The organism is Phragmitibacter flavus (assembly GCF_005780165.1).
Lineage (GTDB): Bacteria > Verrucomicrobiota > Verrucomicrobiia > Verrucomicrobiales > Verrucomicrobiaceae > Phragmitibacter > Phragmitibacter flavus.
Map to the genome: position 1 here is coordinate 1 of NZ_VAUV01000016.1, position 57,671 is coordinate 57,671.

A 57,671-nucleotide genomic window follows, 5' to 3' on the forward strand; every position below is an offset into this window, starting at 1 on the left:
GTGCATTTCCAGTGGTGAGCGCTGAATCTCAGACGGTGAGCCTTCAATGATCAAGAAAGCTCGATGGCATTCTACAGCGCATCATAAGAAATCGGCAAGTGAGAGTCTCTTCGAGGAAACAAAGTTCCAACTCGTCACAAGGTAAGCGTCACGCCGTCCGCCATTGATTTTTGGTTGACATGATGGCGGTAGATCAGGCGGCGAGGCGCTTGGCCTCCCGACGATTCTTCGTCCATGCGGCGGGCGTCAGTTCATGCACCTACTGATTACTCGCTTGCGGCAGACGCGTGAAGATGTCACGCAGGTATTCAAACGGGTCAATGCCTCGGGCTCGGCACGACTCGATGACCGTATACAAAATAGCTCCGCGTTGGCCGGCTTCGGCTTCGCCAATAAAGAGCCAGTTCTTCTTGCCGATGGCGGTTGGCCGGATTGAGTTCTCTACCAGGTTGTTGTCGATTTCCACACGCCCGTCTTCCAGATATTTAATCAACTGCGGCCATTGCTTCAAGGCATAGTTGATGGCTTTGCCCATGTTGCTTTTTGGAAGATGACGACGGCGCTCTTTGAGCTTCGTAAGCACTTTTCCTATTCGCTCGACGATCATTCGACTCTGACTGGCGCGCACGGCTTGACGGAGGCGTGGCCCTGCCTGCTGTCCGCGCAGCTTCCTCTCAATGCGGTAAAGATGTTTGATCTGCAGGAGGATAAATCCAGCGTGTTGCGGTGCTTGTTCTTTCGCATCGTAAAACTTGCGCCGCACATGCGCCCAGCATCCAGCCAGTTCGATCTGTCCGGCTCTGCTTCCGGCGAAGGCCGGGTAAGCGCCGTAACTATCGCATTGCACTTTGCCGGTGAAGTCGACCGGAATGATGTTGTCCAGGCACGCGGCTGCGCGACTGGTGGCCCATTCAAAGAACACGTCGCCGCCAGGCTTGTTGCATGCCCAAAGATATCCCTGGCGCGTCTGGTCATGTCCGGGACTTAGATACTCAATGGGCGTTTCATCAATCTGCACATAACTTCCCGCCAGCACGCCTTTCTTGATGTCGGCATAGATCAACTGCAGCCAGTCAGTGGCCAATCCCATCCATCGTGCCATGCTTTGGCGCGGGATATGAACGCCGTGCCTCCTGGCAAAGATTTGCTCCTGCCGATACAACGGAAGGTGATCGCAATACTTGCCCACGATGATTTGCGCCAGCAATCCGGGCGCGGCAATGCTGCGTTCCTGCAATGTGTTGAGCGGGGCGATCACCGGCGGCAGCAACGGCGCATCGCGTCGCACATACTTGCGCCGGATCAATCGCCGACGAAAGAACTTCGCTGGCTGATAGTCGAGTTGTTCAGTAACTTCCTCTCCAATTTGACGCCATTGCTCAGGCTCAGCCGTAACCTCCACCGGATCGATAACTTCCTCCTCCGCAGGAAGGTTCTGCGGCACGCGTGGCTCACGGCGAGAACGCGTGGTGCGTCGCTCGTCATCTTTACTGCTCTTCCCGATCTCAGCCTCCAAGGTGCCTGAAGCGGCCCCGGAGGCGTCGTGCTTTTTTGCTTCATCTCCGCCTTGTAGTAACAGCATCAATTGGGGCTTCATCCAACTGTTCACTCTTCGCTCCAAAGATTCGCTTCACCAGCAAGTCCACCTTTTCGCGCAACAGTTTGTTCTCCGTTTCAAGCAGTGCGATGCGTGCCTGTTGGGCTTGGTTGCAAGCGAGGACTTCTTGAAGCTGTTGTTCCAACGGCGTCATCGGTGATGAAGTTTTTTAACTGCTGAAAGACCATCCTGCCAAGCTAAAAATAAAGTTTTCACCTCCGCTCTATTGGCATTTAAGCGTTACCCTTCAATCACGCCGATACCATGGGCGCAGCTTCGCTCCATGCAAGTCAACCCCATCGGTGAGCATGGCAAAAGCCTCTGGAGCCAGCAAAATCTTGCCCTCCTGAACCTCACCCGCTCTCGGCCAGCTGAACGTGCCTTTTTCGTGTCGCTTGGTCATCAACCACAAGCCGCTTCCATCAAAATAGAGCACCTTCAATCGCGTATGGCGCTTGTTGCAAAACACGAACAGTGCTCCGCTACGCAGGTCTTCCTTGAGTTGTTCGCTGACCAACGCTGCAAGTCCTTCAAAGCCCCGACGCATATCACAAGGGTTCACGCACACCCACACCTTCAAGCTGCCGGTGAAACTCAGCATGGCTTTTGTAACAAAGTGAGAAGTTCCACCACCAGTGGCAACTGATGTCGATGCAGCACCTCCACGCAGGCCCCGCCCGGCAAGCGCACCTGCAACGCCGCTGGTGCCGTCGCGCACCGTGGGACCGACACCACCGCTTCAACAAAGTTGCCGGGTGCCTGCACTAATCCACGCTCCGCCACGCCGGAATGCGTCTGGCGCTTCTGCTGCTGTCTCCAGGAGGCAAAAGTCTGGTAGTTGATCCCGGCCACACGTGCAAACTGGGGCCCACTCAACCCAGACTTTTCGAACTGCTGCAACAACGCCAAGCGTTGGCTGGGTGTCGTCAACACCCGTCCCCGGCGGTCCTGCTTCAAAACCGCCACCGATTCCGTATCAAAGTCACTATCCGTCATAGCCCTACGCTATGACCCATGGTGACCACGCCTCATAGTTCTTTCCAACGGTGAACGGCGTGACGCTTACGTCACAAGTGCAACCTTCTCTTGTAATGCTGTCTACTGCTGCATGCATAAAGTTCTTCAATCCTAAAAAAACCGCGAAGCGCACTAGGCACTTCGCGGGTTTAAATTGTGGGACTGACCTTACTGATGAAACGGCAGAGACATGCTTGCCTCACCCACAGGCTGAAAGCCTGTATCACGGGTTTACTCGCCGCCAACGGCGTAGCGGGTGAAGCGACGGACGACGATGTTTTCACCGAGTTCAGCGATCTTGGTTTTAATGAGGTCGCTGATGCTGAGCTTGTCGTCTTTGATGAAGGCTTGCTCGAGGAGACAGTTGTCGGCGTAGAATTTGTTGATTTTGCCTTCAACAATTTTCTCTACGACGTTGGCGGGTTTGCCCTGGATCTGGTCACCGGCGATTTCTTTTTCCTTTGCAACGAGGTCGGCAGGAATGTCTTCACGCTGCAGGTAAGGAGGGTTGGCAGCGGCGATGTGAAGGGTGAGGTCCTTGACGAAGTTCTGGAAGTTTTCGTTCTTGGCGACGAAGTCGGTCTCGCAGTTGACTTCGATCAACACGCCGACGCGACCGGCCATGTGGATGTAGCTGGAGATGATGCCTTCTTTGGCTTCGCGGTCGGCTTTGGTGCCGGCTTTGAGAATGCCTTTTTTGCGCAGAATGGTAGCAGCTTCCTCAAGGTCGCCGTTGGCTTCTTTGAGGGCTTTTTTGCAGTCCATCATGCCCGCGTTGGTTTTTTTGCGGAGATTGTTGACGAGTTCAGCGGTGATTTCAGCCATGGGTAATCGATGAAGGTGGAATGTGGTGTTTTGAGAAAAGCACCGCGCTCTGTGGGAGCGCGGTGCGGTGAAGGGAGGAACGGCAAATGAAGCCGACCAGATGATTATTTGGCTTCTTCCATGGCTACAATGATCGGATCAATGAGCTTCTGGAGGATGATGCGAATGGAACGGATGGCGTCGTCATTGGCAACGATCGGGTAGTCGATGAGGTTAGGATCAGCGTTGCTGTCCACCAAAGCGACGATCGGGATGCGAAGGCGGGTGGCTTCGTGAACGGCGATGTGCTCGCGGGCGCTGTCGACGATGACGATGGCGTCAGGCTTGGCGTCCATGTAACGAATGCCTTTGAGGTTGCGCTCAAGTTTGGCTTTTTCGCGGTTGAGGGCGGCGATCTCCTTTTTGGACATGGCCTTGAACTCGGGGAGCTGGGGAAGCTCTTCGAGGTATTTCAAACGGGCGATGCTTTTCTTGATGGTCGCAGCGTTGGTGAGGGTGCCACCGAGCCAGCGGTTGTTGACGAAAAATTGACCGCAAGCTTTGGCGGCTTCTTCAACGGCTTCCTGAGCCTGGCGTTTGCAGCCGACGAAAAGGATGCGCTTGTTTTTGCGGGCGAGATCGCTGAGGAAGGTCGCGGCTTCGTCGATCTGGGTCAACGTTTTCTCGATGTTGATGATATGGATGCCATTGCGGGCTTCGAGGAGGAAACCCTTCATTTTCGGGTTCCAACGGCGGGTCTGGTGGCCAAAGTGGACACCGGCTTCTACGAGTTCAACGAGTTGTTCTTGGGACATGTAATGTTTTTTTGCCGGCAACCCCACTTCAACGGTTTAAGCGGAAGCTCAGTGGACTGATCAGGTTGTTTGGCGGTTTGATTTTGATTAAATCCCCGTGCTGCCGGGCAGGAAGGGGCGTGGAAGGTAGGCGGATTTGAGGGGTTGGCAAGAAAAAGGTGAATGGGCAGGGAATTATTGGGATTGAGGGAAATACCCCCCGCGCATGGGGCGTTGTTTAGGTCCTTTATGAAAAAACTCACGCCTTTGCTCGCGCTTTTTGGTTTTGCCTTGTCTTCCCAGCTCGTTGCTGCGGAGCTGTCCACGGTTCTCGAATTGTGGCCGAAGGGGGCACCTGAGGCGGAGGGATTCAAAATGGAGGCGGAGCATGAGGTGCCGAAGAAGTCGGACACCGATGTGAAGCGGGTGACGAATGTTACGGTGCCGACGATTGCGGTTTACAAGCCGGAGAAACCGAATGGCACGGCGGTAATTGTTTGTCCGGGAGGTGGATACAGCATTCTGGCGATTGAGCACGAGGGAACGCAGGTGTGTGAGTGGCTCAATACTTTGGGGGTGACGGGGATTCTGTTGAAGTATCGGGTGCCGGCGCGGGACAAGGCCGACCCTTCCAAGGTGCCGGTGCAGGATTTGCAGCGGGCGATGGGTTTGGTGCGGAAGAATGCGGAGGCGTGGGGATTCAAGGCGGATCGCGTGGGCGTTTTGGGATTTTCGGCGGGTGGGAATCTGGCGGTGTTGGGATCGTTGCATGCCAATGAGCGCACTTATATGGTCGATCCGGCGTTGGATGTGGAAGATGCGACCCCGAACTTTCTGCTGCCGATTTATCCTGCGTATCTGACGGAGAAGGAAAATGGGTTTGTGTTGAGACCAGAGATAAAGGTGACCAAAACTTCGCCGCCAGTGTTTTTGATTCATGCGCATGATGATCCGGTCACTCCGACCGGCAGCGCGTTGCTTTATCTCGAATACAAGAAGGCGGGTGTGCCGGCTGAGTTGCACATTTTCGCAAGCGGCGGGCATGGGTATGGCATGCGCAAAGGTGACAAGCCGGTGTTCGACTGGCCGCAGCGGGCAGGGGAGTGGTTGCGCAGTGCCGGATGGCTGGAGATGAAGTGAAGAGCTGTTCGATTGTCGTCAGTTTGGTCGAGGGGTGGAGGAGATCAGCTTTCGCCACGCCCGGCGGCCAAGCACCACGGCGGCAATGCCCAGTCCGAGAGCCAGTGGCCACCAGATGCCTTCGACGCCCCATTGCTTGTGGAGTCCAAACCAAAGACCCAGGGGAATGGCAATCAACCAGTAGGCGACGAAGACCATTCGCGCGGGAACTTTGACATCATTGATGCCGCGAAGGGCGAAAACGGAGACGACTTGGAAGCCATCGGCCATCTGGAAAATGGCGGCGATGATGAGCAGTTTGGCAGCGAGTCGGACGACCTCGCTGTCGGCCACGAACTGATGGGCAATCCATGCGCCATAGAAGAAGAACATCAGCATGGAGAGGATCATGAATCCGACGGCAAACAACCAGCCGCTGAGCAGCACCCGTCGTAAGCGGGCATGTTCATGCGGGAGGCCTGAGCCGACGATCTCGCCGACTCGAACGGTCATGGCCATGCCGACTCCAAGGGGAATCATGAAGGTGGTGGAAGCGCAATTGAGGGCCACTTGATGGGCCGCAAGAGGGATGGCACCGAGCGTCCCGATCATAAGGGTGCAGGCAGAGAAGGCTCCGACTTCGGTGAGGAGGTGCAGGCTGGCGGGAATGCCGATGATCAGCAGGTTTTTGAAAGTGGCAATGTCGCAAGGGGCGAGCCAGCGCTTTGGCAGCCAGGGTTTGGCGAAGGCGGCGCGGGTCAGCCATTGGAACATCAGAACGGCGGTGATGATCCTGGAAAGCAGGGTGGCATATCCGGCACCTTCGAGGCCAAAGGCGGGCAGGCCGAGTTTCCCCCAGATGAGGATCCAGTTGAGCAAAATGTTGAGCAACACGCCACCGAGTTGAATCCAAAAGGGAATCCATGGTCGGTTGAGGGCATCGGCGTGACTCTTCCAGGCCATGCCGAGGAGGGCCGGAATGATGGATATGCCGCAGGTGATGAGGAATGTCGGCACCAAGAAAACCACCTCTTCGGGCTGCCGCATGGAGCTGAGAAAGGGAACGATGGCGATTGAACCCAAGGCGGCGAGAAGACCGAAAGCGAGGGCCAGCCAGGTTCCGTGGCGCAGGGCTTTGGCGGCTTCATCGGGCTGATTGGCTCCGTGGGCCTGGGAGACCCGCACGGAGATGGAGCTGAGCAGGCCAAAACCCAACATGAGCGGAACGATCAACAAGTTGGTGGCGATGGTGGAGGCTCCGAGATGCGGAACGCCGAGTTTGCCAATCATGATGGTGTCCGCCAGACCGAGCAGCATTTGGCTCAACTGACCAATGATCAAGGGCAGGGCGAGGCGGAAGGTGAGCCGGCTTTCCGTGGCCAATGAGGGCAGGGGGGATTCGAATTTTTGATTCTGATGGTGGGAAAGTGACATGAAAGAGGGATGAGGAGCGATGGAGCGAGAGGGGGCGAGCTTTTGCGGTGGCACAAAAAAACCACCGCCGCAGTCGCTGGCTGGTGGTGGAGGAAGGGAGGCGGTGGATTGAAGAGGAGAGAAATCAATTACCGCAATCACGCTTCATCACCAGCGCCGCCGACTTATTCAGTCGGGAGGCAGAAGAGGCGAGATTGGGCGTGGGGCTCATGGAAAGGTGAGGTTGGTGCCATCTGGGGGAGCGCTTGTCAAACGGGTTGTGGCAGTGGTCGGGACGGGGAGGCGTTGTTTTTTGCATGACGCTGGGGCTTTGATTACGTATGATGAGTGTTCAACCTGCTCACGCTTATGAAATCCCTTGTTGTTGTATTCTGTGCTCTGGTGGTGTTGGGGCTGACGGGTCATGCGGCTGAAGAGGTGCCGCGTGAAGAACCACAAACACCTGCCGTGGATGCACGTCTGCCTGGGGTGGTATTGTCGGAAGGGATCAGTCAGATTACTGGCACGGCGGTGAGTCCTTTGTTGGGCATGAGCGCCGTGGGGGCGTGGAAGTATTTTAACACGCCGGCGGATCAGCGGCATTTGTTGCCGTGGTATTGTCATCATTGGGTGTGGGGTTCGTTTGCGGTGGTGCTGGCCTTGTGTTTCACCAAGGATGTGTTGGGCGCGGCGGTGCCCGCATTGGTGAAGAAGCCGCTGGATTTCGTGGAGTTGTTTGAGGACAAGTTGAGTGCGCTGGTGGTGAGCGGTGCATTTGTGCCATTGATCGCCAGCACGATGGCGAAGCTGGAGACGGGTGCGCCAGCGGATGGCGCGGCGGTGTTTTCGGGCGGGATGGGTTATGCGACGGTGCCTATGCTGGCGATGCTTGATGGCTATTGGGCGAAGTTCGCGTTGTTTTTGCCGTTGTGCCTCGGCGGGTTTTTGGTGGTGTGGCTGGCGTGTCATTCGATCAACGTGATCATTGCGATGTCGCCGTTTGGATTGGTGGACATCGCGTTGAAATTGTTTAAAGCGGGGTTGCTGTTGTTGATCACGGCGGCGGCTTTCATCAGTCCGTTTCTGGGATTGCTGGTGTGTGTGCCGTTGATTGTGGTGGCGTTTTTTATCTCGGGCTGGACGTTCCGGTTGACGGTGTTTGGCACCGTGATCGGACTGGATGTTTTGTCGCGCAGGAAGGCGGACAGCAAGGAGGTGCGGGACGGGCGCGGTGTGCTGGCGTTTAATGCGAGGGCGATGGCGAAAGCGCCGGTGCGCAGTCTGGGTCGGGTTTGCAAGGAGGCGGATGGCTCGCTTCGGTTCGAATACCGTCCGTGGTTGGTGATGCCGAAATGTGAGGTGGTTTTGGATGGTCCGGTCAACGGCATCGAGCGGGGCGTTTTGTTCCCGTCGATGATGTGCTGGCAGGCGGATGGTCGGGCTCGGCGGGAGTTGGTGTTGCTGCCGCGTTATGGCAACTGTGTTCCGCAGGTGGCGGCGAGATATGGATTGGAGAAGGTGACGGACAGTTTGCTGGTGCGTGGATTCAACAGTGCGAAGCAAAGGTGGAGTGATGTGATGGCCTTTGTGACGGGAAAACCGAGGCTGGCGGAGTCGCAGATGGGGTGACTGAGTTCCTATTGCATCAAGGTAGAAACCTTATTTGGCGCTTATGTGTTTCTGGAGGAGGCGGTGGATTTTCTTGAGATGTCTTGCCAATCCAATCACCTATCAGCGGTCTTTTTACCAAACCACTTTTGTTCGTCTTCCCAACGGTATTCAGTTTGCGCTTCGCGCATCCAGGTGGTGTAGCCTCTGAGGTCAAAATGGGTGGCTTCGAAGCTAGGTCCCCAAAGAATCGAGGCTTCCGTTCTGGAAGGGGATGAGGTGTCGACACCAAATTCAGTAATTCGATGACAGAGGGGTTCGACGCATTGATGCGTAAGGTTGTTCTGTAAGTGAAAATCCACCAAAGCAACTGCTTGATCACGGTCATCGGCTCGAACAATAAAATGGGTGTCAGATCCATCGGGACCTTCTGCATCGTGGCCCCAACGAATGGCTAAAAACAATTTCATGGGGGGAGATGTGACACTTGGAAAATTGTGTGGCGGCGGAAGAAATTTGATCTTATGTCAATTTTGGAGCTCAGGCAATGGCGCAATTTCTTCAGATTAGTTCGGCCATTTTTTGTGCGGGCGATAGTTGACATCTAGGTGGGAGATGATGGATAAGGGGTGATGAAGATGGATCGACGAATTGTTAGTGTTGTCGTGATGGTTGGTTTCGTGGGATGGGCCTCAATGATGATGGGGGAGGAACCGGTGACGATTAGGTTGGAGCCGAAGCCGGGCAATTTTGAAGGGGCGGAGGCGTTTGGGCAAATTGCCTGGAAGGATTTGAAGGAAGGAGTGGTGAAGCGTGAGTCGAGCATCATGACCGAGGGGTATTTGCCCCAGGCGTTGGTTCTAGAAAAGATGGCCGACCCGGCTTCGGTGAGGTTGCAGTGGCGGGTGCGGGGAGCCTGGTTCTGGGCGAGTGAAGAGGGGGCTTATGGATTGGGTTTGCCGGTGCACGTTTCGGATTGGGTAAATCTGCATGTGGCCCCTGAGGGTTGGGTGTTGTTGCCGGCATTGGCGTTGCTGGAAGAGGCGGCAGGTTTTCCGGGGACACCGGAGGTGGAGGACGTTGTTAAAGTTTTGCAGAAGGATTACCCCACGGATGAGAAGGGGGATGGGATGGCGAAGACTTTTAAGGATCAGGTCAAAGCACAAGGGGAGGAGGCGGTGATGGGGCAGGTTTTGTATCTGTTGAAGGACATCGAGATTCGCTTTGCTGAGAAGGGGAAGGAGTTTCCTGAAGAGGCTCAGTTGGTCATTCACCTTGAGCCGGGATGTTAGGAGGCTGCCTTTTAGTCATTTCAGCAATGGGCAACTTTGCGACCTAAGATGGATCACGCGCATGAACCTCCGCAATTTCTCGCTCAAACCGAGCAAGGTTTTTGCGATCAAGGTGACGCACGAAAACAAGAGCGACAAAACCAAATGCCGTCACGATGGCGGGGACGATGAAGCGTTCTTTGTCCTGGGATCCATAAATGAGCCTGGACTGTTTAGGGTCTTCAGGATGAGAGATCAAGGTGATGCTTTCAAGGGGGGGATCGCCGGGGATGTCAGACGAGGCGATATAAAAGGTCTTGAGGAAGGTTTTTTCGGGGAACTTTGGAAGTTGAAAAGTCAGATCGTATTCATAACGTTGACCACTCTTGGTAGGAAATCGTCTAAAGTCTTTAACTTCAGCTTCGATGCGTAGACCTTCACGAAGAAGCTTCTGATCTGAGTAGAAATCAATGAGTCCGATCGTTGTTGCGACTGGGCCAAGGACGATGGCGATCCAAATCGCCCAACGAATTTTACGAGATGGGACAGTCCAGCGGCTCATAGTTGGTTGATGAGATAAGGGATGCTTCGAGCCTTTTAAGCAGTCTCAACTCCAGCAGGTCCATATCATGACGGTTCCGCGTTGAGGATGGTGTGTCAACTTTGCAAACGAAGCGCCACCTCCAGCGGGAATATCAAACGTGATAGTTCCGTCTGGCGATTCGAATATCGTAGTTTTTGGATCGGCAACCCCGGGCAGCCACGAACCCATTCGGCTACTGCAGATGGCTCTCCGAAGCACGAAACACGTAATCCGCGAGTGAACATTCCGCCCTCAGTGGTGATGGTGAAACTCTCGAGTTCGTGAGGAAAAGGATTCAATCGCGCCCATTCATGGTTAGCGGTCCGTGCGCTCCTCTCAGTGAAATGTGGGTATCCTGGAGGCCCCAAAGTGATGTCCAAGTTATAGAGCAGGGAAACAATACTGATGACGGTCAATGCGAACCCAGCAAGAACACCTCCCACGAAAGATCGTTTTCTTCCATGAGCCATGATTAATAAGGAGTTTTATTCGGATGCTGTTTCAGCCAGGGCTCCGGGCTTGCAATCGCTGTTTCAGGCCGCGTTTTTGTCGACTTTCTTGCGAACCAGTGGTGCGCGTTCGCCTTTGACGACGGCCTCGGTGAGGGTGACGGTGCGGACGTCGCGGCGGCTGGGGATCTCGAACATCACGTCGAGCATGATGCGTTCGAGGATGCTACGCAGGGCACGGGCACCGGTGCCGCGTTTGATGGCTTCGGCAGCCATGGCGACGAGGGCGTCACGGTTGACCTGAAGGTCGACGCCATCAATGCCGAGGAGTTTGGCATATTGTTTGATGAGGGCGTTTTTGGGCTCGGTGAGAACGCGGACGAGTTCTTCCTCGGTGAGCTGCTCCATGGGAACGAGGACAGGGAGTCGACCGATGAATTCGGGGATGAGACCAAAGCTGAGGAGGTCTTCGGGCTGGACGTCGCGTTTGAGGGCGTCGTCGCTTTCTTCACGAAGAGAGAGGCCAGCGCCGTAGCCCATGGTTTTCTGCCCGCGTCGACGACGGATGATTTGTTCGAGTCCGGTGAAGGCACCGCCGCAGATGAAGAGGATGTTCTGGGTGTTGACCTGGATGTATTCCTGCTGGGGATGTTTGCGTCCGCCCTGGGGGGGGACGTTGCACATGGTGCCTTCGAGAATTTTGAGCAGGGCTTGCTGGACGCCTTCGCCGCTGACGTCGCGGGTGATGCTGACGTTTTCGGTTTTGCGTCCGATTTTGTCGATTTCGTCGACATAAATGATGCCGATCTCGGCGCGTGCGACATCGTAGTCGGCAGCCTGGAGGAGGCGCAGGATGATGTTTTCGACGTCTTCGCCGACATAGCCGGCTTCGGTCAGGGTGGTGGCGTCGGCGATGCTGAAGGGGACGTTGAGGACTTTTGCCAAAGTTTTGGCGAGCAGGGTTTTGCCGCAGCCGGTGGGACCGACGAGGAGCACGTTGCTTTTCTCGATTTCGACGTCGGTGTATTCGTTGATGGCGGCGGTTTTGCGTTCGTTGCCTCCTGCCTGGGTGCTGAGGATGCGTTTGTAGTGGTTGTGAACGGCAACGCTGAGAACTTTTTTGGCCTGGTGTTGACCGATCACATGCTGGTCAAGGGTGGCCATGAGGTCGGCGGGTTTGGGCACGACGAGGGGCGGAAGGGAGTCGAGTTCAGTATTGGCCTCCTTGTCGAGGATGGATTTGCAGACCTCAATGCAGTTGTCGCAGATGTAAACTCCCGGGCCGGCAATGAGCTTTTTCACCTCGGCGTGACTCTTGCCACAGAAGGAGCAGATGGTGAGGTTGGAAGCGCGGGCCATGGCGGAGAAGGGGAGGGGAAGGTGGTTCGAGGTCTTGCTTTTGACTGTGACATGGGGCGCAAAGGATGCGCAAGTGATTTATAAGGTGAGATAAGCAGGCGGTGGGCCAGTGATGAGGGTGGAAGACGAAAGAAAGAGGGAAGGATGGGGCAACGTTTGTGTCTGACTTATGAAATTGATACGTATCGCAGTGCTGGTTCTGTTGTGTTCTTCTGCCCGCGCGGAGGAGGGATTTGTCGATCTTTTTAACGGGAAGAATCTGGACGGCTGGATGGTGGTGCCGGAGAATCCGAAAGTTTGGACGGTGAACAAGGGGGAACTGGCGCGCAAAGTGCAGTCGAGCTACTTGTGGACGGAGAAGCAGTATGGCGATTTTGTTTTGGAGCTGGAGTTTAAGGTGACTCCGGGTTGTAACAGCGGATTGTTTTTCCGCACGGACCCGAAGAGCCCGGTGCAGGGTGGGTTTGAGCTGCAGATCATGGACTCGCATGGCAAGAAGGAGCTGGGCAAGCACGACTGCGGGGCGCTTTATGATGCGAAGCCGGCAATGGTGAATGCGGTGAAGCCGGTGGGCGAATGGAACAAGATGCGGGTGGAACTGAAGGGGCCGAAGTTGGTGGCGTATCTGAATGGGGAGAAGATTCAGGACCTGAGTCTCGACGACTGGACGACGCCGAAAATGAATCCGGACGGTTCAGAAAACAAATTTGAAAAGGCCCTGAAGGATTTGCCAAGGACCGGACACATCGGGTTTCAGGATCACGGTCATGATGTGTTTTACCGGAACATTCGGATCAAGGAATGAGGGGCGTTTACGGCGGCTGGCGGTTGTTCGCCTTAGATATGTGCAACTGCTTAGCCGCGTTTCTACTTGGATGTGCCAATGCACAGGATTTGTTCGACACGCTCAGGTCTGAAATTTTCGAGGTCTTCTTTGCGGAGCCATCCACGACGCAGGCAAGTGGCGAAGGTTATCTCTAGACAATTATAGCTGTATTGAAAGATGGTTTGGAGGTCGCGACGCCATGCTCGAATTTTTAACTCGTAAGCCCAGAGTTGGTCGAGAGTGGCTATTTTATGGCTCCTGTGGCGATCAAGAAATTCTTCGGTTGCTTTAGAAAGGGCTCGATCAAAAATGATCCGGGCGGCCTTCTTTTCGGCGGGAGACCAAGGAATGCTCATCGGCGCGGGGACATGCGAGAGGGCTGAGTGGAATTGAATCTCGCAAACGTGCGGGTTCCCGGCAAGATGCCGGGAACGACACGCAAGATGCGTGTGCTACCCTGGGACATTGACCTCCGGTTACTTGTCTTCGCCACCTGAGGCGACACCGACGGCGGCGTCTTCGGGTGGGAGGAAGGCTTTGAAGCGGTTTTTGTCGATGGCTTTCATGTAGGCCTCCATCGGGCTGATGTAGCCGTCGCGGAGCTTTTCCCAGATGGCTTCGTCCATGAACTGCATGCCGAGGGCTTTGCCACCGATGATGACGTCGTAGAGTTTCTGAGTGGCACCTTCCCGGATGATGGCTCCGACGGCGGGGGTGGAGACCATGATCTCGTTGACGGCGGCGCGACCTTTGCCGTCGGCTTTTTTGACGAGGAGCTGGGCGACGACGCCGCGCAGCGAGGCGGCGAGCATGGTGCGCACCTGGCTTTGCTGGTCGGAAGGGAAAACGTCGACAATACGGTCGACGGTTTTGCGGGCGTTGTTGGTGTGCAGGGTGCCGAAGACCAACAGGCCGGTTTCGGCGGCGGTGAGGGCGAGGGAAATGGTTTCGTAGTCGCGCATCTCACCAACGAGCACGATGTCGGCATCTTCACGAAGGGCGGCGCGCAGGCCGTCGGAGAAGGTGGGGGTCTGGATGGGGACCTCGCGCTGGGTGATGATGGATTTTTTGTTGTTGTGGACGAACTCGATGGGTTCTTCAACGGTGATGATGTGACGGTTGAAGTTGGAGTTGATGTAGTCGATCAGCGCCGCAAGGGTGGTGGATTTGCCGGAGCCGGTGGGGCCAGTGACAAGCACGAGGCCGCTGCGCATGTGGCCAAATTCCTTGACGACAGGGGGGATGTTGAGTTGCTCGAGGGAGGCGATTTTGGTGGGAATGATACGGAACACCGCGCCGTAGCCGTGAAGCTGGCGGAGGTAGTTGCAGCGGAAGCGGGAGTCGACGTCCATCTGGTAGGCAAAGTCGAGGTCGCCTTTTTCCTTGTATCGTTCCCAGGCGCGCGGCTCACAGATCTCGCGCATCATGGTTTCCAGATACTGCTCGTTGAGGATCTCGTTGGTGATGGGTTTGATAGAGCCGTGGACGCGCACCTTCGGCGGTTGTCCTTGGGTGAGATGGAGGTCGGAACCGCCGAGTTCAATCAGCTTTTGGAAATAGGCGTCGATGATGGGCATATCGGGAAAGGATAAAGGATGAAGGCTAAAGGATAAAGACTGAGCCGCGTATTGCGGGGGTGGGGAGTGAATTTAAATTCAAAATTTAGAATTCATCATCTCGCCCGCAGGGCGGGGCGGTCAGCTTTCGAGGAATTTGCGCATGCTTTGTTTGTCTTCGGAGCGGCCGAAGCATTCGTCACGGCTGATGTAACCCTGGCTGTAAAGGTTTTGCAGGGAGTCATCCATGGTGACCATGCCGACGGCCTTGCCGGTTTGCATGATGCCAGGGAGCATGAAGGTTTTGCCTTCACGAATGCAGTTTGCCACAGCGGGGGTGTTGACGAGGACTTCGAGGGCGAGGACGCGTCCGTGTCCATCCTGGCGGGGAACGAGCTGCTGGGAGACGATGCCGCGCAGGGATTCACTGACCATGATGCGGATCTGATCGCGCTGGTCGGAGGGGAAAACGTCGAGCACACGATCGAGGGTTCGTGGGGCGTTGCCGGTGTGCAGGGTTCCGAGCACCAAGTGACCGGTTTCTGCCGCAGTGATGGCGAGGGAGATGGTCTCCAAATCGCGCATTTCACCGACCATGACGACGTCCGGATCTTCACGCAAAGCTCCGCGCAGGGCGGCGGCGAAGGATTGGGTGTGGGTGCCGACTTCGCGTTGATTGACGTGGCAACCTTTTGGGGTGAAGACGAATTCGATAGGGTCTTCGAGAGTGATGATGTGATCGTCGCGGTCCTTGTTCACCTCATCAATGAGCGAGGCGAGGGTGGTCGATTTGCCGGAACCGGTGGCTCCAGTGACGAGGACGAGACCGTTTTGGAATCGGGTCAGGGTGCGGCAGGTCTCGGGAAGGCCGAGCTCTTCAATGGAGCGAATGCGGGTGCTGATGACGCGGAACACCATGTTGATGCCGAGACGCTGTTGCACGACGGAACAACGGAAGCGGCCAAATTCGGGTGAGTAGGCAAAGTCGACGTCGCCGCGTTTCTCGAGCGTCTTGATGTGGTTTTGGGCCAGGAAGGCGTAGGCGAGTTTTTCGGCGTCTTCGGGTCGGATGTTGGCGGCATTTTGCCAGATGGGCTGGAGGGTGCCGTAACGACGCCACATGGGCGGGGAGCCGGTGGCGATGTGAAGATCGGAGCAATCGTATTGCTGGGCGAGCTTGAGGTAGTCGTCGACGGAATTGAGGGTGGAGACGACGGAACTGTCGGGATTTTCGCTGGTAACAACGGCAGCGGGTGAACTGTCGTCATCAGCGACCACAGCAACAGCAATGATTTCTTCTTCTTCGGACTGGCTCATTCGATGGGATCGGGCTTGTATAATGGGGAATTATTGGAATTGGAATGGGATGACGCCGGTTTGGGCGTTTGAAACTTGTCGAGATACTGCATGGCCAGCGGCATGGCTTTTTGGGTGGCGAGGGCGAGCAGCGGTTCACGTGCGAGTCCCCAAGCGCTGCCAATTAGAATGCCCGCAATGGTTCGCCTTTTTGTAGCGGATTTGGTTGAAGTGTCACGACTATTTTTCCTCGGGCCTGAAAAGAGCATGCGGGTGAGCAGGAATCCGCCGATTGCGGTGCCTGCGAGGACCCAAACACCGTGCTTTCGAACAGTGTTTTCGACGATGGAGCGCGGACTGAGTCGTTCCCGCGCGTGGTTGATGCCGAGATGAAGAGAGGACCGCGATTCTGCGAGAGCGAGAAGGGCCTGTTTCTTTAGGATTTCTTTGTTTGGTTTGCCAGCCATGTTCGGTCTTTTTGGAGTTCGTTGATGGAGTCGGCAAACCAAAGTGCGGATTTGATGCGTGCCAGGGCGACAAGGAAACAGATCAACGCGAGAACAAGTTGTGCGCCTGCAAGGATAAAGATCGCTTTGAGCGGACTCCAGCCGGTTTGTTCGATGATGAGCGCAGCGAGTCCCGCAGTGAGAAGCAACCAGCCGGTCAGGGCGATGATGCTGCCGAGGATCGTGAAGATGACGACCCGGAGGAGTATTTGAAGGGCCTCCTGAGTTTCAATGCTGAGGAGCAGACCTCTGGCTTCGATGTAACGGAGAAGGGTGGCACTGATCCCTCCCATGGCCATGGGAGGGGTGGATGGGGCCGATGCCGGCGCGGCGGGTTCCATGCGCGGTTAAATATGTTAGGGTCTTTACTGCCGGTGGGTCGCTGGACGCTAGGGTCTAGCGCTTTTTCAAGATGACACCGAGAATGATGCCAACGCCCAAGGCGGCAAGAAGAGCCTGGAGGGGTTTTTCGCGGGTGTATCTTTCAGCTTCGGCGGTGTAGTCGAGCGCCTGGCTGCGTGCATCGGTCCAGGTTTTGTCGGCGTAATCTTTGACCTGATGGGCTTTTTCCCCGGCGGTTTCGCGGAACTCATGAGCTTTTTGTTCGGCAGCACCACGGAATTCCTGGGCTTTGGCCGATGCGACACCACGAAACTCTTGAGCTTTGGCGGTCGCGGCGGCGCGAAGTTCTTCAGCGGCTTTTTTGGCGCTGGCTTTGGCGGCAGCGAAAGGGTCGGTTCCTGGAGTTTCAGCGGCGGGTTCGAAAGGATGTTGGGTTTCGTCGGACATGATCGTGTAAGTAGTAAGGTTGTGGGAAGTGTTTTTCGATTCCTGAGGTAATACAGCAGCATCCGAGGGTTTTTGCCAAGGAAAAGTTGTGCCGTGTAGTTGAGGATTCGGATTTGTGACAACTGGTGGATGTCTGGGTTCACTTTCTGTTTGTGGGGAGGCGGGAGAGACGCATACTGAGCAACAATTCATTGTTCTTTCATGTGCGGCATTTACGGTTTTGCAGGTTTTGATGAGGAAGGTCTTTTGGACCGGATGGGGAAGGTGATGCAGCATCGGGGGCCTGATGGTCGGGGGCAGTTTCGTGCGCCGGACGGGGTGCGGTTTGCAATGGGTATGCAGCGGCTTTCGATCATCGATCTGGAGGGCGGATGGCAGCCGGTTTACAACGAAGATGGATCGGTGGCGGTTTGTTACAACGGGGAGACCTACAATTATTTGGAGCTGCGCGAGGAGTTGGTGGCGAAGGGGCATGTGTTTGCGACGCATAGCGATACGGAGTGCTTGGTGCATGGGTATGAGGAATGGGGGATTGAGGGGTTGCTGAAGCGGATGAACGGGATGTTTGCGTTCTGTTTGTATGATGCGCGGAGGCGGGAGTTTTTTATTGCGCGGGATCGCTGCGGGCAGAAGCCGCTTTATTATTACTACCAAAACGGGAAGTTCGTTTTTGCGTCCGAAGCGAAATCGATTTTGCAGAGCGGGCATGTGTCGGCAGAGCCGAATTTGCAGGCGATTGATCCGTATCTGACGCTGCGCAATGTGCCGGAGCCGCAGACGATGTTTAAGAACATCAACATCCTGCCGGTGAGTCATTACATGCGTTTTGCGGTGGCGGAGGGAAATTTGAGTATCAAGAGGTATTGGGAGGTGCCATTGCTGGATGCGGGGACCGCGACCTATCGGTCGGATGGGGAGTATTTGGAGGAGCTGAATGCGCTGTTTCATGACGCGGTGAAACTGTGCATGCGCAGTGATGTTCCGGTGGGGGCGTATTTGAGCGCGGGGGTGGATTCGTCCCTGACGGTGGCGGCGATGACGAGGTTTTCATCGAACATCAACACTTATTCGCTGGGGTTTGACTCGCCGGTGGATGAGACGCCAGCGGCGCGCGAGACGGCGAAGTTCTTGGGGACGAATCATCATGAGATCATTTGTCAGCCGGAGGATTTTGATTTGTTGCCGAAGATTGTCTGGCACATGGACCGGCCGGTGGGCGATGCGTTGTTGATTGCCTTTTATAAACTGGCGCAGGGGGCGGCGAAGGATTTGAAGGTGGTGCTGGGTGGAGAAGGGGCGGATGAGGCGTTTGCCGGGTATTCGTTTCAGGGGGTGATCACCAAGGTGCAGAAGATGCGTCGCAAGCTGCCGTGGGTGACTTCGGCGGCGGCGCCGGTGTTTGCAGCAACGCCAACGGGGGTGTTGAACAAGTTTTTCACCTTTCCGGCGGATTTGGGGAGTCAGGGGAAGAAGCGGGTGGTGGAGTTTTTGCGGCGCTACAACGGTCGGGACTTGAACGAGAATTTTAATGCGCTGAGAACGTTGTGGTCGGAGGACGAGCGATCGGATGTTTACACCAGTGGGTTCAAACATCTGGCGACGGAGCAATGGATGGCGAAGGAGCGGGAGCAGGACAAGAAGGGGCCGTTCTTGGACCGGCTGTTGAAGCTGCAATATGACGAGTGGTTGCAGGATTGGGCCTTGATTCGCCAGGACAAAAACACCATGGCGCACAGTCTGGAGTATCGGCTGCCGTTTTTGGATCACCGGATGATTGAGCTGGCGTTCAGGATGCCGGCGCATCTGAAGATCAACAAAGGCACGGACAAGTTCATCGAACGTCAGCTGGCGGACCGGGTGTTTCCGCCGCACATTGCGCGGAGGCCGAAGATCCCGTTTTACATGCCGGTCGAGTATTTTTTGGACAAGCCGCAGTTCCGGAACTTGGTTGCAGATACGTTAAATGAGTCAGCAATCAAGAAGCGGGGCTACTTTGAACCAGCCAAGGTGAAGGCGTTGATCGATAAAATGCATGCAACGCGGGAGTTCATTTACTGCAAACAGGTGGTTTCGCTGCTCATGTTGGAGTTGTGGCACCGGGTTTTTGTGGACAAGTCCTATCGTTTTGACTGATAGTGGCGATCATGAGGCTCAACATGAAAGTCAGTCCATTTGACAGGGTATTGAAGTCGTGTTGAGTCAAACTCCTTCCATTTTTCCGTTATCCTTTTATCTATGTTGAAAGAACTCAAGCAGCGTGAAGCTGAGGGGCGCCCCATTCAAGTTGGCTTGGTGGGAATTGGGTCCATGGGCAAGGGGATCGCCTTTCAAATTGCCAAAACCCCCGGCATGAGGCTCTCGTTCATCGCGGATCGTGATCCGGCAGCGCTGGCCAAGGCAGGGGAGGTTTACCCGCACGAGACGCATTTGACATTGGATGCGATGGCGGCATTGAAAGATCAAAACATCCCTTGTGATGTGCTGGTGGAGGCGACCAACTCGATCATTGGAGCTTTCGACTACTGCATGGCGGCGATTCAACGCAAGGCCCATTGTGTGCTGATGAATGCGGAGGTGGATGCGATTCTTGGGTTTCTTTTGCATGCCGAGGCGAAAAAGCACGGGGTGATTGTGACGAGCGATTCGGGGGATCAGCACGGGGTGCTGGCGCGCATGATGAATGAGATTGAGATGTGGGGTTTCGAGATCGTGCAGGCCGGCAACATGAAAGGGTTTCTGGATCGTCATCGCGACATGGAAGGAACGGTGGAGATTGCGAAGAAGCTGGGTTTGAGCACCCAGCAGTGCCTGGCTTACACGGACGGCAGCAAGCTGAACATCGAGATGTCGATCATTGCCAACGAGTATGGATTGACGCCGGTGGTCCCGGGGATGGAAGGTCCGAAGGCGACCAAGATGCAGGATGTGATTGAGGTGTTCGATTTCGAAAAATATGACGGGAAGGGGCGGGTGGATTACATCCTGGGTGCCAGCGAACATGGCGGCGGGGTCTATGTGGTGGCGAAGACGGAGAGCACGTTCGAGCAGGGGTATCTGAACTATTACAAAGTGACAAACAAACACCCTTATTATGTGTTTTTCCGTCCCTACCATCTCTGCCACATTGAAACGCCGCGTTCGATTGCGCTGGCCTGTCTTTATGGCAATGCCGTTTGCACCATGAGCAAGGGGCGGGTGACGGACACCTATGCGTATGCGAAGAAGGATCTGCAACCGGGGGATCGTATTCGGCACGCGATTGGCAGCGATGAAGTCTATGGTTTGATTGATGAGGCGAAGAAGGCCGATGCCGCAGGTCATGTGCCCCAAGGTGTTCTGGATGTAGAGGACTCGGAGGCGCGTCCGGTGTTGAAGAGGGCGGTGAAGATGGATCAGCCGCTGACCTGGGATGATGTGGAAATTCCTGCCGGCCGCATGGCGGATCTTTGGGAGCAACAGAAGTCGCTGCTGGGCATTGCCTGAGTGTCGGTGCTTTGGAGACAGCGAATGAGCTTCATGAAATGACAACCGTGAGCAACAAGCATGTAGTCATCCTTGGCGGCGGGCCCTGCGGACTTTATGCCGCGCGGGTTTTGAGCCGGGTGGGGGTGAAGGTGACGTTGTTGGAGAAAGATCTTCAGCCGGGCGGGTTGGCGACTTCGCACAAGCGTGGGGAGAACTGGTATGACCTGGGCTGCCACATGCTGCATGAGTTTGACAAAGAAATCTTTGAGGACATCATGGATTTGATGGGCGATGAAAGCATCCCGGTGCAGTTGGATGCGAAGATTCGCTGGGCAAAGAACTTTTACCGGTATCCGCTGCAATTCCAGGACATGATCAAAGGCATTCCGCTGCCGCTGCTGGTGTTCTACACGGCGGGATTGTTTTACGCGCAGTTCCGCAAGACGCTGGTTCCATGGACTCCCAAGAACGCGGAACAGGCACTGATACAACTTTACGGGTCACCGCTCTACCGGTTCTTTTTCCGGGACTTCACGCATCGTTACTGGGGCATTCATCCGCGAGAGCTCTCGGCCACATTCATCACCACCAAGATGCCACGTTTGAGCGCGGTGGATGTGTTGAAAAAAGCTTTGGGCAAGGTGGGGGTGAAAGACAAGGAGGTGAGGGCGGTGGACAGCGCGTTGCATGAGGAGACGCTGCATTATTCGAAGCGCGGTGCGGAGGCGATGCCACGTGCGTTGGTCAGAGGGATTGAGGAGGATGGTGGAGTCGTGGTGTTGGGGGCGGAGGTCAGCAAACTGATGATGATCGATGGTCGCGTGAGCGCGGTGCAGTATGTCAAAGATGGTGAGACTATTGAGATCGCCTGCGATGAGTGCATTTCGACGATCCCGGTGCCGTGGTTGGTGAAGCGTGCGGAACCAGCCCCGCCGCAGGAGGTGATGACAGCCGCAGAAAAATTGCGGTTCAAGCCGATTGCAATCTATGGCCTGTTGGTGAACAAACCGCAGTGTTTTGATGCGCTGTATATTTATTATCGGGACCGGATGTTCCATCGTGTGGGCGAGCCGAAGAATGCAGGGTTGAAAGTGACACCGGCGAACCACACTGTGCTGATTGTGGAGACCACTTGTGAGATCGGGGATGACAAGTGGAAGGGGACGGACGAGGTGAAGGCGAAAATTTTTGCGGATTTGGAGAAGGAATCGATCTGCTCCAAGGATGACATCGTTGAGGTGCATTTGCTGCATGGTGAAACGGGCTACCCCATTTTTGCCCTGGGCTTTGAGCCTCATCTCGAAGAGGTGATGCAGTGGGTGCGGCGGGTTCCAAACCTGCAAAGCACGGGTCGGCAGGGTGGCTTCAAATATCCCAACATGCATGCGGCGATGCGCATGGGAGCGACGGCGGCCCAGACCATCTTGCAGAAGTGGGAAAAACCAAAATCATGAAAGCAGATCCATTCAAACTTCGTGTGGCGGCCATGTTGGGTTTTCTGGGCGTTTCGCTTGGTGCCATGGGCGCTCATGCCATGGAGGCAAGGTGGCTGGCGGAACTTTCTGCGGAGGATGCAGCACGTCGGATCGATGTGTGGGGAACGGCGAGCTTCTATCACATGGTCCACGCAGTGGTGCTGATGGTGATGGCCTATGTGTTTCCGCGTGAGGAGCAGGGCCGCTGGACCTGGGGTTGCATGGTTTTGGGCGTGGTGATTTTTAGCGGCAGTTTGTATGGCTATTGCTACACTGGCATCAGGTGGATGGGTGCGGTAACTCCGTTTGGCGGATTGTTGATTATTATTGGCTGGCTTCTGCTGGCACTTGGGGCGGGCAAAAAGGCAGCGGTCTGAATAATGGATCATGCGCCGACCTTACGCAGCCATTCTTCGAGGTTGTAGTAATTCGTGATGCGGCTGACTTTGCCTTCGCGAATCTCGAAAAAGGCACCGACCCGCAGGTGGTAGGTCTGGCCGGTGGCGGGGGGCAGGCCTTCGTCGGTGTTGAGGTAGGTGCCATCAATAAAGAACTCTGCGGCGGCGCGGGTGCCGTCGTCATTGGCGAAGACTTGCAGGTCGACGACCTGCTCGCGATAGCTGTGGTCCATGCGTTTCAGGAAAGTGCGGAAGGTGGAGACGCCAATTTCACAACCGCCCTGATTGAGATCGTGCTGGACGTCGTCCGTCAGCAATGCCAAAAACGCCTCGCGGTCACCAGTGTTGAAGGTCTCATAATAGCGGGTGATGAGGGCAAGGGTAAGTTCGCGCGGAGTGGCCATGGTGGGCAGTGTGGCGACGGCAGGTGAATCGTCAACCTGATGGTTGCTGGCGCGATCAATCCCAACGGTTGATCGCCGCATTTTCAAAGCGCGCGGGTGAGGAACTTGCGCTCGCCTTCGAGCAACAGGGAGTCCGGGACTTTTTCGGCGATTTCAAATGCGCGACGGGGGTCACCGCCTGCGTTGAGGAGGCCTGAGAGAACCGCACGCTGGCCGGGCTGGAAGTAGTCGGGGGTGAGGTCGGCGAGGGCGGTGCGCAGGTCGTCGATGTTCTGTTGCCGGTAGGCCGACATGGCATTGAGGAGTTGACGAATGGCCGGTGCGATGGAGTCGGCGATTTTTGGATCGGAGAGTTTGAGAGGAATGGTTTCGATTTCCACTCCAAGAAGGAGTTTGAGGTAGAGTTGTTTTTCCTTGTGATAGTGCAGGGTGGGGTCGGTTTCGACGAGGTCGTTGAGAGTCTTCAGCATGCCTTCGGAATCATTCTGACTGGTTTGAATGCCGAGCACGGCTTCCAAAAGGGCGACGCGGTGTTGGGGAAGGTTGGCACCGGTTCGAAGCGCCTCAAGGGCGGCGGTCGGGTGGCCCATGCTGTCCGCGATGGCGCTGATGCGGCGCACGCTGCGAATGTCCCTGGCGGCGGTGGCAAATTTGGCGGCATCGAGAAGGTGGCGGCTGACCACTTCAGCGGATTCACCGAGGCCTTTGGAAATTCGCGCGTTGAGAAGGGAAAGGTCGGGAGGCGAGATGGGAAGGCTGGTGGCGGTGCGGATGGCATTGCGCAAAACGGTCCACTGTTCGGTGGCAGCCAGGGACTCGACGTAAAGGGAGAAAAACTCGCGCAACTTCAACACGCGGTCCATGGGCAACTGCTCAAGGACGCGCGGATGTTCGTTGATCGACTGCAGCATGAGAAGATAGGGGATGCGGTCAGCGGGGGATTTGCCCTCAAGTTCGGCCTCCTCCCTTGCAAAGACGGCGGCGCGGTCATCGGGATGGCGCTCCAGCATGCGACCGAGGAGTGAGTATCGATGCCGGGAGTCGGCCTTGGGGTTATTCTTCAGGATGTCGAGCAGTTCCGCGAAGTTTTGGGGGGTGAGTCGGGTTTCGCGAGCGAGCAGGTCGATGGCGGCGAGGTTGGCATCGGTATCGCCGCGGGCGAGTTCCCATAGGTTGTCGATGGCAGCGTTCTGGACTTCGCTCAAAGGATTGCGGAGGTCGAGGACGGAAAGTTTGAGGCGGCTTTGAGGATCATCAGGGTCCATGCGCAGGGCTTGTCGCATCACGGTGGCGGCCTCGGCGGTGCGGCCTTCGATGTTGAGGATGCCGGCCTCGATTTCCAATGCGGGCTTGGTGGTGCGCTCAGCGGGAGGAATAGTCGCGAGCAATTGGCGGGCTTCCGAGGATTTGTTGAGCTGGAGATAGGTTTGGGCGGTGTCGATGCGATCCTGGGTGGTGGCGGCACCGAGATCAATGAGTTGCTGCCAGAATTGCAGGCTGCGTTCGGGATCGCTGTTCGTTTTGCGCATGAAGAGGGCGATCCCGCGGATCACTTCGGGTTCACTGGACGCTTCAAGATAGGCCTTGCTGTAGAAATCGGATGCGGTCTGCCATTCTTCGACTTCCAAGGCAGCGTCGGCCTTTTCCAGGAGACCGAGTGCTTTGTAGCGATGATAGAGACGGCTGATGTCAGGCCAGGCAATAATCGCGGCGACGATGGCAACGACGATGAGTCCCGAGCCGAAGACGGTGACGAGAAACCAAGGAAATCCGGTTTTTGTTGTGGAGCCCGACTTGGCAACAGGCGTTTGGATGTGGTCTGGCTCGGGTGATGTTGGCGATTCCTGCGGGGCATTCATGAGCGCGATGAAGAAGAGGTGGAGACGCGGTCAGGGTTGGCTGAGATCGAGAACCAGGCGGAACCCGATGTGGGGAAGAGCAGTGTCTTCAGTAAAATGTTGTCGGGCAGAACTGAGGGCGTCGGCCTGCGCAGAAGTGATCCATGAACTGCCGCGCACGACGCGTTCACCAGCAGCACCGGGCCAGGGATCGCTGCACCATTCGGCAACGTTGCCGGCGAGGTCGTGAAGGTTGAAGGTGTTGGGGGAGAAGGATCCGACTGGGGAGGTGTAGGAAAAATTGTCGGCATAGCCGCTCATGCGTCCGGTGTCGAGATTGGCGCTGAAGGTGGGGGGCGGCCACTGACTGGTGCCCCAAGGGTAGTCCACCGTGTTGGAACCACTCTTGCTGGCGGGATCGGTGCCGGCTTCATCTTTCAAGCCGACCGCGACGCTCCATTCGGCATCGGTGGGGAGGCGGTAGCGTGCGTTGGCAGGAATGAGATTGGATTCCCTGTCAGTGGCGGTGAGCCATTCGGCGAAGTCGTTGGCCTCTTGCCAGGTGACGTTGACGACGGGATGGCTGGGCTGGATGACGAAGGTGGGGCGACGTGTCCAGCTTTTGCCGGTGGCTTTCTGGGCGGCCTCGTAGTCCTGGACGCGAACTTCGGTTTCACCCATCAGCATGCCCGGAGCCCCGAAGGGGTGGAATTTCATGCCGAGTTTGTTGGTATAGGCGTCGGTGGAGGTGGCGGGTTTGAGGGAAGCTGGGTCTGGCAGTTCGACTGGCGTGCTGCTGTCGCTTTGGGCGCGGCGTGCTTCCAAAGACTGGCGCATTTTGGCGACTTCCTCAGCGCTCACATCGGGAGCCGTGTTAAGCATGGTGATCTGTTGCTTGTCTTCTTCCGCGCGGGATTTTTGCTGGTTGGCGAGGAAGGTGGCGGTTTCGCGCTTGTCTTCAAAGATGTAGCGGAAACCGATGCTGGGCGCGCGAAGGTCGGCGGAAACCAGGTAGCGGTAGTTGGAAGTGAGGCATTCTTTGCGGAAATACATCCAAGAACCACCGCGCAGCAGGGCGGCGGAGTTGATGGGGTCTTCACGGTCCCACGCCCATTCCCAAACGTTGCCCGCGAGGTCGTGGAGCCCTTGGGGTGAGGGGTCGAAGGCACCGACAGGCGAGGTGTAGGGGTGGCCGTCGTCGGTGCCATTGATTTCATAGGAGTTGAAGTTGCCGGCTTTGGCAGGTGGCGGCCATTGCAGGCCCCATGGGAAGCTGCGGGACTCGTCGATTTCCTGCGCACTGGTGAGCGAACGTTGGGTTTGGGCGGAAGCGAGTCCGACGGCGGCGTCCCATTCACGATTGGTGGGGAGCCGGTAAGATTGAAATTCGGTGATGGTGCCGCTGGCGCGTTCTTTCTCGGTCAACCAGCTGCAGAAAGCGGCGGCATCTTGAAGGGTGATGTTGACGACGGGGTGGTCGCCCGTTTGAGGGAAGTGCGGTTTGTGGTCCCACTGATATCCGCTTTCCGAGACAAAAGCGGTGAAGTCGGACACACGAGTTGGATAGGCAGCAAACAGGACGGGCGTGCCTGGGACGGGCCGCAAGGGCATCTTTTGGCTGTTTTCGTGCGCCTGGAGTCCAACAAGCGGCGCGGGCTCGGGCTGCTGGCTTTGGCCAGGGATCGAAAACAACGGTGTCAGCATCAAGATAAACACCAACACAGCGCTGGGTGGGGAACGATGGGGGACAGATGGGGCGGTTTCGGGAGTTGGAGCAATCATGAACAAATATGGTCGCAGGAAAGTCGTGGCATGGACGAGATGGTAGCCAAAATGAGAAGGGAAGGAAAGAAAAAGCCGCCCGGTTTTCACGGGGCGGCTGTAAAACCTTGAAGGAATTTGAAACTAGGGATTGCTCTCGGAGGCGTTCGGGGAAGAGCCTGAGCCGATAGGTTGACCACGGACCGGGCGGACAACGGTATTGTTGATGACCTGCGGAGTCGTGGGGCTGGTTCCACTGTTGCCAAGTCCAACGGCGCTGGAAGCACGGTAGTCGGAGCTGAAGGCACCATAGCCGATCAAGGGGGTGATGGCCGTATCCAAATTACCTGAACCGGGCTGGGTGCCGGGGGTGGTGGCCGCACCACCAAGGGCGTTGGCAACCGCCTGATTGAAAGCCACACTGGAGAAGGCTCCATTGATCAAAAGGCCTCCGATGGTGGAACCGCCAGGAGGGGTGGAGGCGATCAATTGTGATCCCTCGAATCCGAAGTCAGAGGCGGGAACAGCAGCAGCACCTTGGGCAATTGCCTGGAGGCGAATGACGATATACTGGGCGCTGAAGGAAGAAGAAGGTTTCACCTTGATGCGTCCAAGTCCGCGGGAATCGACGCCGCTCGCCACTGGAGTCGCCGTGTCGAGGAACGCTGGATCGAGGGTCAATTTACCGCGCCAATCCTTTTTCTCAGGGAGCTGGTCGAAGGCGAAGACGTCGACCTGGGTAGGGCTCCTGTCATAGGATAGGGAGATGGCATCCACCAAGCTGGTGCCGCTGAGCTCGTAAACGAGGGTTTTGGCGGGTTGATTGCTTTGCGGGAAACGAAGGATGTTCACCGAGGTTTCCTTGTCTCCAAGGTTGGTTGGAGCAGGGCTGGCGTAAATGGCACGGGCACCACCGATGGCTGAAGCAAGGTTGGCTTTGCCATTGCTGGAAGAGTTGTCACCGGCGGCGGCAGCAGAGGCGGCAGAACCGAGGATGGCAATGTTGGTGATGGCACCAGGAGCGGAGGTTTCGAAATCAAGTCGCACGTAGCGAACTTGGGCCGAAGCAAAGCGGGCGGAGACGGCCACATCGGAGGAGGTGAAAGAAACCTGGCTGAGTGCGTTCCAACTGCTTTTGTCGGCACTGCCGGAAACGGTGACGACACCTTCAGCGCCAGCGTTGCTGAGGGTGATCGTGTCAACATACTGCTGACTGTTAAGGCGAATGACGGCACTGGCCTGACCGGCGCTGAGCGTTGCAACCTTGGTGGGATCTTCGTCGATCAAGTTCGCCGCCTGGCCGATGCCTTTGCTGGACTCGATACCGGTTTGAGCGATTTGCTCGGTGGCAAGATTGATGGAGCGGACTTCCTGGTTGGGGAGCCGAACCCATGCTGCAGAGGCTGGAGCGACCGCCCCAATGGTGCCTAAGGCGGCGAGAATGGTGATGAACGGGGCGGATTTCATGGGAATCATCGTGTTGTTTGAATGCGCTTGCTGGAGCCGCGTAATTTATTGTCAATTATTCAAGAATGGAGCTCACTGTCAACGCAATAGTGGTTTTGTGCCTGTCTAAATGCACTGTGCCTAGGAGCGACCGGACGGGACGGTGAGGAATTTCCCCGAAGGATTGACGTTTGCCGTATCCATGATATTCCAAAGGGGATGAATTGCCCTCGATGCCATGCGGGTCTGACGCCCGCCGTGAAGCGCTGCGGCGGGTGTGGGTTCGAAATGCGGCAACTGGTTGAAGTTTTGGGAGATGACCTGGTGAGATTGGGGCGGCTGACAGATCGGGCGCACTGTTTGCGACTCGGTGACTCGCGTGATTTGGAGGAGTGTCTGGAGGAGTTTGAGGTGCGTTTTCCGCAGGTGTTTGTGGCGGTTTATTTCGGGGTTCTGCCAGCTTCGCTGTCGATGAACGAGCTGACCTTCTGGTTGCTGAATCATGCGGCATTCGATACGGACGATTTTCAGCGTTTGAATGAGTTTGCGATGGTGTTGGTGATCGATCCGGTAGCGAAGGTGGCGGCATTAAATGTGGGGTATGCTCTCGAGGGGGCGTTGCCGCAGCGTTTTTTGATGAGTATTTTGACGCACCTGCGCACGCCATTGTGGCATGGGGAGTATGTGAGTGCCGTTGAAGAGGTTTTGAAGAGAATCTCGCGGCGGCTGCGCCGATTCGGGAAGCGGGTGGTGCCGGCGCAGGAATTGTCCCCGCCGGAGAATGCGGAGGTTTTTTTGCAGGGTTCTGGGTTGGACCGCCTGCGTGATGGAACGAAGGGCGGAGATCAGTCTGCTACTCGCAAAGGAGGGGAATTGCGATGAGGAGACGAGATGGTGTTTTCGCTGGTTGGATGCTGGTTTGGTCTTTGTTGACCGCGGTCACTCTGACGGCGGCAGAGGAGGGATTGCCGCTGCCGAATTGGGAGCAGGAGGAGGTGCAGATTTTCCCATTGGGCGGTGGGCTTTGGCCGGCGGGGTCGGCGATGCCCAGTCAGTCGGATGGCGCGGCTTCGGGGGAGGATGACGTAAGGTTGTTTATTCCCAACACCGCAACGCGAAAGGATGGGGCGGATGATCCGGGCGGACGCCCGTTGACGGCTGACAAGGACATGATTGAGGTCGGGGCAGACTTTTTTCAACAGCATGAGGGCATGGTGCAAGGGGGATTCGTTTATGATCCCGAAATGTTGCTGAACGAGGGGGCGAGAGATGAATTGAGCCGGCTGCTGGCGAACCAGGCGGAAAAGGCCAAGGTGGCGGCGCATTTTGTGATTTTGGAAAGCCGGCAGCGGCTGCCTCAAACGGTGGATCTGACCAAGCTGGCGGGTGCCAATCTGATGGGGGGGCTTTCCTGCATGGTGGTGTATCCGATGGGGGAGCCATGGCGGGTGCGGTTGTTCATGAGCCGCCGGGTGACGGATGTGGTGAAGCCTGATTATTTGCGCGTGATGGCTCGGGCCTGCATTCAGGATGCGCTGAAAGCGGTGGATGCATGGGATCAGTTGGAACGATTTGCGATTCAGTTGTCGATCCGGCTCACCTGGCTGGAGCGGGAGCATGCGCTGCCGGAGATTGAGCTGGTGACCATGACGGAGGCGGTAGGGGAGGTTTCGGAGATGCCCGAGGTCAAAGTCACGGCGCCTGAGGGGGGCGATGGGTCGGATGCAAAATCGAGCTGGGAAATTTGGTGGGCTTGGCTTAAACCCTGGCTTTTGATGGCGCTCGGAGGTTTGGTGGCGCTGATGCTACTGATTTTTGGGGTGCGCTGGTGCTGGCGCAGGTGGGTGCCGCGTCAGCGGGTGGTGGTGTGGATGCTGCCGGAGGTGCAGGTGCCACCCAGGTTGGGAGGCAAACATTGTGGCGGCGGCGGCGCGTCGGTGCGTTATTGAGCGGTCGGTTTGAAGGCGGGGCCGCTGATGGTGAGGTGCGGTCGGTGGGGATGAGCTTCGTCCAGTTCGGTGATGCGGAAGGAAATGCCGGGTCGGTCTTGAAGCAGTTGGAGCGCTTTTTGTGGTCCGAGGATGCAGGCAGCGGTCGCGAGCGCGTCGGCGGTGGTGGAGTCGGGCGCGATGAGGGTGGCTGCGATGCGCCGGGTGAGGCCGAGTCCGGTGGCGGGATCGACGATGTGGGACCAGCGTTTGCCGTCGAGTTCGAGGTATTGATGAAGGTCGCCGGAGGTGGAGCAGGCGCAGTTGTGCAGCAGGATTTCGCTGGTGACATCGGGTGAGGGGGAATCTTTGGCGGCGAAGGATCGCAGGGTGACCGGCCAGCCGGATTTGCCGGGTGGAGGATCGCCGATGGCGAGGTCACCGCTGGCGGCGACGAGGGCGCGGGTGATGCCATGTTGACGAAGGATCGTGAGGGCGGCGTCGGCGGCGTAACCTTTGGCGATGCCACCGAGGTCGATGAGAATTTCGGGTTGGGTTTTGGTGAGGGTGCGTTGGTGATGGTTGATTTCGAGCGCGCGCCAGTTGGTCATGGAGATGGCTTTGGCGGTGAGTTCGGGTTTCGGAAGCTGTTGTTGACGGCGGGCGCGCCGCCAGTTTTGCACGGCGTAGGCGGCGGTGATGTCGAAAGCGCCTTCAGTGAGTGCGGAGATTTCGATGGATCGGGTGAGGAGGGCATGGAGATCGTCGCTGAGCGGAATGGGTTGGTGGGCAGGAGCGCGGTTGAGGCGGCTGAGTTCGCTTTCGGGAAGGTAGTCGGAGGCGATCTGGTTGATGGCTTCGATGAGGGAAATGGCTTCATCGAGTGCCGTGTTGGCGACTTGGGCGGATTCGGCGTGAACGTGGAAGTGGAACTGGGTGCCCATGGCGGCATGGTTCCGTTGGAAGTATTCGAGCGCATGGACGGGACTGTGGGCACCGAGCACGAAAAGCAGGGTGATTCCAACCAGCGTGATGAAATGATTGGGAAGGCGCTGGCGTTGACTGTGCATGATGTTGAGTTCTTCCAATCTATCACGTCGCCGTTTGTTGAAACAGACTTTTGCGTTCAGCGCTTCGGCGATGTTGGGTCGGTCGGTGATGGGGCAGGCCGATGCCTTGGTTCCAGTGGCGCCGGGGGAGCACTTGTTGATGATTGGAGACTGGGGGGCGAAGGAGACGAAGGGGCAGGAGGCGGTGGCGTCGGGGATGAAAAAATTTCTCGATGAGCAGAAGATTAAACCGGGGGCGATGTTTTTGTTGGGGGACAATTTTTATGGGTCGATGAAGGGCGGGGTGAAGAGCGAGCGATGGAAGGTGCAGTTCAGCGAGATGTATCCGCGTTCGCATTTTGACTGCCGGTGTTATGCGGTGTTGGGAAATCACGACTACGGGGATGATCCCAAGCGTTCGTTGGAGGCGCAGTTGGGTTATGCAAAGGAGAATCCGGGCACGCGCTGGACGATGCCGTCGAAGCGGTATGCGTTTGATTATCCGACGGTGAATCCTTTGATGAGAGTCGTGGCGGTGGACAGCAACTGGCGGGACATGAAACCCGAGGAGATTGCGGAGCAGAATCAGTGGCTGGAAGATGAACTGAAGCGGGCCAGGTCGACACCATGGGTGGTGGTGATGGGCCATCATCCGCTGTATTCAAATGGTCAGCATGGAGATTCGGAAGCATTGATTGATGCATGGGGTCCGCTATTCGAGGAGCATCGGGTGGATTTTTATTTTTGCGGCCACGATCACGATTTGCAGCACATGGAATTTGAAGGGTTGAAGACTTCGTTCGTGCTGAGTGGTGGCGGTGGGGCCAGGGTGCGGGAGTTGCGCAAGGTGCGGTCCGGGCATTATGCCAAGTCGGTTTACGGGTTCACGCATCTTCACGTGACCGCAGAGAGTTTTTCGGTGCAGCATGTGGATGCGAACCGCAACCGGCTGCATGCGTTTTCGAAAACGTTGGACGGTGTCGTGACGATTGTTTGAGAGGGTGATTGACGGGCTGGGAGTAGTCCCGGGCTTTAGCCCGATGAAAGCATCGCCATGCGAATAAGCGTGGCAGTCATCAGAGTCTTGAACGTGCCGGGCGATCCTGGCTTGGGATTGCATTTTTGTTGGAGTTGGCTTTGACGGGCTAAAGCCCGGGAATACGCTCGCTTGATGGCTGCAATGAAGTATTGCATCGTGACCGATGCAGTCCACCCACTTGGTTCTTTTTCTCGTCCTGCTCGCTGCCATCCAGCCGGCAGGCGCGGCGGAAGTGGTGCGCAGCGCGGCGGTGCTGCGGGCGATGGCTCCTGATGAGGCGAAGAAAGGACTGCCAGTGGAGATGGAGGCGGTGGTGACGTTTGTGGACAGGAGTTGGGGGAATTTGTTTGTGCATGACGGCACGGCGGGTGTGTATGTGATGGCGGGTGAGCAGGTGAAGCAGGCGTCATGGATCGCGGTGGGGCAGAAAGTAGGAGTGAGAGGCGTGACGGGAGACGGCTTTTTGCCAGTGATCGTGGCGGCGGAACTCGTTGAGCTGGGCGAGGGAGTGTTGCCTGCGCCCATGGTGCCGAAGTCGCTGGAAGCGATTCAGACACCGGCGTTGGATTCCCAGTGGGTGGAGGTGGAGGGCGTGGTGAAGCGCCTGGCAGACGAATATGCCGGCCTCACGCTTTACCTGCAATCCGGTCCACTGGAGCTGCCTGCCGTTTTGCCGCGCACCGAGACGCTGGCGGCTGTGGGCACGCTGCCGCTACATCTGCTGGAGCGGCGGGTGCGGGTGCGGGCGGTGGCGGCGACGCAGTTCAATGAGCAGGGACAGATGAGCGGGCGGCATTTGTATCTGCCAGGCATGAGTTTCCTGACGCTGCTCGATCCGGCGCAGGAGTCGCCGCCAGCGCCGCTGCGGCGGGTGGATGAGCTGCTGCGGGTCGGCTCGCCTCTTGATGAGCGGGTGCGATTGCGCGGCGTGGTGACTCACGCGGTGCCGGAGCAGATGCTTTTTCTACGCGGTGATGGCGGCAGCATGAGGATTGATTCGGCGCTGACGCCGGATTTGAAGCCGGGGACGATGATCGAGGCGGAAGGTTACGCGACGTTCATGCCGCTGCGGCCAGGATTGAATGCGGCGGAGCTGCAAATCTTGGAGGAAGGGCCGCCGCCGGTGCCGCTGCGGCTCGCTCTGACATCCGAACGCCGCAGCGCGGAGCAGTATGAGCTGGTGACGCTGGATGCGGACTTGGTGGAGGCGTTGCCCACACCGCGTGAGACGATCCTGCTCTGCCGCGCGGGCGCAGTGGTGTTTGAGGCCAGTCTGCCGCCGGGCGAGACTGCACCATTGGCGCTGGAGCCGGGGATGCGGCTGGGATTGACGGGCATCTGCGAGTTGGAGATGAACAATCCGTTTGGTATCGCCCAATGGACAAAGGAGTTCACGCTGAAGCTACGCTCTGCGCGTGATGTGGTCATTTTGCAAAGGCCTCCGTATTGGAATGCGGCGCGGCTCCTGATGCTGCTCTCCGCTGTTGGTGGTGCAGCGTTGCTGGTGGCTGCTTGGGCCTGGATGCTTCGAAGGCAGGTGGCGCGGCAGGCAGCGGTGATCGAGCGGCAGACGACGACGAAAGCGACGCTGGAGGAGCGTCAGCGCATCGCCCGTGATCTGCATGACACGCTGGAGCAGGAGCTGAGCGGGCTGGCGATCTTGCTGGATACGACCTCGCAGCAGTTTGAAACCGGTGAGGGCACGCCCGACAAGACGCTGGGCCTCGCCCGGCAGCTTCTGCGGCGCAGTCGTGAGGAGTCGCGCTCCACCATCCGCGACTTGCGCAGCATGGCGATCGAGCAGCTCGGCCTGCTCGGTGCGATGGAGACGATGCTGCGTCCGCTGGCTGAGAGCGCGGGTCTGACGTTTGTTTTTTCAGCAGAGGGCAAAGAGAGAAGACTCCGGGGCGATGTGGAGTCTGCATTCCTGCGAGTGGCCCATGAAGCGGTGGCGAATGCGGCGAAACACTCGCGCGGCAGCCGTGTGGAGGTGCGCACGAGTTTTTCTGCTGATGCGGTGAAACTCGACGTGAGTGATGATGGCACAGGATTCTGTCCCGAAACGGCCGCAGATGACGCCACCGGCCATTTTGGCCTCAGCGGCATGAGGGAGCGTGCGGTGCGGATCGGCGCGGATTTGCGTCTGGACGCTCAAAATGGGAGCGGGACATGGGTTTCGCTCGTTTGGAGCCATTCGCGGCTGGCAGTTGAGGATACTAATGATTAACCTCTGACCACTTTTGCCATGTCCATCCGCATTCTCATCATCGACGATCATTTCGTGCAGCGCCTCGGGTTGACGGTGGCCATCAACAACGAAAAAGACCTCCGCATCGCCGGACAGGGCGGCAGTGTGGCGGAGGCGGTGGCGCTCTATGAGAAGTTGAAGCCCGATGTGACGCTGATGGACTTCTCTTTACCCGACGGAACGGGGGTGGAGGCCGTGAAGCGCATCCGCGAAAAGCATGATGACGCTCAAATCCTCATGCTCACCGTGCTCGATGGTGAAGAAGATGTCTTCCGCGCCAGTGACGCCGGAGCGGCGGGCTATCTGACGAAGTCGGCGGATGTGAAGACGCTCATTGCAGCGATTCGCGAGGTGGCAAATGGCGGCACCTTTTTTTCGGAATCGGCCCGCGCCAAGATCGAGGCGCGGATGAAACGGGAGCCGCTGACGCGCCGGGAACTGGAGATCGTGCATCTCATCGTCGAGGGACTGGCGAACAAGGAGATCGGCGGGCGTCTTGGCATCACCGAGGGCACCGTGAAGCTGCATGTGGCGAAGGTGCTGACGAAAACCGGCGCGCCCGACCGCACGCGCGCGGCCATTCTTGCAGTGGAGCGGGGCCTCGTGCGACTGGGCGGGTGAGCATGCGCAACGGCCTGTTGTCCGGCGGGTCGGCGGGCGTCTCGGCATCAGGGAAGGCACCGTGAAACTGCACGTGACCAATTTACTCGCCAAGTTCGGTGCGCCGAACCGCACCCTGGCGGCGGTGCTGGCGGTGTCGAAGGGCCTCGTGCGGCTGGGCGGGTGAGTATGTCTAACGACATATCGCGGACTGCGACCGGGTTTGATAGGATTGGCGCCCTCACACCCAACCATCACCCACCACCTTGGCAGTCATGCATTGGCATTTCCGTTTTTTCTTTCTGCTCACCCTTTCTTTCACGGCCATGCCGTGCGGGCTGCGCGCGGAACTGAAGCACCGCTGGTCGTTCAACAACACGTCTGGAGCGGTGACTCATGGCACGGCGCTGACGGATAGCGTGAGCGGCACGACGGCGCTGGTGGTGGGGACGGGCGCGACCTTTTCAGGCAGTCAGCTCACTCTGCCTGGCAATACGGGCGGCATCCAGACGGCGGCGAACATCGCGGGGTATCTCGATCTGCCGAATGGCATTCTCTCGTCAAAAACCAGCGTGACCGTGGAGGCATGGGCCACACCGCTTTCAGCAAAGGGATGGATGCGGTTGTTTGACTTCGGAAGATCGGCGGATGCGGGAGTCGGCGGTGGTGCGCCGGGGGAGATCACGGCGAATACGGCAGTGGCTCCGGCTGGCGGGGCGCCTTCGGACAATTTGATGCTGTCGTTCTGCCGTGGTCTGGAGCTGGGTCAGCAGCGCTTCGAGATCATGCGCAATGGTGTGTTCATGGGCGCGCGGAACACGGACTGGCCGACGACGGTGGGGCAGCAGTATCTTTATACGATGGTGTTTGAAGGCGGTGCTGGCGCTTACGGGGCCGCAGGCGGACAACTGACGTGGTATCGCGATGGCGTGGTGATCGCGACGATGCCGGTGGCATTTAGGCTCGCTGACTTGCAGGACGTGAACAATTGGATTGGACGCTCAAACTGGACCTGGGACTCGAACGCGCACATGTCGCTGAATGAGCTGCGCATTTACGATCATGCGCTGACGCAGGAGGACATCACCGCGAATCATTTGGCAGGGCCGGATGCGCCACCGGGGCAGGCTCCGAACTGGACCGTGGCACCCACGCCGGTGAATCGCTGGACCTTCAACACCGCCGCTGGCACCGCGCCGAGCGGCACTGTTTTTGATGACGTGATCAGCGGCACTCCGGCCATCGTGCGGGGTCATGGAGCGACGCTGAACGGGGCCAAAATCACGCTCCCTGGCGGCACCAATGGCAATCAAACCGCCGCGAATATCTCCGCCTATCTCGATCTGCCGAATGGCATCCTCAGCTCAAAACCGAACTTCACCATCGAGGCATGGTGTGCGCCGCTTTCCTCGCAAACGGATCAGCGGCTCTTCGATTTTGGCCGCAGCACGGCCACACGCGGTCCAGGGGCGCTTTTGGGCGAAATCATTGATGACGGAACGATCGGCGGTTTCGCTGGGTTCGACAATTTGGCGCTCACTTTGAATTCAGGAGCCGCCTTTGGTCAAAACCGCCTAGAGGGCCAATACAACGGTGCTCCGCCCATTTTGTTTGAGACGAACCTGACGGCCGTGACGGAACCTGGCCGCGAGTATCACTATGTGCTCGTTGTGGAGGACAACAAGGGTCTCTACGGCACCGGCGGCAGCGTGTCGAAGTGGTATCGCAACGGCGTGCTCCAGGATGTGCTGCCGTATCCCTTTCACATGAACCAGCTCGCCGACGTGAACAACTGGGTCGGCCGCTCGCAATACAGCGGGGACATGAACGCGCACTTCGCACTGAATGAGATGCGCATCTACGACCGGGCGCTCACGCCTGCGGAGATCCTGGCGAGTTACCATGCGGGCGCGGAGGCGCAATACGGCCCCGTGGTGGCCGTGGCGGACAGTGTGACGATCCACGCAGGCCAAAAAGTGCGCGTGGATGTGGTGCAAAACGACACCGGCGGCATCGCGCATCCGCTTTACCTCGAAGTCACGACCGCGCCTGCTGTCGGCACCGCCACGGTGCAAAACGATGGCACCATATTGTATGCTCATGCGGGTGTGAGCACCGCACCGGTGATGTTTGCGTATCGTGTGCTCGGGCAGGGCGGCTGGTCGGCTCCTGCCACGGTCACGGTGAATGTTTCCAGTGCTCTGCGCATTGCCAATGTGGGCCTCAATGTGCCGGATGCGCCACCGACGAATCGCGTGGCAGTGGAAAGTGCGTTTGGTGAATTGCAGTTCAACAAACCGCTCGCCTTTGCCAGCCCGCCAGGGGACACGCAGCGGCTTTTTGTCTGCGAGATTGAGGGCAACCTCAAAGTCATCCCCGATGTCTCCGCCGCCACGCCCACGAGCGCTGTGGTGCTGGATTTGCCCGCGCTGCTCGCCACACGCATCGGCGAGGTGCTCGATCCTGGACCCTTCGGTGAGAACGGATTGCTCGGCATGGCCTTCCATCCGCAGTTCGCCACCAACGGCTATTTCTTCGTCACCTACACCGTGCAGAAGGCCAGTGATCCTGGCGTGTGGTATGACCGTCTCGCACGCTTCACCATTCCTGCGGGACAGATCAACTCGCCGACACCTGCGGCTGATCCTGCGTCCGAGCTGATCTTCATCGAGCGGCGCATTCGTGGCCCAAATCATCACGGCGGCGACATTCACTTCGGCGCGGATGGATATCTCTACACGGCCTACGGCGACGAGGAGAATGCCAACGACTTCCGCAACAACAGCCAGCGCATCGATTTGAACTTCTTCGGCGCCATGCTGCGCATCGACGTGGATCGTCTGCCAGCGAACTTGGAGCCGAATCCGCACGCCTCCATTCCCACCGATGCCGGAGTGGCACGCTACAAAGTGCCCGCAGACAATCCGTATGTCGGCGTCACCACGTTCAACGGTATCACGCTCAATCCGGCCAATGTGCGCACGGAGTTCTGGTCTGTGGGCCTGCGTAGTCCGTGGCGTTTCTCCATTGATGCACCCACGGGTGAGCTGTGGTGCGGCGATGTCGGACAGGACATTTACGAGGAGATTCATCTGCTCTCCAGCGGCACGAACGCTGGCTGGGCTTTCCGCGATGGCTTGCACCCAGGCCCGAAGGCCGCGCAGGCTCCCGCGGGCTTCACTTCCAGCCCTCCAATCTATGAATACCTGCACACCGGCGTGGCTGGGGGGGATGGAAACTACAAGGGCAACTCCATCATTGGCGGCGTGGTCTATCGCGGCACCAGGATCCCCAGTCTGACTGGTGCCTATATTTTCGGCGATCAGGTCAGTGGTCACATTTGGGCACTGACAAGACCCGGTGGCGTCGTCACCGTGCAGCGCATCGCCGGATCACCGAGTCCAGTGAATTTCGGCCACGATCCCTCAAACGGCGACATCCTTTTCTCTGCCTACTTCAACGGCAAAATCATGCGCCTGAAGACCGCGCTGCCGGATGACAGCTACCCGACGACATTGAGCGCCACGGGTGTTTTTGCGGATCTCACGGATCTCTCACCCGCGCCCGGTTTGCTGCCTTACACGCCCAATTTGACCTTCTGGAGTGACTTCGCCGTGAAGAACCGCTGGTTCACGTTGCCGGAAGCGGGCAGCAAGATGACGTGGAGCAAAGACGGCGTGTGGACCTTCCCGAATGGCGGCGTGTGGGTGAAACACTTCGACATGGAAATGACCCGCGGCAATCCCGCGACCAAGAAGCGCCTCGAAACCCGCCTGCTCGTCAAAAACACCAGCGGCGTCTATGGCGTGAGCTATCGCTGGAACGACGCGCAGACCGAGGCCACGCTCGTCGCCGACGCGGGCGAGGATTTTGATTTGAACGTCATCGAGAACGGCACGCCACGCGTCCAGCATTGGAGTATCCCCAGCCGCTCCCAATGCATGGCCTGCCACACGAGCAACGCAGGCGGCATGTTGTCCTTCAATACCCGCCAACTCAACCGCAGCGGCACCCTGAATGGCGTCACCGGCAACCAGCTTGATCTGCTTGAAGCCGCTGGTTATTTCCACAACCCCGTGCCCTCCACGAATCTCCTGCCGCGTCATGTGCGCCCGGATGAAACCGCCTTCCCCATTGAAGCCCGTGTGCGCTCGTATCTCGACGTGAACTGTTCCTATTGCCATCAGGCCGGCGGCTCCGGTCCCGCCTGGGATGGCCGCGCTCACCTCACTCTCACGCAAACTGGCATGATCAACGGCTTCGGTGTAGCGCTGCACGCTGGCGATAAACTCATCGTCCCCGGCGACACGCTGCATTCGATCATCCTCAGCCGCACCGCCGCCATCAATGGCTATACGCGCATGCCGCCGCTCGCCACCTCCGAGTTGGATCAAACCGGCATCCAGCTCCTCACCGACTGGATCAACCACTCGCTGCCCTCACGACAAACCTACGCCAACTGGCGGCTCGCCCAGTTCGGCAGCAGCACCAGCCCAGAAGGAGCCCCATACGTCGATGCCGACGCCGATGGCGCGACGAACATGGCCGAGTTCCTCGCGTTCACGAATCCGCTCAGTGGCGTGAGTTCCTTAAAGCCCACCCTCAACGTCGCTGGAACCACCGCCACGCTCACTTTCGACGTGCCTGCCAATCGCAGTTTCATCATCGAAACCACCGATGATTTAGTGAACTGGGTCCAATGGGACACGCCAGGAAACAGCGGCCAGGCACAGCCCGGTGGCAGCGTAACCATCTCCGGGCCGAGCAACGGCGAGCGGCAGTTCTTCAGGCTGCGGTTGAGTGAAAACTGATCCCTTTATTTTATGACGAGATACACCCAACGAGCCGTCGTATCGGCCTTCTTATTCCTGTCGTCTCTGACTTCCGCGCCAGCGAAAGACGCGGACTTCCCCGTCCAGATCACCGTGGATGCCTCCGAGCCCCTCGGCGAGCTGAAGCCCATCTGGCGCTTCTTCGGCGCGGATGAGCCGAACTACACTTACATGCCCGAGGGCGAGAAACTGCTCGGCGAACTCGGCAAGATGAAGCCCGGGGAAGTCTTCTTTCGCACGCACAATCTGCTCACCACAGGCGATGGCACGCCTGCGTTGAAATGGGGCAGCACGAACGCCTACACCGAGGATGCCGAGGGTCGCCCGATTTACGATTGGACCATCGTGGACATGATCTTCGATGCCGGACTCCAGCGCGGCGTGAGGCCGTTTGTGCAGATTGGTTTCATGCCGAAGGCGCTCTCCATCAAACCAGAGCCGTATCAGCACCAGTGGACGCCAGAAGCGGGCTACAACGAGATTTTCACCGGCTGGGCCTACCCGCCGAAGGACTATGCGAAGTGGGAGGAACTCGTTTTCCAATGGGCGAAGCATTGCGTGGAGAAATACGGCAGGGACGAGGTGTTGAAGTGGTATTGGGAGACGTGGAACGAGGCCAACATCCCCTACTGGCGCGGCACGCGGGAGGAGTTCTTCAAGCTGCACGACCACGCCATCCGTGCGGTGCGGCGGGCGCTGCCAGAGGCAAAGGTCGGCGGGCCGGATGTCGCGGGCGGACCGGGCGGCACGTTTTTGGCCGAGTTCCTCACGCATTGCCAGAAGGCGGGCACGCCGGTGGATTTCATCTCCTTCCATGCCAAGGGCAAACCAGAGTTTGTGGACGGGCATGTGCGCATGGGCATCTCGCATCACCTCAATGACATTGATCGCGCCTTCAAAGTCATCGCCGGATTTCCTGAGTTCAAAGACAAGCCCATCGTCATCGGCGAGTCCGATCCCGAGGGCTGTGCTGCCTGCCAGGGGCCGCAGCTCGGCTACCGGAACGGCACCATGTATTCCAGCTACACCGCCGCCAGTTTTGCGCGGAAGCACGACCTCGCCGCGCGGCATGACGTGAACCTCGAAGGCGCTCTCACCTGGGCCTTCACTTTTGTGGATCAGCCGATCTTTGGCGGCTTCCGCCAGCTCGCCAGCGGCGGCATCGACCACCCGGTGCTCAATACCTTCCGCATGTTTTCGAAGATGAGCGGCCAGCGTCTCGACGTGCAAAGCAGCGCTGCCATCGCGCTCGATGACATGATGAAAAATGGTGTGCGTGACAAGCCCGATGTCTCCGCGCTCGCCAGCATGGATGGCGGCAGGCTTTGCGTGCTCGCGTGGCATTATCACGAAGACGACGTGCCCGGCCCTGATGCAGCGATTGACCTCTCGCTCGCTGGTTTGCCTGCAAACAGCGGCAAAGCCCGCGTGGAGCACTACCGTATCGACGCCGATCACAGCAACGCCTACGAAGTGTGGAAGAAACTCGGCTCCCCGCCGAATCCCACGCCCGAGCAGCAGACCACGCTGGAGAAGGCCGGACAGCTCGCGGTTTTCGGACCGGCGGAGGCGATCGCGGTGAAGGATGGCGCCGCGTCCATTCGCGTGCAGCTCCCGCGTCAGGCGGTGTCGCTGCTGGTCGTGACGATGGAGCCGTAGCATAGCCCGCCAAAGGATCGCCAGCAGAACAGGGGTGCAGCCATCAGAATCTTGAGCGGGCAGGTCGATCTCTGGAGTATTCCCGGGCTTTAGCCCGCTAAAGGATCGCCAGCAGAACAGGGGTGCAGCCATCAGAATCTTCAGCGGGCAGGTCGCTCTCTGGTTTGGAAATGCACTTTTATTGAAGTTGGCGTTGACGGGCTAAAGCCCGGGAATACGCTCGCTCCAATGACCTTCAGGCCGTTTGACCGGAAGGCTGCGGTGCGCATCACACGGCAAAATTTCCCGCACTGGCGGCAGGAGGGGACGACTTATCTGGTCACGAGCCGACTGGCGGATTCGCTGCCAAAAGACGTCGCAGACGACTGGCGCAGCAAGCGCGACGAATGGCTAGCTCAACACGACGCGACCTGCGTGGACGAGCTCGCGGAGGAATTTCGACTTGACTGCCAACGTTTGTTTACCGACAAGTTTCATGACCTGATCGACGCGGGTTACGGCGAATGTTTACTCGCCCGACGCGAGTGCGCGGACATTTTGATCGGCAAGATGATCGAAGGCCACGGGACGTGTTTTCAACTGGGGGAGTGGTGCATCATGCCGAATCATTTTCACGCCGTGGTGGAGCCTGCGAAGGGATCGATGCTGGGCGGGATGGTGCAGCATTGGAAAGGCGGCAGCAGTTTCGCGATCAACCGGATGCTTGGCTGCTCTGGCAGTCTGCGGGTGAAGGAACCGTTCGATCACATCATTCGCAGTGAGCGGCCATGGCGGCGGTTGGGTGGTATGTGGTGGACAGTCTAGTGAAGGCGAAATTGAAGGCGGGTTATGTGTTGGGTTTCGGTGGAGGTTGGATTGGTGGGAGAAGAGTTGATGGAGCGTATTTCCAGGCTTTAACCCGTCAGGGGGAGCAGGGGGCGTGGGGCTGTTGAAGTTGCCGGGCAGATTCGGGGCGTGGCGTGTTATCGATGTTTTTGCGGGCTAAAGCCCGGGAATACACGCCGCCGCGCCAACAATCCCATCATGCCAAACATCACCAACAGCGCCCGTGATGGCTCGGGAATGGCGGAGGCCACAATGAAACCAAGATCGTCGTAACGCACGAAATTGCTTTGGGTGAGCGAAAAGCTCACGATTGGGTTGGCCTCGGTGCCTGACAGGCCATGGAAATAATTGGAGCCCGCATCTGGTCCCGCATTCGCTCCCGATGTGCTTGCGGTGGTGTTGTCCAGATAGGTAACCGTCAGCACGGAAGTGCGACCGGAATCACCCCGGTTTCCGACAAAAATTCCGAGGCTAAGCAGCGGCGTGTCCAGTGTGAAAGTTCGGGTCATCGCAGAATTGCTGAGGCCCAATCCCAGTGTTCCAGAAGTTGCTTCCGCGGTGTCGATGAAACCCGTGTTGATAGCGTCACCGCCCAAGGTCATTACCAAGCTGTTGGCTAGTGAAGTGCCATAGCTAAAGGTGATCGTTTCTCCGACTTCGACTTGGGAGAAGATAGTTTCAAAGTCCCACACGCCTCCGATGTTGTTGGCGTATGCAGTGGCGATGTCTGAGCCAAAAGTCGTCGAAGTGAAGGAATTCCCCGTCGCATTGATGATTGTCTTACCGTTCCCGTTCACCGTTCCCACGGTGTTGACGAGGATGGAGGCCGCAGCAGCGCTGTCGATGGAGGCTGCCAGGATGCCGACCATCGCGAGGATGGACCGCCACCGTTTTGCTTTAGTTTTTGTGTGGTGACGGCTGGCAACCAATGGTGATTGACCAGAGAGCTGGAATTTTGAGCAGGTTTTCGTATCTGGTTTCATGGTGATTGGTGAGAAAATGTTGGATGCGATGTTCAAATTTTACCTAAGTCCGTCGACGCAATCAACGGCCCGCGTATGGCACTTTAGTCCTGCATGACCGGCTCCAGGCGGTGGCTGGTTCCGGAATGATCCGACGTGGCGACGGATTCGGGCTGCCGGAGCATCTCTACCAATTCGTCATGGGGCACGAAGGGTGGCTTGCGTGAAACCACACCGCCTGGGGTGTCCCATAGAACAGGGATCATTTTTCTTTTCAGCGCCGCGCGGTAGACGGCTGACGTCCATCGGACCCGGGAGGCCTTTTCTTTGTCGGAACAAAGGGAGAACTCGCCGAGAAAGACCGGGATGTTGTTGCGGGCACTGAACTCCTGCAGCCTGTCGAAGAGTTCTTCCAGTTGTTTCACGTCGTCCCCGCTTCCCCAGGTGGGTTGCATTTTGGCCCAGGTGGTATCCTTGTTCATTCCCACAAACGGCCACGGCGTGTAGTAGTGGAGGGAGATGAAGAGCTTTCCAGGAGTGGTATCCGTGGGCAGTTGGTATTCTTTCTGGCAGGTCTTGTCGATGTCCGTAGAATAACCGGGGACGATCAGCAGACGCTGCGCGTTGTTCTCGCCGGTGGCGCGCACGGTGTCGATAAAAAGCTGGTTCACGCGGGTCAACGTGGCGTAGGCTTGTTCAACGGTTCCTTCATTGGCAAAGTTCGTTTCTTCATTGAGGCCCTCGAAGAGGAGCTTCTCGCCATGGGTGGCAAAATGCGTGGCGATCTGCTGCCAATAGGAGCGGAACTTCTTCTCGGCCTCAGGGCTGAATGTGTGATAGGTGTCGGGGAATCGCTCCTTCGAACCGGAATCGATCCAGCCGCCGTCCCAGTGGATGTTGATCACGCAAAACATGCCGGCATCCATGATCCAGCCGGCCACCTCGCCAACGCGCCGAAACTGTTCGGTCGTGATTTTTCCATGGTCGGCAAACGTGTCCCAAGCCACGGGCAAGCGCACCGTCTTGAAGCCCAGACTGGCGAGGCTCTGGATGAACTCTTTGGTGATGAGCGGACTACCCCAGCCCGTCTCCCATTGTTGGATGTTGTCAAAGGTATTGCCGAGGTTGATGCCGGGCGTCATTTGCGAAACCGCCGTCCACGCATCGAGAGAGATTGTTGTTTTGGCTTCCTCGGGTGGCTTGGGCGCTGTGGCCTGTTCAGACGCGTGGGTGAGCACGGTCATCAACAACCAGCACCAGCCAACCATGAGGATCGAGTTGGTGAATTGGGTTCGATTTTTTTGAGTGATGTGAATGGTTTTTTCCAGGGCTTCCATTTGGCCGGTCATTAGACCCACGACCGCGCATCACGCGAGGCTCCAGTAATGGCACTTTAGTCCTGCACGGGCAGGCAGCCGATGGTTCTGGCTTTCCGTGGAAGTTCAATGCCGCTAGAATCAAATTCGTTCCAATTTCCATGCACCGCCGCTTTTCGTCTGTCATTGCCATGCTTCTCGCATGCGGCGCGCCGACATTTGGCGCTTCCGGCGGGGATGGGAATGGGCAGACGCTCACGACCATCGCCGCCGTGCAGGCACTCACGTTGGACGAAGCGGCGCGACATCATCCCGTTCAGGTGCGCGGCATCATCACCTATTGCAATCCCGCTTACGGTCTCGGTTTCGTGCAGGATGAAACGGGTGGCATCTTCTTCACGCCGCCTGCGGTGGGCGCTGCCGATTCACCTGTGCTCGCGGCGGGTGACCGCGTGGAGATCACCGGCATCACCCGCCGCGGACGGTTTTCACCGAGCATCTCGATCCTGCCCGATGATCCTGAAAGCGCGGAGGCATCTACAGGCGCTCCCGTGGTGAGGCGCATCGTTCGTCTCGGCGCAGGCTCGCTTCCCACGGTGCCGCTTGTGGACGTGGATCGGATCAATACGGGCGATTTTCACGACCAGTTCGTGAGGGTGCGTGCGACGCTCCGGCGCGCGACGGAAAACCCTGACCTTTTGATGGAGCAACTTTATGTGGATGCCAGCAGCCGCTCCGGTGCGCTCAAGATTATTCTGGACTGTCCGCGGAGCCAGCAAGCGGCGGTCAAGGAATGGGAAAATGTGGAGGTGGAGATCAGCGGGGTGGTTTCCGGCGAAGCCAATGACCGCAGCGAGCTTCGTAAAGTGACCCTGCTCGTCGCCTCGGTCGCGCAGATCAAACCCGGCACCGCCGCCATGCAGGCCAGCTTCAATCAGCCCGTGCGCGGCTTTCGCGAACTGCTGCAATACCGGCCTCCGCAGCCCGGCGCGACGGGCGAGCGGCAGCATGTCAAGGGCATCGTAACCTTGGTGCATGCTTCGCGTGGCGGCTTTTATCTGGGCAGCGAGCAGGGTGGTCTATGGGTGCAAACCCCGCAGCACACCACCGTGCAGCCCGGCGATGAGCTTGATGTCATCGGTTACATTGCCGGTGGTGCCGACGAAGGCGTCTGGCTGGCGGATGGCATTCATCGCGTCGCGCGGCAGGTGGTGCCCTACGCACCACGGTTGAGCACCGCCGATGAGGTTGCCAAGGGCGGCCACCATGGCAGTCTGATCCAGGTGGAGGGACAGTTGATCGACCAGTTTGATCGTCCAAACCATCGCCTTCTTTATCTCGGCGCGGAAGGCCAAACTTTCTACGCACGGGTCGCGGAAAGCGCCGCTACCACGCCACCATTTGCGTTGGAAAAAGGGAGCTGGCTGCGGCTCACGGGGGTCTGTGAAAGGCCCAATGGTTCCGCCACCCGCGAGTCGTTTTCGTTGCTGCTGCGCGAGAATGCGGACATCGTCTTGATAAGCACACCGCCCTGGCTCAATGCCGAGCGATTGCGCTGGCTTCTTGGCGGCGTGCTCTTGCTGACGTTGCTGGTCAGTGCCTGGGTGCTCCTTCTGCACCGGCAGGTTGGCCGCCAGACCCGGGTCATTGCGCATCAGCTTGAACAAAAGACGCTCAGTGACGAGCGCCGTCGCATCGCCCGCGAACTGCACGACACGCTGGAGCAACAGCTCGCTGGCGTGAACATCCATCTTGATACCGTCGCCGAATGTGCGCCGGAACTGCCCGCGCCCGTCTCCCGCGCGCTCGACAACGCCCGTGCGATGCTCACCCACAGCCGCGCCGAGGCGCACCGCTCCATCCTCGAACTGCGCTCCCGTGCCATCGAGCAGGCCGGCCTCGTTGGATCAGTGCGCGAATCCGTTGAGGCGTTGCAGATCATTACCCCGCGCATCACCATCGAGGTCGAAGGCGAGGAGCAACGGCAGCCACACCACATCGAGTTCCAGTTGCTGCGCATTGTGCAGGAATCCATCACCAACGCCCTAAAACACGCACAGGCCAGCCACATCGTCGTGCGCTTCCAGTTCACCCCGGATGACCTGCGTGTCACCATCACCGACAACGGCATCGGTTTTGATGCTGCGCACCCCCCCGCCGTGCAAGGCACCCAGTTCGGGCTGCTCGGCATGGGCGAGCGAGCGGCGAAAATTCGTGGCATGCTCGACATCCAGAGCCAACCTGGAGCCGGTTGCACCATCACTGTCAGCGTGCCGACACAACACCCGCGACCTGCATGAGCAAGACATCACCTCCCATCATCCGTGTGCTTCTGGTGGACGATCATTTCTTCGTTCGCTCCGGCGTCAAAGTATCGCTCGAAGCCGAAGGCGACCTTCGGGTCGTCGCTGAAGCCGACAGCGCCGCCACCGCCATCGAACAATACCGCGAGCATCAACCCGACGTGACCCTCATGGATGGCAACCTTCCTGATCGCAGCGGCATCGAAGCCCTCAGCGACATCCGCGCCGAATTTGCCAAAGCCCGCATCATCATGCTCACCATCCATGAGACCGAGGAAGATGTTTACCATGCCGTCGCCGCCGGCGCCACCGGCTACCTGACGAAGTCATCGGGCCGCCGGGAAATGCTTCACGCCATCCGCGAAGCCGCGCACGGCCGACGTTATTTTTCACCCGAACTCACCGCCCGTCTCAACGCCCGTCGCGCTCGTCCGGAACTGACCAGCCGCGAGACCGAAGTCCTCCAGCACGTCGTTGCCGGCACTCCGAACAAAATCATCGCCGACCACCTCGGCTGCACCGAACAGACCATTAAAAACCACCTCAGCCACATCTTTGCCAAGCTTGGCGTGCAAGACCGCACCTCCGCCACCGTGACCGCATTGCGCCGTGGGCTGGTGCGGCTGGAGTGAGAGGGCTTCGAGGTGTGTCTCTGGGCTCCAGCCAAACCTCGGATGGCAAAGTTTTCCATCCTTTAGTCCTTCACTTAATCAGCGGGCGTCTGCGGCGGAAGAGCAGAGTGGCGGTGCCCAATCCAATGAGCAGAACGCGACCGGGCTCTGGAACAGCTGCAATGGAGATGGTGCCATTGGTAAGGAAGGCGCTGGTATCCCACACGTAACCTGCGGCAAGGGAGGCGGTGGGGAGCGCAAAGGTGAAGAAGCCGTTTTTGGATCCAGAGTAGCCGCTCCAGTCGATAAGTTGCCACGTGCCGGCGGTCCAGCTTCCGGCAGCGGCTCCGCTGACGTCGGCCACGGCGATGGTGCCACCGAGGGTCATGGTGGCGGCGGTGCTCGCGATTTTAAGGAGGTCGGCTTCGCTGGTGGTGATCGCGGCGACATCGTTGCCGAAGAGATCGAATTGGAGGGTGCCGGCGAGGGTCATGGCGATGACGTTGGCGCTGCCGAGGTTGAGGTCGGCGACGGCTCCGGTGTAGCCGTTCGATCCGATGACTCCGCTGGCGACACCATGGGTGTTGCCGACCATGAGGAAGCTGTTGGAGCCGATGGTGATGCTGCTTGAGGGGCCTCCGGTGATGCTACCGGTTCCTCCGAGAGTGGCATTGGCACCTGCGGCTCCGTTGAGGACCACGTTGCCTGAGCCCGTGGCAGAGCCGGTGGCTGGATCGTTGTTGGCAAGGAGGGTGCCGCCGGAAACGGTGGTAACCCCATAGTAGATATTGTTTGCGGTGAGTGCCCAGGTGCCGGTGCCGGTTTTGGTGATTCGGGTATTGGTCGCAACGTTGGCATTGCTTCCGGTGGTGCCGCCGATGACGCCGCTCATGACGCCGTTGCCTGCGCCGAGCAGTTCGAGGCTGGAGACGTGGGTGACGGTGTTGCTGGTAGTTTTGACGGTCCCAGATAGAGTGAGGGTCTGTCCCGCAACGGTGTTTTCGATCCGGCCATTGCCGCTGCTGGCCTGACTGCCGTTAGTTAGACGAATCAGTCGGGAGCTGGAGCCGCCGCTGGTTCCGGTGAACTGCAATCGGCCAACCGTGCCGCTATCCTGGCCCAACGAGATTTGAGTGCCGGTGCCGATTCCTGTTCCTGCGGCACCTACGCCGCCATTGTTAATGGTGGAGGTGACGAATGTGCCGTCCGAGATGCTGACGTTTCCTGAGAAGGTGTTGAGTTCATTGAGGAAGACGGTGCCGTTGTCGGTGCGGCTCACGCCCCCGAGGCCGGTGATGATGGTGTTGATGATGAAGTTGCTACCTCCACGAAAGGTGACGCCACCAGTATTGGTGATGGTCCCATTCATGGTAAAATTACCTGATCCAGAGTTGTAGAAGGAGCCGCCGTTGAAAGTGAAGTTGCGATTGGTGGAAGTCGCTCCGCCATAATAGATGACATGGGCTCCGCCACCCGTGGCAAAGCTGCTGCCTGCACCGACGGAGCTGTTGAAGCCGGTGTTGGCGATGCTGTTGAAATAGAGGGCACCGTTGGTGATGGTGGTGGCGCCGGTGTAGGAAGAGTTGGCGTTGTTGAGGGTCCAGGCGTTGAAATTGTTGGTGGCGGGTGTTGCACCATTGATGGTGACGGCAAGTCCGCCGGCGGCGCTGCCGTTTGAGATTTCACCACTGACAACATTGGTGAAGCCGATGGGATTTGCGCCTGCTGACCGTGTGCCGACGTTTCCAGCGAGGGTGAGGGTAATGGTGGAACTGGTGGTGCCTCCTGAGATGTTGCCTGAGATGATCATCTTTGCGGCAGCGGCGGCATCTCCGGTCGCGGATGAGGCCGAGTTTTGATTGTTGGCGTTGTTGGTGAAGGAATACGATCCGGCGGTGGTGGTCGTGGCGGCTTCCAGAATCAAAGGCGCGTGGATCGTCTGGCTTTGCAAGGTTCCACCACTAACGGGAACGGTGGCGGGGCCAAGCATGGTGATTGATCCACCGCTGCTGAGGCTAAGGGGAGCGCCGAGGTTTGCTCCTGCACTGCCGATGGTAAAAGCTGCGGCGCTGAGACCGAATTCGATGTTTCTAATGTTGCGTCCGGAATCGATGGTGACGAGGGTGCCAGCGGTGGAAGTGTTGAAAATCGCTTTGTCAGCATTCGTGGTTCCAGGGTTCGCACCTGCGGGTCCAAGAGGTGACCAGTTGGTGCCGACTGACCAATCCTGAATTCCCGAGGGACCTGTCCAATTGTAATCAATTGCCTGAAGGGAGGTGGAGGCCTGAAATGCCGTCAAGATGGCCAGCAATGTTGCCGCTCTTTGGAATAAGGGCAGACGGCGGAGGGAGTTTTCTGTGATCTGAGCTGACTTCATCACGGCGGAGTTGTTGGGGGAATTGACACGAATGATACGAATGTTGGCGAGAGATCGGTTGGTAACAACTTCATTGTGATGAATTTGCGACTGCCAGACCAGCGCTACTTGGATTTTTCGGCGATGGCTTTGTAGTAACTTTCGATGGCAGCGCGGTATTCGGGGGAGGGTTCCTGGCGGGTGGCTTCGGTGAGGTCTTTGGCCATGCGGGCGGGAAGGCGGCCCCAGGATTCGTTGCCTTGGAGGGTGAGGACGGGGACGAGGGTGTTGGGGGCGGTCATGGAAAGGTTGCCACCGGCATCGGGAGAGGGCTGGCCTTGCTGGCCTGCGGGAGGCGACGGGGAGTTTTGTTGGGCGGTCTGGCCCTGGCCGGGCGAGGGTTGCTGACCGGGGACCTGACCTTGGGCGCGATCTTGAGCCATGCTCTGGGCCTGGGACTGGGCGGCGTTGGCGAGACTTTGTTGGGCGGATTGCTGTTGTTGTTGCTGCCCCTGCTGCTGCTGCTCGGCATCGCCCTGGCCCATGGGGTTGACGGCCTGGTCGAGCTGATCAAGGGCTTGGGCAAGCATCGCTCCTTTGGCGGCCTGGAAGAGTGAGGGGGAGGGCGTGGTGGGGAGGGATTGAGTGGCTTTGGCGGCGGCTTGTTGCGCCGCTTGGGCGGATTGGGCGGCGGCTTCGGCGTTGCCAGCATTGGCTTCGGATTTGGCGAGTTGCTGGAGCTGTTCGCTGGCGGCCTGAATTTGTTGGGCGGCTTCGGGCTGGTTGAGGCGCTGCTGATGACGGGCAACGCGGGCGAGGTCGTGGGCCTCGGCAGGCGCGGCGGTGGGGAGGTTTTGCGGCTGGTTTTTCAGCTCGGTGAGAGCGGATTGGGTTTCGGTGGCAGCTTGTTTGGCGAGCTGACCGAGTGCTTGCTGCATCTGGGTGTTTTTCTGCAACTCCTGCTCGAGGGCGGCGAGAGTTTTTTGCGGGTTGTCGCGGGCCTCCTGCATGAGTTGGTTGAGCTCGTCGATGTTTTGATAACTCTCGTCGAGAGGTTGTTTGATGCCGAGGGCTTCTTCCATTGCCTGCTGGGCGGCGAGGGCATCTTCAGGGAGCGTTTTGCCTTGCTCCATGTTGGCCAGATTTTTGGAGAGTTGGTTGAGGGCGTCGGCGGTTTGTTGTTGGGCCTGGGCGGCGTTTTGGAGAGATTGTTGTTGTTGGGCGGTCTGGGTGGATTCGGTGGCTTGCTGGAGGTTGTTCGCAATCTTGGGCGTTTGCTGCTGCATTTGCGCGAGGCCGACGTCGGCGGTGCGGGCCATCTGGCGTTGGGCGAGATCGGCCATGTCAGCGTGGGCGGTTTCCTGACGCAGGGCGGCCTGGAGGTCGGCGAGTTGTTCGGCGTTGGCATCGGCCTGGGGCATGAGAGCCTGGGTTTGCTCAGCGGTTTGTTCGGTGGATTGATTGGCGGCGTTCTGGGCGAGTTCGCTGGTTTGTTGCTGGCTTTCGTTGAGATTTTTGGCGGCGTTTTCGGCGAGCTCACTGAGTTTGGGGGTGAGTTCTTCGAGGGTTCCCCGGGCGGATTCGACTTTAGGGATGAAGGCCTGGCGGGCGGCGGCGAGTTGCTGCTGGGCCTGCTGGTTGGCGTCGAGGGTGGGATTGTGTTGATCGGCGGGTTGCTGGAAGTCCTGCTGGTTTTGTTTTTGTTGGGTCGCTTGATTGGCCTGATTGCGGGCTTCGCCTTGTTGACGGTCGGCCTGACCACGGGCTTGCTGGGCGGCCTGGATGGCGGGTTGGTCGGCTTTGGCGCGCTGGAGGGCTTTGTCGAGGGGGCGAAGCTGGCTTTGGGCGGCAAGGGCGGCGTTGAGTTGCTGTTGAGGAGTGGCTTTGTCCTGAATGCGTTGCTGGCCTTCTTCGAGGGCGGACTGGGCGTCCTGCGCGAGGGCGTCGGCTTCGAGGGTGCGGGCGGTTTCGACGAGGTCGTTGAGTTTTTGCTGAAGAGGTTGGGCGGATTCTTTGGTGGGTTGATCGGGGATTTCTTCGGCGAGTTTGTCGATGGCGCGGCTGAGGCGGTTTTGATCGAGGGCGGCGAGGGTGTTGGTGCTGGCGTTTTGTTCGCGAAGTTCGCTCTGGGCTTTCAGCTGGTCGGCGGCGGCCTGGAGTTTTTGCTCGGCGGCCTTTTTGGCGTCGGCTTGTTGGTCGGGTTTCTTTTCGTTGGCGGCTTGGTTGAGTTGGTCGCGGGCTTTGCCGAGGGCGGCGAGGGCGGGGTTGTCGCGTTGGTTGAGCCGGTCGCGAAGTTCGGCGGCTTTGTTTTGGGCTTCTTCGGCCATCCAGCGGCTGAAATCGCGGGCGTTGTTGTTGGCGTTGCGGAGTTCGTGGGCCTGACCGTAGAGGTATTCGGGGGCTTGTTTTTGATCGGGGGTGTCGAGGGCGGATTCGATGCCGGGGATTTTTTGGTCGAGGTTTTTGAGCTGGTTTTGGATGTCGCGCTGGCGGTTGTCCGGGGCGATGTCGTGAAGGGATTGCAGGTCCTGTTGGGCGGATTTGGCGGCGGCGAGGGCGGCGCGTTGTTGTTCCTGCCAGCGGGTGCGCTGGGCGGGATCTCGATTGGCGTCGATGGCTTTGTCGGCGAGTTTTTGCTGTTGGGGGGCGAGGATTTCGTAGGCTTCTTTGGCGGTCTGGGCGAGATCGGCGGTGGCGAAGGTGCGCAGGGCTTCGTTGAGGGTTTCGGCGTTGGCACCGGCTTCGTTGGCGGATTTGCGGATTTGTTTGCGGACTTCGCCTTCGGGCTTTTGGGTTTGTTCTTTGAGGGCGGGGAGGTGTTCGTTGCGAAGTTCGGCGAGGTGCTGGCCGACGAGGTTGATTTCCTGTTGTTTGAGAGTGTCGGGGGCTTGCTGGGCCGCCTTTTTGAGCTGTTCCCAAAGTTGGTCAGCTTGTTCTTCGACGGTGGCGAGGTTTTGTTTGAGGTTGGCAAGGGCGGCGGCGGTTTCCGGGTTGTCGGATTTGGCGTCGTCGCGGATTTGTTCGGCCTGTTTGCGTGCGGTGCGCATTTCCTGGTTCAGGGCTTTGGCTTGTTGGGCGAGTTGTTTTTGGGTGGCGGCCCAGGCGCGTTGTTGTTGGTCGGGCTGGTCGGTGACGATGAGGAGTCGGGCGGCGGCGCTTTCGCTGCGCTGGCCTTTGAGGTCGGTGGCGGCGAGTTTGATGAGCAGGGCGTCCCCGGGGTTGAGGGGGAGGTTGGCGAGAGCGAGGGTGGATTGGACGGTGGCTTCGAGGCCGCTGGCGCCGGGGATGTCCTGATTCTGCCAATCGGTGCCGTTGATGGCGTAGCTGAATTCGACTTTGGCGAGGCCGATGTCATCGCTGGCGGTGCCGCTGATGGCGATGGGCTGGTCGGGGCGGATGGATTGATCGGTGGCAGGAGTGGTGAGGGTGAGGGAAGGCGGGAGATCGGTGATGGTGTCGATGCGGAAAGGGCTGGTTTCTTCGTTGGTGAAGAGGGTTTTGCTGGCGGTGAGGTCGAGCGCCCAGGCTTCGGATTTGCCGTCGAGGGTGAGTTCGAGTTGCCGGGTGTTGTTGTTGTTTTCCGTGCTGGTGATGGAGAGGGGAGTTTGGGCGGGATGAAGAACGGCGGTGGCGCTTTCGAGGGGTTGGTTGGCCTCGAACTGGACACGGATGGTGGAGCCTTCAAGGGCGCTGAGGTCGCCGTGATCTTCGGTGAGGGTTTGAGCGGGAAGTTTGGTGTAGGCGGGTGGGGTGATGGTTTTGATGAACTCGATGGCACGGGGACGGGCGCGGGCTTCGAGGGTTTGCCAGGAGGTGATGGCGTCGGCGGCGAGGACGCGGTAGCGGAGGTCGGTTTGTTCGACTTGCAGGGTGCTTTCGTATTGTTGATTGCCGACGGAGGTCATTTCCAAACGGGTGGGTTTGGTGTCGGCATTTTGTTGTTCGATGATGACGCGTTTGGGGGTGGGTCCATCGATGCGAACGCTGAGTTGCGTTTGGGAGGAGAAGGGGACGAGCGTGGGGGATTTTTCGGGGATGAGGAAGTGGATTTTGACGCTGGAGGGGCGGCCGATGTTGGCAAAGGGAAGGGCGGCGCGGGCGAGAAAGCCGGGGAGGTGGAGCTGGCCGAAGAAGGAAAGGGCGATGATGAGAACGATGACGACGGTGACGGCGCGGATGGTTTGCTGAAGGAGGCGGTTGGGGAGGGCTTTGACGGGGTCGAAATTGGAGAGTTGGGCGGCGACTTGATCTTGGAGATGTTCGCGGAATTCGGGGGAGTCGTGGTGGGCTTTGGTTTCGTCGGAGAGTTCGACGGCGGAGAGAAGTTTTTCGTGCAGGGTGGGGTCGGCGCTTTCCATGAGGCGCGCGGTGGCGGTGGTGTCGCGATGCTGGCGGAGAAGGGCGAGAGTTTGCCAGAGGGTGAAGGCGAGGGCGGCAATCCACGAGGTGTAGCTGAGGGTTTTGCGCAAGCCATCGGGCATGAAGGTGGCGCGGTCGAGCAGGGCGATGAGGAGGAAAAGGCCGAGCAGGATGGCGAGGGAGAAGAGGGCCGCGCGGATGAGGAGAAGGCGTGTGCGACGCTTTTGGAATGCGGCGAGGGCCTGGAGGGTGACGGGGCGTAAAGACATGGGCGAGGCGAAAAGTTAAAGTGAACTGAGAGAGGGAGTAGGAGTAAGAGTAGGAGGAGGATTTTCTATACCAACCGCCAGTGTTTGCGGAGGAGCCATTCGGTGGTGAGGAGGAGAATGATGGCGGTGAACCACCACCAGCTGGACCATAATAAGGTTTCGCGGATGCGGGTTTCCTGGCGGTCGATTTGTTTGAGGAGTTCAGGGAGCTGGTTGATGTCGGATTCGCGCAGGAATCGACCGCCGCTGCTGCGGGAGATGGATTCGAGGAGGGGACGGTTGAGGGTGAGGTTGGACCACTCTTGGTTGGAGCTGTCGTCCACACGGAAACGGAGGGCGAGATCGCTGACTTTGGTGTTGTTGGTGGTGACGTTGATGGAGTAGTCGCCGCTGGGAAGGTTGCTGGTGACGGCACGGAAGACGCCGCCGTGGGTGGGATCGGGTTCGAGCTGGAGGGTGGCGATTTGACGGCCGTCTCGGGTGAGGTTGACGCGGGGATTGGTGGCTTCGGTGAGGATGTTGCCATCGGCATCGCGAAGGCGGACGCGGAGTTCGGCTTTGTCGTTTTCGCGGTAGCGGAGCTGGTCCATGCCGATGCTGAGGGTTTTGTCTTCGGCGATGAAGGGAGGGGCGGCGATCCAGGAGGCGAGCTGCATCCAGAAACGTTGGTGGTGGAGGTCGGCGACTTCATATCGCCAGCGCCAGTATTCGTCGGTGGCGAGCCAGAGAACGCTGCCGGCTCCGAAGCGACGCCAGACCATGCCGGGGATGCTGGGGTGGTTGGGGGACTGGAGTTCGGTGAGGGTGGTGGCGTCGGGGAGGGCGTCGGCGGAGGCGGCCCAGTTGGCTTTCGGGAGCTGCTCCCAGAGCGTCTGGTTGGCGGAGGGGCTGTCGCTGAGGCTGAGGGCGGTGAGGGTTTGACCTTGGGTGGTGAGGTCGTGGGTATAAGGGGTGTTGGCGGATTTTTTGCTGTTCCAGGAGACGGGGATGAGGGCGCTGTTGTTGGTGTCGCGCCAAGATTGCAGGTGGCCGCGTTGGCCGTCGAGGAGGATGAGGCCGCCGCCGCGTTTTTGGACGAAGTCGTGGAGGAGCTGGTGCTGTGCGGGTTGCAGGGCTTCGGAGCGGAGGTCGCCGAGGATGACGAGATCGTAGGATTGCATGTCGCGGTCGTCCTTGGGGAAGGCCTGCCGAATGCTGCTGTTGGGGGCGTTGGTGAAGTCGTCGAAGGCGGTGGTGACCTGCCAGCGTTGGTCGCGGTCGAAGTGGCTGTGGAGGTAGCGGGTTTCCCAGCGGGGGCGACCGTCGAGGATGAGGATTTTGCGTTTTTGGGTGAGGAGGTGGAGGGCGAGACTGGTTTCGTTGTTGGTCTGGATACGGTCTTTGGCGGCGTTTTCGCCGCTGAGTTCGACGCGGACGTTGAGGTTGCGGAGGGTGTCGCCGGGAGTGGGACTGGGGGCGAGTTCTTCGGCGAGGAAGGAGAAGGGGATCTGGCGGGCACCGGTGCCTTCGGTGGTGAAGTTTTGCTGCCAGAGGGTTTTGTTTTGAGACGTGATGGTGGCGACGGCGGGGAGGCCGGCAGGGAGGTGGTCGTTGATGTGGACGAGGCCTTCGGCGCGACCGTTGGGGAAGATGGCTTCGGGGGCGGTGACCTTGCTGAGGGCGAGGTCGGGTGGGGGAGCTTCGAGGCCGTAGCCGACGGTAAAGATGGGCGTTTTGTGGCTGCCGAGTTGTTCGGCGAGGGCTTCGGGGGAGCCGGGGGCGTTGTGCTGGCCGTCGGTGAGGAGGATGATGGCGGCTCCGCTCATGGAGGGGCCGAGGGCGTCGCGGAGGGGCTGGTCGAGGTTGGTGAAGGGGGCGTTGGGTTTGGCGATTTGGGAGGGGAGGTCGCCGGAGGTATCTTTGCCGTTGTCGCGATGCCACCAGAGTCGGTCGGCTTTGCTGCCGCGGAGGGCGAAGAGTTCGACGTTGTGTTCCTGGGCGAGGGTTTGGATGAGGGTGTTGGGTTGCAGGAGGAGGGCTTGCTGGAGGCGGTCGAAGCGGGAGGATTTGGGCGAATTAGCGGTGGTGCTGGTGCTGGTTTCGTCGCTAAAGTCCATGCTGGCACTGGCGTCGGCGAGGATGAGGACACGGCCGAGCTGGCGGAAAGTTTCTTCATGACGCAGCACGGGGCCAGCGAGGCAGAGGATGATGAGGAGCACGGCGAGGGAACGGAGGGCGGGCAGCACCCAGCGGGGGGTGGTGGTGTGGAAGCGGAGTTCGCGACGGTAGTAAAAGAACATGAGCAGCGCGACGACGAGGGCGATGCTGATGACGGTGGCGGTGGGCCAGTCGCCGTTGAAACGAAGGAAAGTTTGTGTGGTTTGGGGAGACAAGGGGCTGGAGGTGGGAGGTGGAAAGACAGACGGCGGAAGGCGGAAGGCGGAAGGCTTGAGTTTTGGGTAACGGGAAGAGTGACTGGAGTCTTGTCTCTTTTGTCTTTAAATCTTTTGTCTCTTGTCAGGCTCTGGCGATTCTTTGCTGGAGAAAGACTTCGGCGAAGAGGAAAAAGAGCACGAGGAGGAGGATGGGTTGCCAGATTTCGGAACCGAAACGGCGGGAGTGGTCGATCTTTTCAAAGGTGTCGTAGTCGGAGGCGAAGCTGGCGCCGAGGCGTTCGGCGATTTGACGGGTCTGATCGCTGCTGAGGGTGGCGAGGTTGGATTCGGCGGGGTCGGGGTTGAAGGCGAAGCGGCGGATGGGGGTGGTGTCGGTGGTTTTGGCGGGGCGGAGTTCGTAGAGGCCGGGGAGGAAGGTGTCTTTGTAGGTGATGGCGGGTTGGTTTTCGTTTTCGTTGCCGGAGTTTTTGACGGGCTTGAGATCGTGGGCTTGATGGTGGGGATCGATGAGCTGGAGGGGTTGTTTGGCCTGGTCTTCGGTGAGGTCAAGTTGAAGCTGGTTGCCGGTGCGTTGGTATTGAGGAGGGGTGTTTTGGGTAGCGAGATGGGTGATGAGCCGCTGCATGAGGGGGACGAAGGCAGGTTGGAGGGGGAGGGTGCTCCATTGGGCGTTGGCGGTGGTGGTGAACAATAGGACGCGGCCTTTGCCGTAGGGTTTTTCGATGAGGAGCGGGTCGCCGCGGTCGAGGTTGAGAAGGATGCGGGTGTCGCCTTCGATGTTGTCGAATTTCTGCCAGTGGGTGAAGGCGGCGTCTTGGAGGTTCATGCCGCGGGCGTCGTTGAAATAAGCGGTGGCGGGATGGGTGTGGCGCTGGCTGAGGAGGCGCGCGGGCATCTGGTTGGGGTCGATGTGACCAAAGCCGGCGGGTTTGGCGGGGAGGAGTCCGGTGCCTTTTTGGTAGAGGTCGTTTTCATACCAGCGGGGGTCGATGTTGGGGCCGGGGAAGATGATGAGGCTATTGCCTTTTTTGATGTGTTCCTGGAGTTCCTTGAGCTGGTTGCCGTGGAGCTTTTCGACGTTGGCCATGATGATGACGCGCTGGTTTTCGAGGTCGCGATCGCGGAATTTTTGTTCTTCGACGAGGGTGGGGAGGATGACGTCTTTG

At 58.5% G+C, this 57,671-nt stretch carries 44 protein-coding genes and 1 pseudogene (1 of these 45 running past the window's edge); 19 read left to right on the top strand and 26 right to left on the bottom strand.

Annotated features, from left to right (window positions below; all coding sequences use genetic code 11):
- Positions 1 to 259: 259 nt before the first annotated feature.
- The 5 genes and pseudogenes from tnpC to rpsB all read right to left on the bottom strand — a co-directional run bounded on the left by tnpC (position 260) and on the right by rpsB (position 4,233).
- Positions 260 to 1,751 (bottom strand): annotated as a pseudogene (gene tnpC / locus FEM03_RS19280) (IS66 family transposase).
- Between the two features lie 93 nt (positions 1,752 to 1,844).
- A complete protein-coding gene (gene tnpB, locus FEM03_RS19285; RefSeq protein WP_138087937.1) occupies positions 1,845 to 2,198 on the bottom strand; it encodes an IS66 family insertion sequence element accessory protein TnpB in 354 nt (117 codons plus the stop codon).
- A complete protein-coding gene (gene tnpA / locus FEM03_RS19290; RefSeq protein ID WP_138087938.1) occupies positions 2,192 to 2,593 on the bottom strand; it encodes an IS66 family insertion sequence element accessory protein TnpA in 402 nt (133 codons plus the stop codon). The genes tnpB and tnpA overlap by 7 nt, the downstream gene beginning before the upstream one ends.
- 252 nt (positions 2,594 to 2,845) lie before the next feature.
- Complete coding sequence (gene tsf, locus FEM03_RS19295) at positions 2,846 to 3,439, bottom strand: translation elongation factor Ts (RefSeq protein ID WP_138087939.1); 594 nt, start codon at positions 3,437 to 3,439, stop codon at positions 2,846 to 2,848.
- Between the two features lie 104 nt (positions 3,440 to 3,543).
- On the bottom strand, positions 3,544 to 4,233 hold the full coding sequence (gene rpsB / locus FEM03_RS19300) for a 30S ribosomal protein S2 (RefSeq protein WP_138087940.1): 690 nt from the start codon (positions 4,231 to 4,233) through the stop codon (positions 3,544 to 3,546).
- A 228-nt stretch (positions 4,234 to 4,461) separates the two neighbouring features.
- On the opposite strand from rpsB, the gene FEM03_RS19305 reads away from it, so the two are divergent.
- Positions 4,462 to 5,352 carry an alpha/beta hydrolase gene (locus tag FEM03_RS19305; RefSeq protein WP_138087941.1) on the top strand — a complete coding sequence of 297 codons (891 nt, stop codon included), beginning with the start codon at positions 4,462 to 4,464 and terminating at the stop codon, positions 5,350 to 5,352.
- A gap of 18 nt (positions 5,353 to 5,370) precedes the next feature.
- Here the strand turns inward: FEM03_RS19305 and FEM03_RS19310 are convergent, their stop codons facing one another.
- Positions 5,371 to 6,765 carry an MATE family efflux transporter gene (locus tag FEM03_RS19310; protein WP_138087943.1) on the bottom strand — a complete coding sequence of 465 codons (1,395 nt, stop codon included), beginning with the start codon at positions 6,763 to 6,765 and terminating at the stop codon, positions 5,371 to 5,373.
- A gap of 348 nt (positions 6,766 to 7,113) precedes the next feature.
- Here FEM03_RS19310 and FEM03_RS19315 point away from each other — a divergent pair, with 348 nt between their 5' ends.
- A complete protein-coding gene (locus tag FEM03_RS19315; protein WP_138087944.1) occupies positions 7,114 to 8,373 on the top strand; it encodes a hypothetical protein in 1,260 nt (419 codons plus the stop codon).
- Positions 8,374 to 8,468: 95 nt separating this feature from the next.
- On the opposite strand, the gene FEM03_RS19320 is transcribed toward FEM03_RS19315, so the two are convergent.
- Positions 8,469 to 8,822 carry a hypothetical protein gene (locus tag FEM03_RS19320; RefSeq protein ID WP_138087945.1) on the bottom strand — a complete coding sequence of 118 codons (354 nt, stop codon included), beginning with the start codon at positions 8,820 to 8,822 and terminating at the stop codon, positions 8,469 to 8,471.
- Between the two features lie 195 nt (positions 8,823 to 9,017).
- Between FEM03_RS19320 and FEM03_RS19325 the strand changes: the two genes are divergently transcribed.
- The gene (locus FEM03_RS19325) at positions 9,018 to 9,644 is read left to right on the top strand and encodes a hypothetical protein (protein ID WP_138087946.1); all 627 of its coding nucleotides are present in this window, start codon (positions 9,018 to 9,020) and stop codon (positions 9,642 to 9,644) included.
- Between the two features lie 43 nt (positions 9,645 to 9,687).
- Here the strand turns inward: FEM03_RS19325 and FEM03_RS19330 are convergent, their stop codons facing one another.
- Both FEM03_RS19330 and clpX read right to left on the bottom strand, forming a co-directional pair.
- Positions 9,688 to 10,185: a DUF3592 domain-containing protein gene (locus tag FEM03_RS19330; protein ID WP_138087947.1), complete on the bottom strand. Its 498-nt coding sequence runs from the start codon at positions 10,183 to 10,185 to the stop codon at positions 9,688 to 9,690.
- Positions 10,186 to 10,739: 554 nt separating this feature from the next.
- Positions 10,740 to 12,014 carry an ATP-dependent Clp protease ATP-binding subunit ClpX gene (gene clpX / locus FEM03_RS19335; protein WP_138087948.1) on the bottom strand — a complete coding sequence of 425 codons (1,275 nt, stop codon included), beginning with the start codon at positions 12,012 to 12,014 and terminating at the stop codon, positions 10,740 to 10,742.
- Between the two features lie 169 nt (positions 12,015 to 12,183).
- Here clpX and FEM03_RS19340 point away from each other — a divergent pair, with 169 nt between their 5' ends.
- Positions 12,184 to 12,819 carry a 3-keto-disaccharide hydrolase gene (locus tag FEM03_RS19340; protein ID WP_138087949.1) on the top strand — a complete coding sequence of 212 codons (636 nt, stop codon included), beginning with the start codon at positions 12,184 to 12,186 and terminating at the stop codon, positions 12,817 to 12,819.
- 62 nt (positions 12,820 to 12,881) lie between these two features.
- On the opposite strand, the gene FEM03_RS19345 is transcribed toward FEM03_RS19340, so the two are convergent.
- The 6 genes from FEM03_RS19345 to FEM03_RS24540 all read right to left on the bottom strand — a co-directional run bounded on the left by FEM03_RS19345 (position 12,882) and on the right by FEM03_RS24540 (position 16,987).
- Entirely contained in the window at positions 12,882 to 13,196 is a 315-nt protein-coding gene (locus FEM03_RS19345; protein ID WP_138087950.1) for a hypothetical protein, read from the bottom strand.
- Positions 13,197 to 13,316: 120 nt separating this feature from the next.
- The gene (locus tag FEM03_RS19350; protein ID WP_138087951.1) at positions 13,317 to 14,417 is read right to left on the bottom strand and encodes a type IV pilus twitching motility protein PilT; all 1,101 of its coding nucleotides are present in this window, start codon (positions 14,415 to 14,417) and stop codon (positions 13,317 to 13,319) included.
- A 120-nt stretch (positions 14,418 to 14,537) separates the two neighbouring features.
- Entirely contained in the window at positions 14,538 to 15,713 is a 1,176-nt protein-coding gene (locus tag FEM03_RS19355; protein ID WP_138087952.1) for a type IV pilus twitching motility protein PilT, read from the bottom strand.
- On the bottom strand, positions 15,710 to 16,159 hold the full coding sequence (locus FEM03_RS19360; RefSeq protein ID WP_138087954.1) for a hypothetical protein: 450 nt from the start codon (positions 16,157 to 16,159) through the stop codon (positions 15,710 to 15,712). Before FEM03_RS19360 ends, FEM03_RS19355 begins: the two co-directional genes overlap by 4 nt.
- Complete coding sequence (locus tag FEM03_RS19365) at positions 16,129 to 16,539, bottom strand: phage holin family protein (RefSeq protein ID WP_138087956.1); 411 nt, start codon at positions 16,537 to 16,539, stop codon at positions 16,129 to 16,131. The genes FEM03_RS19360 and FEM03_RS19365 overlap by 31 nt, the downstream gene beginning before the upstream one ends.
- A 55-nt stretch (positions 16,540 to 16,594) precedes the next feature.
- Positions 16,595 to 16,987 carry an ElaB/YgaM/YqjD family protein gene (locus FEM03_RS24540; RefSeq protein WP_166443004.1) on the bottom strand — a complete coding sequence of 131 codons (393 nt, stop codon included), beginning with the start codon at positions 16,985 to 16,987 and terminating at the stop codon, positions 16,595 to 16,597.
- Between the two features lie 201 nt (positions 16,988 to 17,188).
- Here FEM03_RS24540 and asnB point away from each other — a divergent pair, with 201 nt between their 5' ends.
- The 4 genes from asnB to FEM03_RS19390 all read left to right on the top strand — a co-directional run bounded on the left by asnB (position 17,189) and on the right by FEM03_RS19390 (position 22,304).
- The gene (gene asnB, locus FEM03_RS19375; protein WP_138087958.1) at positions 17,189 to 19,120 is read left to right on the top strand and encodes an asparagine synthase (glutamine-hydrolyzing); all 1,932 of its coding nucleotides are present in this window, start codon (positions 17,189 to 17,191) and stop codon (positions 19,118 to 19,120) included.
- Positions 19,121 to 19,222: 102 nt separating this feature from the next.
- A complete protein-coding gene (locus FEM03_RS19380) occupies positions 19,223 to 20,470 on the top strand; it encodes a homoserine dehydrogenase (RefSeq protein ID WP_138087959.1) in 1,248 nt (415 codons plus the stop codon).
- Between the two features lie 38 nt (positions 20,471 to 20,508).
- The gene (locus FEM03_RS19385; protein WP_138087960.1) at positions 20,509 to 21,906 is read left to right on the top strand and encodes an FAD-dependent oxidoreductase; all 1,398 of its coding nucleotides are present in this window, start codon (positions 20,509 to 20,511) and stop codon (positions 21,904 to 21,906) included.
- Complete coding sequence (locus FEM03_RS19390; RefSeq protein WP_138087961.1) at positions 21,903 to 22,304, top strand: DUF423 domain-containing protein; 402 nt, start codon at positions 21,903 to 21,905, stop codon at positions 22,302 to 22,304. Before FEM03_RS19385 ends, FEM03_RS19390 begins: the two co-directional genes overlap by 4 nt.
- Before the next feature lie 8 nt (positions 22,305 to 22,312).
- Here the strand turns inward: FEM03_RS19390 and FEM03_RS19395 are convergent, their stop codons facing one another.
- The 4 genes from FEM03_RS19395 to FEM03_RS19410 all read right to left on the bottom strand — a co-directional run bounded on the left by FEM03_RS19395 (position 22,313) and on the right by FEM03_RS19410 (position 27,795).
- Entirely contained in the window at positions 22,313 to 22,729 is a 417-nt protein-coding gene (locus FEM03_RS19395; protein WP_138088027.1) for a ketosteroid isomerase-related protein, read from the bottom strand.
- 83 nt (positions 22,730 to 22,812) lie between these two features.
- On the bottom strand, positions 22,813 to 24,588 hold the full coding sequence (locus FEM03_RS19400; RefSeq protein ID WP_138087962.1) for a tetratricopeptide repeat protein: 1,776 nt from the start codon (positions 24,586 to 24,588) through the stop codon (positions 22,813 to 22,815).
- A 30-nt stretch (positions 24,589 to 24,618) separates the two neighbouring features.
- Complete coding sequence (locus FEM03_RS19405; RefSeq protein WP_138087963.1) at positions 24,619 to 26,349, bottom strand: formylglycine-generating enzyme family protein; 1,731 nt, start codon at positions 26,347 to 26,349, stop codon at positions 24,619 to 24,621.
- A gap of 123 nt (positions 26,350 to 26,472) precedes the next feature.
- Complete coding sequence (locus FEM03_RS19410; RefSeq protein ID WP_138087964.1) at positions 26,473 to 27,795, bottom strand: hypothetical protein; 1,323 nt, start codon at positions 27,793 to 27,795, stop codon at positions 26,473 to 26,475.
- A 198-nt stretch (positions 27,796 to 27,993) separates the two neighbouring features.
- Here FEM03_RS19410 and FEM03_RS19415 point away from each other — a divergent pair, with 198 nt between their 5' ends.
- Both FEM03_RS19415 and FEM03_RS19420 read left to right on the top strand, forming a co-directional pair.
- Positions 27,994 to 28,656 (top strand): hypothetical protein, encoded by a 663-nt coding sequence (locus FEM03_RS19415; protein ID WP_138087965.1) that lies wholly within the window; start codon positions 27,994 to 27,996, stop codon positions 28,654 to 28,656.
- Positions 28,657 to 28,703: 47 nt separating this feature from the next.
- Complete coding sequence (locus tag FEM03_RS19420) at positions 28,704 to 29,723, top strand: hypothetical protein (protein WP_138087966.1); 1,020 nt, start codon at positions 28,704 to 28,706, stop codon at positions 29,721 to 29,723.
- Here the strand turns inward: FEM03_RS19420 and FEM03_RS19425 are convergent.
- On the bottom strand, positions 29,717 to 30,772 hold the full coding sequence (locus tag FEM03_RS19425; protein ID WP_138087967.1) for an FAD:protein FMN transferase: 1,056 nt from the start codon (positions 30,770 to 30,772) through the stop codon (positions 29,717 to 29,719). The genes FEM03_RS19420 and FEM03_RS19425 overlap by 7 nt on opposite strands.
- Between FEM03_RS19425 and FEM03_RS19430 the strand changes: the two genes are divergently transcribed.
- The 7 genes from FEM03_RS19430 to FEM03_RS19460 all read left to right on the top strand — a co-directional run bounded on the left by FEM03_RS19430 (position 30,771) and on the right by FEM03_RS19460 (position 41,933).
- Entirely contained in the window at positions 30,771 to 31,748 is a 978-nt protein-coding gene (locus FEM03_RS19430) for a metallophosphoesterase (RefSeq protein WP_138087968.1), read from the top strand. The two genes, FEM03_RS19425 and FEM03_RS19430, sit on opposite strands and share 2 nt — an antisense overlap.
- 205 nt (positions 31,749 to 31,953) lie before the next feature.
- The gene (locus FEM03_RS19435; RefSeq protein ID WP_138087969.1) at positions 31,954 to 34,017 is read left to right on the top strand and encodes a sensor histidine kinase; all 2,064 of its coding nucleotides are present in this window, start codon (positions 31,954 to 31,956) and stop codon (positions 34,015 to 34,017) included.
- Between the two features lie 18 nt (positions 34,018 to 34,035).
- Positions 34,036 to 34,659 (top strand): response regulator, encoded by a 624-nt coding sequence (locus FEM03_RS19440; RefSeq protein ID WP_138087970.1) that lies wholly within the window; start codon positions 34,036 to 34,038, stop codon positions 34,657 to 34,659.
- Positions 34,622 to 34,825 carry a LuxR C-terminal-related transcriptional regulator gene (locus FEM03_RS25690; protein WP_138087971.1) on the top strand — a complete coding sequence of 68 codons (204 nt, stop codon included), beginning with the start codon at positions 34,622 to 34,624 and terminating at the stop codon, positions 34,823 to 34,825. The genes FEM03_RS19440 and FEM03_RS25690 overlap by 38 nt, the downstream gene beginning before the upstream one ends.
- Positions 34,826 to 34,964: 139 nt before the next feature.
- Positions 34,965 to 39,449 (top strand): LamG-like jellyroll fold domain-containing protein, encoded by a 4,485-nt coding sequence (locus tag FEM03_RS19450; RefSeq protein WP_166443005.1) that lies wholly within the window; start codon positions 34,965 to 34,967, stop codon positions 39,447 to 39,449.
- Positions 39,450 to 39,461: 12 nt separating this feature from the next.
- Entirely contained in the window at positions 39,462 to 41,129 is a 1,668-nt protein-coding gene (locus FEM03_RS19455) for a GH39 family glycosyl hydrolase (RefSeq protein WP_138087973.1), read from the top strand.
- 228 nt (positions 41,130 to 41,357) lie between these two features.
- The gene (locus tag FEM03_RS19460) at positions 41,358 to 41,933 is read left to right on the top strand and encodes a transposase (RefSeq protein WP_138087974.1); all 576 of its coding nucleotides are present in this window, start codon (positions 41,358 to 41,360) and stop codon (positions 41,931 to 41,933) included.
- A 158-nt stretch (positions 41,934 to 42,091) separates the two neighbouring features.
- Here FEM03_RS19460 and FEM03_RS19465 read toward each other — a convergent pair whose 3' ends face one another.
- Both FEM03_RS19465 and FEM03_RS19470 read right to left on the bottom strand, forming a co-directional pair.
- Positions 42,092 to 42,937 carry a PEP-CTERM sorting domain-containing protein gene (locus FEM03_RS19465; protein ID WP_138087975.1) on the bottom strand — a complete coding sequence of 282 codons (846 nt, stop codon included), beginning with the start codon at positions 42,935 to 42,937 and terminating at the stop codon, positions 42,092 to 42,094.
- 83 nt (positions 42,938 to 43,020) lie between these two features.
- A complete protein-coding gene (locus FEM03_RS19470; protein ID WP_166443006.1) occupies positions 43,021 to 44,253 on the bottom strand; it encodes a glycoside hydrolase family 5 protein in 1,233 nt (410 codons plus the stop codon).
- 140 nt (positions 44,254 to 44,393) lie between these two features.
- On the opposite strand from FEM03_RS19470, the gene FEM03_RS19475 reads away from it, so the two are divergent.
- Both FEM03_RS19475 and FEM03_RS19480 read left to right on the top strand, forming a co-directional pair.
- Complete coding sequence (locus FEM03_RS19475; RefSeq protein WP_138087977.1) at positions 44,394 to 46,532, top strand: ATP-binding protein; 2,139 nt, start codon at positions 44,394 to 44,396, stop codon at positions 46,530 to 46,532.
- On the top strand, positions 46,529 to 47,167 hold the full coding sequence (locus FEM03_RS19480; protein WP_138087978.1) for a response regulator: 639 nt from the start codon (positions 46,529 to 46,531) through the stop codon (positions 47,165 to 47,167). Before FEM03_RS19475 ends, FEM03_RS19480 begins: the two co-directional genes overlap by 4 nt.
- A gap of 70 nt (positions 47,168 to 47,237) precedes the next feature.
- On the opposite strand, the gene FEM03_RS19485 is transcribed toward FEM03_RS19480, so the two are convergent.
- The 4 genes from FEM03_RS19485 to FEM03_RS19500 all read right to left on the bottom strand — a co-directional run.
- Entirely contained in the window at positions 47,238 to 49,523 is a 2,286-nt protein-coding gene (locus FEM03_RS19485; protein WP_240772848.1) for a PEP-CTERM sorting domain-containing protein, read from the bottom strand.
- Between the two features lie 104 nt (positions 49,524 to 49,627).
- Complete coding sequence (locus FEM03_RS19490; RefSeq protein ID WP_138087980.1) at positions 49,628 to 54,130, bottom strand: Ig-like domain-containing protein; 4,503 nt, start codon at positions 54,128 to 54,130, stop codon at positions 49,628 to 49,630.
- A gap of 65 nt (positions 54,131 to 54,195) precedes the next feature.
- A complete protein-coding gene (locus FEM03_RS19495; RefSeq protein ID WP_138087981.1) occupies positions 54,196 to 56,502 on the bottom strand; it encodes a vWA domain-containing protein in 2,307 nt (768 codons plus the stop codon).
- Positions 56,503 to 56,626: 124 nt separating this feature from the next.
- Positions 56,627 to 57,671: the final stretch of a BatA domain-containing protein gene (locus tag FEM03_RS19500; RefSeq protein WP_138087982.1), read on the bottom strand. It continues 1,124 nt past the right edge of the window; only the last 1,045 of its 2,169 coding nucleotides appear in the window; its start codon lies off the right edge, out of view — the gene reads right to left on this strand; it ends in the stop codon at positions 56,627 to 56,629.

What these genes read in the sequence shown, in the direction of transcription:
- tnpB (WP_138087937.1), bottom strand. Translation starts at nt 2,198, where the DNA reads ATGCTGAGTTTCACCGGCAGCTTGAAGGTGTGGGTGTGCGTGAACCCT.
- tnpA (WP_138087938.1), bottom strand. Translation starts at nt 2,593, where the DNA reads ATGACGGATAGTGACTTTGATACGGAATCGGTGGCGGTTTTGAAGCAG.
- tsf (WP_138087939.1), bottom strand. Translation starts at nt 3,439, where the DNA reads ATGGCTGAAATCACCGCTGAACTCGTCAACAATCTCCGCAAAAAAACC.
- rpsB (WP_138087940.1), bottom strand. Translation starts at nt 4,233, where the DNA reads ATGTCCCAAGAACAACTCGTTGAACTCGTAGAAGCCGGTGTCCACTTT.
- FEM03_RS19305 (WP_138087941.1), top strand. Translation starts at nt 4,462, where the DNA reads ATGAAAAAACTCACGCCTTTGCTCGCGCTTTTTGGTTTTGCCTTGTCT.
- FEM03_RS19310 (WP_138087943.1), bottom strand. Translation starts at nt 6,765, where the DNA reads ATGTCACTTTCCCACCATCAGAATCAAAAATTCGAATCCCCCCTGCCC.
- FEM03_RS19315 (WP_138087944.1), top strand. Translation starts at nt 7,114, where the DNA reads ATGAAATCCCTTGTTGTTGTATTCTGTGCTCTGGTGGTGTTGGGGCTG.
- FEM03_RS19320 (WP_138087945.1), bottom strand. Translation starts at nt 8,822, where the DNA reads ATGAAATTGTTTTTAGCCATTCGTTGGGGCCACGATGCAGAAGGTCCC.
- FEM03_RS19330 (WP_138087947.1), bottom strand. Translation starts at nt 10,185, where the DNA reads ATGAGCCGCTGGACTGTCCCATCTCGTAAAATTCGTTGGGCGATTTGG.
- clpX (WP_138087948.1), bottom strand. Translation starts at nt 12,014, where the DNA reads ATGGCCCGCGCTTCCAACCTCACCATCTGCTCCTTCTGTGGCAAGAGT.
- FEM03_RS19340 (WP_138087949.1), top strand. Translation starts at nt 12,184, where the DNA reads ATGAAATTGATACGTATCGCAGTGCTGGTTCTGTTGTGTTCTTCTGCC.
- FEM03_RS19345 (WP_138087950.1), bottom strand. Translation starts at nt 13,196, where the DNA reads ATGAGCATTCCTTGGTCTCCCGCCGAAAAGAAGGCCGCCCGGATCATT.
- FEM03_RS19350 (WP_138087951.1), bottom strand. Translation starts at nt 14,417, where the DNA reads ATGCCCATCATCGACGCCTATTTCCAAAAGCTGATTGAACTCGGCGGT.
- FEM03_RS19355 (WP_138087952.1), bottom strand. Translation starts at nt 15,713, where the DNA reads ATGAGCCAGTCCGAAGAAGAAGAAATCATTGCTGTTGCTGTGGTCGCT.
- FEM03_RS19360 (WP_138087954.1), bottom strand. Translation starts at nt 16,159, where the DNA reads ATGGCTGGCAAACCAAACAAAGAAATCCTAAAGAAACAGGCCCTTCTC.
- FEM03_RS19365 (WP_138087956.1), bottom strand. Translation starts at nt 16,539, where the DNA reads ATGGAACCCGCCGCGCCGGCATCGGCCCCATCCACCCCTCCCATGGCC.
- FEM03_RS24540 (WP_166443004.1), bottom strand. Translation starts at nt 16,987, where the DNA reads ATGTCCGACGAAACCCAACATCCTTTCGAACCCGCCGCTGAAACTCCA.
- asnB (WP_138087958.1), top strand. Translation starts at nt 17,189, where the DNA reads ATGTGCGGCATTTACGGTTTTGCAGGTTTTGATGAGGAAGGTCTTTTG.
- FEM03_RS19380 (WP_138087959.1), top strand. Translation starts at nt 19,223, where the DNA reads ATGTTGAAAGAACTCAAGCAGCGTGAAGCTGAGGGGCGCCCCATTCAA.
- FEM03_RS19385 (WP_138087960.1), top strand. Translation starts at nt 20,509, where the DNA reads ATGACAACCGTGAGCAACAAGCATGTAGTCATCCTTGGCGGCGGGCCC.
- FEM03_RS19390 (WP_138087961.1), top strand. Translation starts at nt 21,903, where the DNA reads ATGAAAGCAGATCCATTCAAACTTCGTGTGGCGGCCATGTTGGGTTTT.
- FEM03_RS19395 (WP_138088027.1), bottom strand. Translation starts at nt 22,729, where the DNA reads ATGGCCACTCCGCGCGAACTTACCCTTGCCCTCATCACCCGCTATTAT.
- FEM03_RS19400 (WP_138087962.1), bottom strand. Translation starts at nt 24,588, where the DNA reads ATGAATGCCCCGCAGGAATCGCCAACATCACCCGAGCCAGACCACATC.
- FEM03_RS19405 (WP_138087963.1), bottom strand. Translation starts at nt 26,349, where the DNA reads ATGATTGCTCCAACTCCCGAAACCGCCCCATCTGTCCCCCATCGTTCC.
- FEM03_RS19410 (WP_138087964.1), bottom strand. Translation starts at nt 27,795, where the DNA reads ATGAAATCCGCCCCGTTCATCACCATTCTCGCCGCCTTAGGCACCATT.
- FEM03_RS19415 (WP_138087965.1), top strand. Translation starts at nt 27,994, where the DNA reads ATGAATTGCCCTCGATGCCATGCGGGTCTGACGCCCGCCGTGAAGCGC.
- FEM03_RS19430 (WP_138087968.1), top strand. Translation starts at nt 30,771, where the DNA reads ATGATGTTGAGTTCTTCCAATCTATCACGTCGCCGTTTGTTGAAACAG.
- FEM03_RS19425 (WP_138087967.1), bottom strand. Translation starts at nt 30,772, where the DNA reads ATGCACAGTCAACGCCAGCGCCTTCCCAATCATTTCATCACGCTGGTT.
- FEM03_RS19435 (WP_138087969.1), top strand. Translation starts at nt 31,954, where the DNA reads ATGCAGTCCACCCACTTGGTTCTTTTTCTCGTCCTGCTCGCTGCCATC.
- FEM03_RS19440 (WP_138087970.1), top strand. Translation starts at nt 34,036, where the DNA reads ATGTCCATCCGCATTCTCATCATCGACGATCATTTCGTGCAGCGCCTC.
- FEM03_RS19450 (WP_166443005.1), top strand. Translation starts at nt 34,965, where the DNA reads ATGCCGTGCGGGCTGCGCGCGGAACTGAAGCACCGCTGGTCGTTCAAC.
- FEM03_RS19455 (WP_138087973.1), top strand. Translation starts at nt 39,462, where the DNA reads ATGACGAGATACACCCAACGAGCCGTCGTATCGGCCTTCTTATTCCTG.
- FEM03_RS19460 (WP_138087974.1), top strand. Translation starts at nt 41,358, where the DNA reads ATGACCTTCAGGCCGTTTGACCGGAAGGCTGCGGTGCGCATCACACGG.
- FEM03_RS19465 (WP_138087975.1), bottom strand. Translation starts at nt 42,937, where the DNA reads ATGAAACCAGATACGAAAACCTGCTCAAAATTCCAGCTCTCTGGTCAA.
- FEM03_RS19470 (WP_166443006.1), bottom strand. Translation starts at nt 44,253, where the DNA reads ATGGAAGCCCTGGAAAAAACCATTCACATCACTCAAAAAAATCGAACC.
- FEM03_RS19475 (WP_138087977.1), top strand. Translation starts at nt 44,394, where the DNA reads ATGCACCGCCGCTTTTCGTCTGTCATTGCCATGCTTCTCGCATGCGGC.
- FEM03_RS19480 (WP_138087978.1), top strand. Translation starts at nt 46,529, where the DNA reads ATGAGCAAGACATCACCTCCCATCATCCGTGTGCTTCTGGTGGACGAT.
- FEM03_RS19485 (WP_240772848.1), bottom strand. Translation starts at nt 49,523, where the DNA reads ATGAAGTCAGCTCAGATCACAGAAAACTCCCTCCGCCGTCTGCCCTTA.
- FEM03_RS19490 (WP_138087980.1), bottom strand. Translation starts at nt 54,130, where the DNA reads ATGTCTTTACGCCCCGTCACCCTCCAGGCCCTCGCCGCATTCCAAAAG.